General features: G+C 56.5%; 53 protein-coding genes, 1 other RNA gene and 1 pseudogene (2 of these 55 only partly in view). 21 read left to right on the top strand and 34 right to left on the bottom strand.

All coding sequences use genetic code 11. The features are described 5' to 3' along the window. Positions 1-853, top strand: the 3' portion of a protein-coding gene (locus NKJ21_RS20220) for an Rpn family recombination-promoting nuclease/putative transposase (RefSeq protein WP_004191634.1). 59 nt of this gene lie to the left of the window's left edge; 853 of the gene's 912 nt are visible here — the last part of the coding sequence; the start codon falls outside the window, past its left edge; it ends in the stop codon at positions 851-853. Between the two features lie 35 nt (positions 854-888). Here NKJ21_RS20220 and mscK read toward each other — a convergent pair whose 3' ends face one another. Together mscK and acrR are read right to left on the bottom strand one after the other, a co-directional pair. Further along, positions 889-4,236 (bottom strand): mechanosensitive channel MscK, encoded by a 3,348-nt coding sequence (mscK, locus tag NKJ21_RS20215; RefSeq protein WP_046882290.1) that lies wholly within the window; start codon positions 4,234-4,236, stop codon positions 889-891. A 129-nt stretch (positions 4,237-4,365) separates the two neighbouring features. Continuing rightward, positions 4,366-5,016 (bottom strand): multidrug efflux transporter transcriptional repressor AcrR, encoded by a 651-nt coding sequence (gene acrR, locus NKJ21_RS20210; RefSeq protein WP_239270557.1) that lies wholly within the window; start codon positions 5,014-5,016, stop codon positions 4,366-4,368. A gap of 142 nt (positions 5,017-5,158) precedes the next feature. On the opposite strand from acrR, the gene acrA reads away from it, so the two are divergent. The 5 genes from acrA to maa all read left to right on the top strand — a co-directional run bounded on the left by acrA (position 5,159) and on the right by maa (position 11,348). Continuing rightward, complete coding sequence (gene acrA, locus NKJ21_RS20205) at positions 5,159-6,352, top strand: multidrug efflux RND transporter periplasmic adaptor subunit AcrA (RefSeq protein WP_008805438.1); 1,194 nt, start codon at positions 5,159-5,161, stop codon at positions 6,350-6,352. Positions 6,353-6,374: 22 nt separating this feature from the next. Next, the gene (acrB, locus tag NKJ21_RS20200; RefSeq protein ID WP_254733172.1) at positions 6,375-9,521 is read left to right on the top strand and encodes a multidrug efflux RND transporter permease subunit AcrB; all 3,147 of its coding nucleotides are present in this window, start codon (positions 6,375-6,377) and stop codon (positions 9,519-9,521) included. Positions 9,522-10,003: 482 nt separating this feature from the next. Continuing rightward, positions 10,004-10,378: an Hha toxicity modulator TomB gene (gene tomB / locus NKJ21_RS20195; protein WP_008805436.1), complete on the top strand. Its 375-nt coding sequence runs from the start codon at positions 10,004-10,006 to the stop codon at positions 10,376-10,378. 26 nt (positions 10,379-10,404) lie between these two features. Then, positions 10,405-10,623: an HHA domain-containing protein gene (locus NKJ21_RS20190; protein ID WP_002892050.1), complete on the top strand. Its 219-nt coding sequence runs from the start codon at positions 10,405-10,407 to the stop codon at positions 10,621-10,623. Between the two features lie 158 nt (positions 10,624-10,781). Next, positions 10,782-11,348, top strand: coding sequence for a maltose O-acetyltransferase (gene maa, locus NKJ21_RS20185; protein WP_016160393.1), 567 nt, complete (start codon positions 10,782-10,784; stop codon positions 11,346-11,348). Here maa and NKJ21_RS20180 read toward each other — a convergent pair. Then, positions 11,320-11,457, bottom strand: a pseudogene (locus NKJ21_RS20180) (hypothetical protein); the annotation flags it as partial. The gene maa and the pseudogene NKJ21_RS20180 sit on opposite strands and share 29 nt — an antisense overlap. A 27-nt stretch (positions 11,458-11,484) precedes the next feature. Here NKJ21_RS20180 and NKJ21_RS20175 point away from each other — a divergent pair. Beyond that, entirely contained in the window at positions 11,485-11,955 is a 471-nt protein-coding gene (locus tag NKJ21_RS20175) for a YlaC family protein (protein WP_008805434.1), read from the top strand. On the opposite strand, the gene NKJ21_RS20170 is transcribed toward NKJ21_RS20175, so the two are convergent. Beyond that, positions 11,924-13,381, bottom strand: coding sequence for a PLP-dependent aminotransferase family protein (locus NKJ21_RS20170; RefSeq protein WP_008805433.1), 1,458 nt, complete (start codon positions 13,379-13,381; stop codon positions 11,924-11,926). The two genes, NKJ21_RS20175 and NKJ21_RS20170, sit on opposite strands and share 32 nt — an antisense overlap. Positions 13,382-13,481: 100 nt before the next feature. Between NKJ21_RS20170 and NKJ21_RS20165 the strand changes: the two genes are divergently transcribed. After that, positions 13,482-14,180 (top strand): GNAT family N-acetyltransferase, encoded by a 699-nt coding sequence (locus tag NKJ21_RS20165; protein ID WP_150341789.1) that lies wholly within the window; start codon positions 13,482-13,484, stop codon positions 14,178-14,180. On the opposite strand, the gene ykgO is transcribed toward NKJ21_RS20165, so the two are convergent. From ykgO to NKJ21_RS20150, 3 genes are all read right to left on the bottom strand, one after another. Then, the gene (gene ykgO, locus NKJ21_RS20160; protein WP_002892018.1) at positions 14,177-14,317 is read right to left on the bottom strand and encodes a type B 50S ribosomal protein L36; all 141 of its coding nucleotides are present in this window, start codon (positions 14,315-14,317) and stop codon (positions 14,177-14,179) included. The genes NKJ21_RS20165 and ykgO overlap by 4 nt on opposite strands. Beyond that, on the bottom strand, positions 14,317-14,580 hold the full coding sequence (locus NKJ21_RS20155; RefSeq protein WP_008805431.1) for a type B 50S ribosomal protein L31: 264 nt from the start codon (positions 14,578-14,580) through the stop codon (positions 14,317-14,319). Before NKJ21_RS20155 ends, ykgO begins: the two co-directional genes overlap by 1 nt. A gap of 116 nt (positions 14,581-14,696) precedes the next feature. Beyond that, a complete protein-coding gene (locus tag NKJ21_RS20150; protein ID WP_008805430.1) occupies positions 14,697-15,767 on the bottom strand; it encodes a LacI family DNA-binding transcriptional regulator in 1,071 nt (356 codons plus the stop codon). A gap of 270 nt (positions 15,768-16,037) precedes the next feature. Here NKJ21_RS20150 and NKJ21_RS20145 point away from each other — a divergent pair, with 270 nt between their 5' ends. Continuing rightward, a complete protein-coding gene (locus NKJ21_RS20145) occupies positions 16,038-17,309 on the top strand; it encodes a maltoporin (protein WP_008805429.1) in 1,272 nt (423 codons plus the stop codon). Positions 17,310-17,446: 137 nt separating this feature from the next. Here NKJ21_RS20145 and NKJ21_RS20140 read toward each other — a convergent pair whose 3' ends face one another. From NKJ21_RS20140 to NKJ21_RS20115, 6 genes are all read right to left on the bottom strand, one after another. Further along, positions 17,447-17,761 (bottom strand): glucose PTS transporter subunit EIIB, encoded by a 315-nt coding sequence (locus NKJ21_RS20140; protein WP_012542670.1) that lies wholly within the window; start codon positions 17,759-17,761, stop codon positions 17,447-17,449. Positions 17,762-17,825: 64 nt separating this feature from the next. Then, entirely contained in the window at positions 17,826-19,883 is a 2,058-nt protein-coding gene (locus tag NKJ21_RS20135; protein ID WP_239270556.1) for a beta-galactosidase, read from the bottom strand. Positions 19,884-19,914: 31 nt separating this feature from the next. Continuing rightward, positions 19,915-21,117 carry an arabinogalactan endo-beta-1,4-galactanase gene (locus NKJ21_RS20130; RefSeq protein WP_040973674.1) on the bottom strand — a complete coding sequence of 401 codons (1,203 nt, stop codon included), beginning with the start codon at positions 21,115-21,117 and terminating at the stop codon, positions 19,915-19,917. Positions 21,118-21,121: 4 nt separating this feature from the next. Then, positions 21,122-21,973 carry a sugar ABC transporter permease gene (locus NKJ21_RS20125; protein ID WP_004204761.1) on the bottom strand — a complete coding sequence of 284 codons (852 nt, stop codon included), beginning with the start codon at positions 21,971-21,973 and terminating at the stop codon, positions 21,122-21,124. 10 nt (positions 21,974-21,983) lie between these two features. Beyond that, a complete protein-coding gene (locus tag NKJ21_RS20120; protein ID WP_080928729.1) occupies positions 21,984-23,291 on the bottom strand; it encodes a carbohydrate ABC transporter permease in 1,308 nt (435 codons plus the stop codon). Between the two features lie 62 nt (positions 23,292-23,353). Then, positions 23,354-24,586 (bottom strand): maltodextrin ABC transporter substrate-binding protein, encoded by a 1,233-nt coding sequence (locus NKJ21_RS20115; RefSeq protein WP_032438716.1) that lies wholly within the window; start codon positions 24,584-24,586, stop codon positions 23,354-23,356. A gap of 356 nt (positions 24,587-24,942) precedes the next feature. On the opposite strand from NKJ21_RS20115, the gene NKJ21_RS20110 reads away from it, so the two are divergent. Beyond that, on the top strand, positions 24,943-26,052 hold the full coding sequence (locus NKJ21_RS20110; protein ID WP_008805423.1) for an ABC transporter ATP-binding protein: 1,110 nt from the start codon (positions 24,943-24,945) through the stop codon (positions 26,050-26,052). Between the two features lie 233 nt (positions 26,053-26,285). Further along, entirely contained in the window at positions 26,286-27,845 is a 1,560-nt protein-coding gene (locus tag NKJ21_RS20105) for an EAL domain-containing protein (protein ID WP_008805422.1), read from the top strand. A gap of 62 nt (positions 27,846-27,907) precedes the next feature. On the opposite strand, the gene NKJ21_RS20100 is transcribed toward NKJ21_RS20105, so the two are convergent. Further along, entirely contained in the window at positions 27,908-28,180 is a 273-nt protein-coding gene (locus NKJ21_RS20100; RefSeq protein ID WP_012542675.1) for a metal/formaldehyde-sensitive transcriptional repressor, read from the bottom strand. Between the two features lie 164 nt (positions 28,181-28,344). Here NKJ21_RS20100 and NKJ21_RS20095 point away from each other — a divergent pair, with 164 nt between their 5' ends. Then, a complete protein-coding gene (locus NKJ21_RS20095) occupies positions 28,345-29,208 on the top strand; it encodes a nickel/cobalt efflux protein RcnA (RefSeq protein ID WP_254733170.1) in 864 nt (287 codons plus the stop codon). Positions 29,209-29,252: 44 nt separating this feature from the next. Here the strand turns inward: NKJ21_RS20095 and NKJ21_RS20090 are convergent, their stop codons facing one another. Next, complete coding sequence (locus NKJ21_RS20090) at positions 29,253-29,867, bottom strand: YitT family protein (RefSeq protein WP_008805419.1); 615 nt, start codon at positions 29,865-29,867, stop codon at positions 29,253-29,255. An 88-nt stretch (positions 29,868-29,955) separates the two neighbouring features. On the opposite strand from NKJ21_RS20090, the gene NKJ21_RS20085 reads away from it, so the two are divergent. Then, entirely contained in the window at positions 29,956-31,383 is a 1,428-nt protein-coding gene (locus tag NKJ21_RS20085) for a PLP-dependent aminotransferase family protein (protein ID WP_239270554.1), read from the top strand. Positions 31,384-31,517: 134 nt separating this feature from the next. On the opposite strand, the gene NKJ21_RS20080 is transcribed toward NKJ21_RS20085, so the two are convergent. From NKJ21_RS20080 to ffs, 3 genes are all read right to left on the bottom strand, one after another. Next, positions 31,518-31,733, bottom strand: coding sequence for a hypothetical protein (locus NKJ21_RS20080; protein ID WP_004142688.1), 216 nt, complete (start codon positions 31,731-31,733; stop codon positions 31,518-31,520). Next, positions 31,730-31,987, bottom strand: coding sequence for a hypothetical protein (locus NKJ21_RS20075; protein WP_002891977.1), 258 nt, complete (start codon positions 31,985-31,987; stop codon positions 31,730-31,732). The genes NKJ21_RS20080 and NKJ21_RS20075 overlap by 4 nt, the downstream gene beginning before the upstream one ends. Positions 31,988-32,296: 309 nt before the next feature. Then, positions 32,297-32,393, bottom strand: an RNA gene (ffs, locus tag NKJ21_RS20070) — signal recognition particle sRNA small type. 241 nt (positions 32,394-32,634) lie between these two features. Between ffs and NKJ21_RS20065 the strand changes: the two genes are divergently transcribed. Both NKJ21_RS20065 and NKJ21_RS20060 read left to right on the top strand, forming a co-directional pair. Further along, a complete protein-coding gene (locus tag NKJ21_RS20065) occupies positions 32,635-33,042 on the top strand; it encodes a dTDP-glucose pyrophosphorylase (protein WP_239270553.1) in 408 nt (135 codons plus the stop codon). Positions 33,043-33,110: 68 nt separating this feature from the next. Continuing rightward, positions 33,111-33,422, top strand: a complete 312-nt coding sequence (locus NKJ21_RS20060) for an MGMT family protein (protein WP_023297133.1) — start codon at positions 33,111-33,113, stop codon at positions 33,420-33,422. Between the two features lie 37 nt (positions 33,423-33,459). Here the strand turns inward: NKJ21_RS20060 and NKJ21_RS20055 are convergent, their stop codons facing one another. Then, entirely contained in the window at positions 33,460-33,951 is a 492-nt protein-coding gene (locus tag NKJ21_RS20055; RefSeq protein WP_008805415.1) for a YbaY family lipoprotein, read from the bottom strand. A 221-nt stretch (positions 33,952-34,172) separates the two neighbouring features. Between NKJ21_RS20055 and tesB the strand changes: the two genes are divergently transcribed. After that, a complete protein-coding gene (gene tesB / locus NKJ21_RS20050; RefSeq protein ID WP_008805414.1) occupies positions 34,173-35,036 on the top strand; it encodes an acyl-CoA thioesterase II in 864 nt (287 codons plus the stop codon). Between the two features lie 51 nt (positions 35,037-35,087). Here the strand turns inward: tesB and amtB are convergent, their stop codons facing one another. The 5 genes from amtB to NKJ21_RS20025 all read right to left on the bottom strand — a co-directional run bounded on the left by amtB (position 35,088) and on the right by NKJ21_RS20025 (position 41,034). Further along, the gene (gene amtB, locus NKJ21_RS20045; RefSeq protein ID WP_012542680.1) at positions 35,088-36,374 is read right to left on the bottom strand and encodes an ammonium transporter AmtB; all 1,287 of its coding nucleotides are present in this window, start codon (positions 36,372-36,374) and stop codon (positions 35,088-35,090) included. Between the two features lie 33 nt (positions 36,375-36,407). Then, positions 36,408-36,746 carry a P-II family nitrogen regulator gene (glnK, locus tag NKJ21_RS20040; protein WP_002891893.1) on the bottom strand — a complete coding sequence of 113 codons (339 nt, stop codon included), beginning with the start codon at positions 36,744-36,746 and terminating at the stop codon, positions 36,408-36,410. Positions 36,747-36,989: 243 nt separating this feature from the next. After that, entirely contained in the window at positions 36,990-38,768 is a 1,779-nt protein-coding gene (locus NKJ21_RS20035; RefSeq protein ID WP_032734884.1) for a SmdB family multidrug efflux ABC transporter permease/ATP-binding protein, read from the bottom strand. Beyond that, complete coding sequence (locus NKJ21_RS20030) at positions 38,761-40,533, bottom strand: SmdA family multidrug ABC transporter permease/ATP-binding protein (protein ID WP_239270552.1); 1,773 nt, start codon at positions 40,531-40,533, stop codon at positions 38,761-38,763. Before NKJ21_RS20030 ends, NKJ21_RS20035 begins: the two co-directional genes overlap by 8 nt. 42 nt (positions 40,534-40,575) lie before the next feature. Next, positions 40,576-41,034: an Lrp/AsnC family transcriptional regulator gene (locus NKJ21_RS20025; RefSeq protein WP_008805409.1), complete on the bottom strand. Its 459-nt coding sequence runs from the start codon at positions 41,032-41,034 to the stop codon at positions 40,576-40,578. 115 nt (positions 41,035-41,149) lie between these two features. On the opposite strand from NKJ21_RS20025, the gene NKJ21_RS20020 reads away from it, so the two are divergent. Beyond that, a complete protein-coding gene (locus NKJ21_RS20020) occupies positions 41,150-42,202 on the top strand; it encodes a PLP-dependent cysteine synthase family protein (protein ID WP_008805410.1) in 1,053 nt (350 codons plus the stop codon). Between the two features lie 44 nt (positions 42,203-42,246). Here the strand turns inward: NKJ21_RS20020 and cof are convergent, their stop codons facing one another. Then, positions 42,247-43,065: an HMP-PP phosphatase gene (gene cof, locus NKJ21_RS20015; protein WP_016160381.1), complete on the bottom strand. Its 819-nt coding sequence runs from the start codon at positions 43,063-43,065 to the stop codon at positions 42,247-42,249. Positions 43,066-43,192: 127 nt separating this feature from the next. On the opposite strand from cof, the gene NKJ21_RS20010 reads away from it, so the two are divergent. Next, on the top strand, positions 43,193-44,893 hold the full coding sequence (locus tag NKJ21_RS20010) for an SgrR family transcriptional regulator (RefSeq protein ID WP_022066294.1): 1,701 nt from the start codon (positions 43,193-43,195) through the stop codon (positions 44,891-44,893). Positions 44,894-44,959: 66 nt separating this feature from the next. Then, positions 44,960-45,661: a 7-cyano-7-deazaguanine synthase QueC gene (gene queC, locus NKJ21_RS20005; protein ID WP_008805406.1), complete on the top strand. Its 702-nt coding sequence runs from the start codon at positions 44,960-44,962 to the stop codon at positions 45,659-45,661. Between the two features lie 111 nt (positions 45,662-45,772). Here the strand turns inward: queC and NKJ21_RS20000 are convergent, their stop codons facing one another. The 9 genes from NKJ21_RS20000 to bolA form a co-directional block, all read right to left on the bottom strand. Further along, positions 45,773-46,174 (bottom strand): YbgC/FadM family acyl-CoA thioesterase, encoded by a 402-nt coding sequence (locus tag NKJ21_RS20000; RefSeq protein ID WP_008805405.1) that lies wholly within the window; start codon positions 46,172-46,174, stop codon positions 45,773-45,775. 111 nt (positions 46,175-46,285) lie between these two features. Continuing rightward, positions 46,286-46,654 (bottom strand): helix-hairpin-helix domain-containing protein, encoded by a 369-nt coding sequence (locus tag NKJ21_RS19995; RefSeq protein WP_008805404.1) that lies wholly within the window; start codon positions 46,652-46,654, stop codon positions 46,286-46,288. Between the two features lie 148 nt (positions 46,655-46,802). Next, entirely contained in the window at positions 46,803-48,677 is a 1,875-nt protein-coding gene (gene ppiD / locus NKJ21_RS19990) for a peptidylprolyl isomerase (RefSeq protein ID WP_012968827.1), read from the bottom strand. Between the two features lie 214 nt (positions 48,678-48,891). Then, positions 48,892-49,164 (bottom strand): nucleoid-associated protein HU-beta, encoded by a 273-nt coding sequence (gene hupB, locus NKJ21_RS19985; protein WP_002444653.1) that lies wholly within the window; start codon positions 49,162-49,164, stop codon positions 48,892-48,894. A gap of 209 nt (positions 49,165-49,373) precedes the next feature. Beyond that, entirely contained in the window at positions 49,374-51,728 is a 2,355-nt protein-coding gene (lon, locus tag NKJ21_RS19980) for an endopeptidase La (RefSeq protein ID WP_004151336.1), read from the bottom strand. Positions 51,729-51,911: 183 nt separating this feature from the next. Next, positions 51,912-53,186 carry an ATP-dependent protease ATP-binding subunit ClpX gene (gene clpX / locus NKJ21_RS19975; protein ID WP_008805402.1) on the bottom strand — a complete coding sequence of 425 codons (1,275 nt, stop codon included), beginning with the start codon at positions 53,184-53,186 and terminating at the stop codon, positions 51,912-51,914. Positions 53,187-53,436: 250 nt separating this feature from the next. Further along, positions 53,437-54,060 (bottom strand): ATP-dependent Clp endopeptidase proteolytic subunit ClpP, encoded by a 624-nt coding sequence (gene clpP, locus NKJ21_RS19970; RefSeq protein WP_002891804.1) that lies wholly within the window; start codon positions 54,058-54,060, stop codon positions 53,437-53,439. 309 nt (positions 54,061-54,369) lie between these two features. Then, on the bottom strand, positions 54,370-55,668 hold the full coding sequence (gene tig / locus NKJ21_RS19965; protein WP_008805401.1) for a trigger factor: 1,299 nt from the start codon (positions 55,666-55,668) through the stop codon (positions 54,370-54,372). Between the two features lie 345 nt (positions 55,669-56,013). After that, on the bottom strand, positions 56,014-56,331 hold the full coding sequence (bolA, locus tag NKJ21_RS19960) for a transcriptional regulator BolA (protein ID WP_002891649.1): 318 nt from the start codon (positions 56,329-56,331) through the stop codon (positions 56,014-56,016). Between the two features lie 302 nt (positions 56,332-56,633). Between bolA and NKJ21_RS19955 the strand changes: the two genes are divergently transcribed. Together NKJ21_RS19955 and ampG are read left to right on the top strand one after the other, a co-directional pair. Beyond that, the gene (locus tag NKJ21_RS19955; RefSeq protein WP_004204800.1) at positions 56,634-57,212 is read left to right on the top strand and encodes a lipoprotein; all 579 of its coding nucleotides are present in this window, start codon (positions 56,634-56,636) and stop codon (positions 57,210-57,212) included. A gap of 43 nt (positions 57,213-57,255) precedes the next feature. Further along, on the top strand, positions 57,256-57,671 hold the 5' portion of the coding sequence (gene ampG, locus NKJ21_RS19950; protein ID WP_012542689.1) for a muropeptide MFS transporter AmpG. Its footprint extends 1,060 nt past the window's final position; 416 of the gene's 1,476 nt are visible here — the first part of the coding sequence; it begins with the start codon at positions 57,256-57,258; the stop codon falls past the right edge of the window.

Below are 57,671 nucleotides of genomic sequence, written 5' to 3'. Positions count from 1 at the left end.
GGCGGTCGCGAAGGATTTTTTGCAGTTGTATCTCCCCGCGCCGTTTCTGGCGATCTGCGAACTGGATTCGCTGCAGCTGGTCTCCGGTAGCTTTGTTGAAGAGGACCTGCGCGCCAGCTATTCCGATATCCTTTACTCACTGCGCACGCGTCATGGACCGGGCTATGTGTACGCGCTGATTGAGCACCAGAGTACCCCGGACAAGCTGATGGCATTTCGCCTGCTGCGCTATGCGCTGGCCGCCATGCAGCGTCATCTGGACGCCGGCCACGACACGCTGCCGCTGGTGGTGCCCATTCTGTTTTATCACGGCAAAGTGAGCCCCTGGCCCTGGGCTCGCAACTGGCAACAGCTATTCGCCGATCCGGCGCTGGCGAAGGCGCTCTATAGCAATGATTTTCCGCTGGTGGACCTCACCGTAATGCCAGATAATCAGATCGCCCGTCATCGGCGGATGGCCATGCTGGAGCTGCTGCAAAAGCATATCCGCCATCGCGATCTGGCCGAGCTGCAGGTGCCGCTGATTGCGCTGATGACGCAAGGCTATCTGACAGAAGCGCAGCTGAATACGCTGCTGCGCTATATGTTGCAGGCGGGAACTACGGAACATCCGGGGGCGCTGATCCGCACGCTGGCGGCGCAGTCGCCCAGGCATAAGGAGCTGATGATGACCATTGCCGAATGGCTGGAAGAAAAAGGCCGTAAACAGGGACAGCAAGAGGGTGAGCAGGAAGGTCGAGAAGCCGCCACCCGCAGCATCGCCGCCAGAATGTTGGCGCGCGGCCTCGAACGTCAAACCGTGCAGGAGCTCACCGGGCTCAGCGATGAAGAACTCGCCGCGCTGGCACCCTGAAGCAGCAGGGGCGGCTTTGCGCCGCCCCTCTTCGATCAGGACGCGGTGGTGGGCGCCAGATCGTCCCCCTTCCCGTCCCGCTTCACTTCGGTGACTTCATCGCCTTTTTCATTGCGCAGATGAACTTCCAGCTGGTTAAAGGCAATGTTAATGTCATTCTCCCGGCACAGGCGGTCGATGGCGCGGTTGAGCTCATCCACCGTGTAGCTGCGATCGCGCAGTTCACGAACATACAGACGCAGTTCATGATCCAGCGTACTGGCCCCGAAGGTGGTGAAGAAAACCGCTGGCGCCGGCTCCTGCATCACTTTCGGATGATCGTGCGCGGCCTTCAGCAGCACCGCTTTCACTTTATCCAGATCGGAGCCATAGGCGACGCCGAGGCGGATCACCACCCGGGTCACGGTGTCGGAGAGCGACCAGTTGATCAAGCGCTCGGTAACGAACGCCTTGTTCGGGATAATCACCTCTTTGCGATCGAAGTCGGTGATGGTGGTCGCGCGGATACGGATTTTGCTTACCGTACCGGAGAAGGTGCCGATGGTTACCGTATCCCCAATGCGCACTGGACGCTCGAACAGAATAATCAGACCGGAGACGAAGTTACCGAAGATCTCCTGCAGGCCAAAACCTAAACCAACCGACAGCGCGGCCGCCAGCCATTGCAGTTTATCCCAGGAGACGCCCAGCGACCCGAACACCGTCATCGCCCCGATGGCGATAATCGCATAGTTAAGAATGGTGGTGATGGCGTAGGAGGTTCCCTGACGCATATTGAGACGCGAGAGAACCAGCACCTCCAGCAGACCCGGCAGGTTGCGTATTAGCGCCCAGGCGACCATCGACGCCACAATGGCAAACAGCAGACTGCCCATCGTGACGCTGCGCACCACGCTGGCCCCCGCTTCGGTACCGTTGTAGTGCCAGAGGGTAATGCTGTCGAGATAGGCGAAAACGGTGATCAGATCAGACCAAATCGCCCAGAACATGACCGCGAACAGCGCGATCATCACCAGCATGGTGATGCGCAGCGTCTGCTGGTTGACCTGCTCGAGAGCGATAGTCGGCTCCTCCTGCGGCTCGGCGCCTTCCGCACCCTCCTTCACCAGATGCTGACGGCGCGCCAGCGCCCGGCGCCAGGCGATACGTCGCGCCGCCACGCTCAGACCGCGCAGCACGGTCTGGTACAGCAGGTTCCAGATCATCACCAGATACACGGTCTCGATCCAGCGTCCCGCCAGGCGCAGCGTGGTGTAGAAGTAACCGGTCGCCGTCAGCACCATCAGGGCTACCGGGACAATAGACAGCACGGTGATCGTCAGCAGGCGCAGGCTGTGTGATTCTTTATCACGCCAGCTTTCCCGACACATCGGCCAGACCAGCACGGCAATCAGCAGCAGATTGAAGAAAATCACAAACTGCCCCAGCACGTCGTCCATCAGGTTCAGTGGCGACAGCTCGGAAATCACCGACCAGAAATTCAGCGGCAGCAACGCGAGGCTGACGCGAACAATTTGTCGCCGCCAGTGGCTGGTCAACTGCGCAGGCATATTGAAGTGGCTGACCGCCACGCCGTTCTTTTCCAGCACTTTCCAGCACAGACCAAAGACCAGCCAGAACATGGCCAGCTTTTTACTGTACGCCCACAGCAGTCCGCTGATATTAAGCTGCATGGTGAGTAAGATCAGGCCAATCGCCAAAATTACCAGCACCACCGGCAAGGCCCGAATCAGGTCGATCAGGATCGCCTTTGGCGTATGCAGCTGGGTATCGTTGCGCAGCTGCCCCACCTGGGAAGCAAGCTTAGCCTGATAATCCTTCAGCCACTGCAGACGCCAGCGGATCAGGCCGGCAATCAGCAGCAATGGTAAACCGGCCAGGAAAGCGATAAACACCGCGGGCCACGCTTTTTCCCAGTTCACGGTGATTTTCATCGCCTTAAACTGACCTTTCAGCGCTTCCGGGAAGGCTTTAATCCACTCCCAGTCCATCGGTTTATTGCTGTTCACCCAGAAAATTTGTTGGGTCAGAATTTCCTTCAGACTGCTCGAGACGCTCATCAACTGCTGCTGGTTGATCTGCAGGTTGATGGCCATCATCAGCTGGTTCCCCAGCTGTTTGTTGAACTGGTCAAGCAGTTCGCGGCGCATGTCGATCACTTCCAGTAGCGCGGCGTGGACTTCATCGTTCACTTCGCTGCTGTGCCCCTCCTCCAGTTTGGCGACAAAGGCATCGCTCTGGAACAGCGCGTCGCGCTGCTGGTTCACCTCAAACTGTTCGAGCCGCAGGTCGGCGATGCGGTTGGTCATATCCTGCAGTTCGTCCGCCGACGGCAGCGTCTGCTGTTGCTGATAAAGAATGCGCGACAGCAGCAGGCTGCCTCTGAGCACGGAAATTTGCTCTTTTATATCCCGCTCAGACTGCAGAGCGCGGTCGAGCCAGTTCTTCACCTGGATATTGCGCTGTACCAGCTGGTTGCCGTTCTCCGTCGCCTGGATCAGCTTCTCGCTCAGCTGGTGGTTGATATCCAGCTCTTGTTTGACCAGCGGATTGGCCTGAATTCGCGTGGTTTCGTCCGGGGTGACCGCCTCCTGGGCGGTTTTCTCCGTCAGCGTCAGCCGCTTGCTGTTCACCGCCTCCTGCAGCAGCTGCAGCTGATGCTCCAGCCGGTTGCTCCAGGCGGTGACGTAGTCACGCTGCTTCTGCAGGGTATCCTGCAGGACGGTGTTGCCTTCGAGGCTCTTGCGCTGCTGCTCAATCTGCGCGTTGAGCAGCGCCTGTTGAGCCTGCAACAGCACCTGCTGAGTCGGGCGCAGCGTCTCGTCGCCCACCGAGGTGCCATTCAGCCGATTGCGGATCTGCTGCAACTGTTGGGAGGCGTTATACATCGCGTTCTGCACACGTTCCGGCTGCGTTTGCAGGGAAACCAGCTGGCTGTTATAGGTCGCCAGATCGTTTTGCGCATTCTGCAGATCGTCCAGCGTCTGGGTGACGCGTGACTCCAGTTGACGTAGAGAGAGCGTACTGAGCGTTTTGCGCGTGGCGGCGTCGTCAGTGACCTCGCTCAGGTTGTTGAGACTATCCACCGCCTGGCGCAGCTTCGCCGGGGCTTGCTCGACCTGCTGACGCAGCTGTGCCGTCTCGCTTTTGATGCGCTCGATTTTATCCAGCGTTTCCAGCGTCTGGGTCAAATCCTGCTGGACCAGTTTGTCCTGGGGAGTCAGTTCTTTTTGCTTGTTTAACGTATTGAGCTGGCTCTGCACCTCTGCCCGGTCAGGGAGGTCCGCGGCGCGGCCCTGAACTGGGCTGAAAAGGCCAATAAAGCAGAGCAGCGTAATGAAAAAGATAAACGTGGCGCGTTGCCTGGAGATCGTGTGCAGCATAGTTAATATGAATGAATGCAAATGCCGGAGAATACCGGGGGTCGTCGCAAGCGCGCAGAATAGCACTTCTCTTCGCTGGCGAATAGCGGCGGACGGCGCTAAAAATTCACGTGCATCCGCGCGCTAACGTTAAGCTGTCAGGCTCTCCGGGCCGCGTAGCGTGGGACAGAACTGATACATCTCCAGCAGGATGGCGACGTAGTCGCGCGCTTCCGCATGCAGGTCGAATGAATCAGGGGCAAACAGCCAGTTTTCCATCAGTCCGGAAAGGTAGCTGCGCATTAACACGGCCGCCCGCCGGGTGAGTAAATTGGCGGGCAATAGCTTCGCGGCGATACACTCTTTTAAGGTCTGCTCGATACGCTCGTAGCTCGCCAGGGAGAGCTGCCGCTGGGCCTGCTGCACCACGGTCATCTCACCGACGAACTCACACTTATGATAGATAATCTCCATCATTAATCGTCGACGTTCCTCTGTCACTGTCGCTTCAAGAACATAGACTAATATCTCCCTGATAACTGAGAGTGGATCGTTGGGGAATTTTGCCCGATACTCAATTTCGAGATCGCTAATACTGGCGTCTGACAGCTCCCAAATTTCGTTGAATAAATCTGATTTATTCTTGAAATGCCAGTAGATAGCCCCCCTCGTTACACCCGCAGCTTTTGCAATTGTTGCCAACGAGGTAGATGATACGCCTTGCTGCGAAAACAGACGCAGAGCAACATGCAGAATCAGTTGCCGGGTTTCACGTGCCTGTTGTTTGGTTTTTCGTGCCATAGGTTAATGACTTTACAGAGGTTACGTTTACATACATTTGTGAATGTATGTACCATAGCATGACCATAATAGAAAGACTGTAGTGGGTTTGTGGTTGTTTGAGCCACTGAACATTTTGAAATTGGACACTCGAGGTTTACATATGAACAAAAACAGAGGGTTAACGCCTCTGGCGGTCGTTCTGATGCTCTCAGGCAGCTTAGCGCTAACAGGATGTGACGATAAACCGGCTCAACAAGGAGCCCAGCACATGCCGGAAGTCGGTATTGTGACGCTCAAATCCGCACCTCTACAAATAACCACCGAACTGCCAGGCCGCACCAGCGCCTATCGCATTGCGGAAGTCCGTCCTCAGGTCAGTGGCATTATTTTAAAACGTAACTTCGTGGAAGGTAGCGACATCCAGGCCGGCGTTTCCCTGTATCAGATCGATCCCGCCACCTATCAGGCCAGCTATGACAGCGCCAAAGGCGACCTGGCAAAAGCCCAGGCGGCGGCGAACATGGATCAACTGACGGTCAAGCGTTATCAGAAACTGTTAGGCACGAAATATATTAGTCAACAAGACTACGATACCGCCGTCGCGACGGCACAGCAGAGCAATGCGGCCGTGGTCGCAGCGAAAGCGGCCGTGGAAACTGCGCGCATCAATCTGGCCTACACCAAAGTCACCTCGCCGATCAGCGGCCGGATTGGTAAATCCGCGGTGACCGAAGGAGCGCTGGTCCAGAATGGTCAAACGACTGCCCTGGCAACTGTTCAGCAGCTGGATCCGATCTATGTTGACGTCACCCAGTCGAGCAATGATTTCCTGCGCCTGAAACAGGAGCTGGCCGACGGCCGCCTGAAACAGGAAAATGGCAAAGCGAAAGTAGAGCTGGTCACCAATGACGGTCTTAAGTATCCGCAGGCCGGTACGCTGGAATTCTCGGATGTGACAGTCGATCAGACCACCGGCTCTATCACGCTGCGCGCGATTTTCCCGAACCCGGACCACACCCTGCTACCGGGGATGTTTGTGCGTGCCCGTCTGGAAGAAGGGGTTAACCCTGACGCCCTGCTGGTACCGCAACAGGGTGTTACCCGTACGCCGCGCGGCGACGCCAGCGTCATGGTGGTCGGGGAAGGCGATAAAGTCGAAGTCCGCCAGGTCACAGCGTCTCAGGCGATTGGCGATAAATGGCTGGTCACTGACGGTCTGAAAACGGGCGATCGCGTTATCGTCACCGGCCTGCAAAAAATCAAACCAGGCGTGCAGGTAAAAGCGCAGGAAGTAGCTTCTGATGATAAACAGCAAGCCGCAGGCAACGCGCCATCAGAACAAACCAAGTCTTAACTTAAACAGGAGCCGTTAAGACATGCCTAATTTCTTTATCGATCGCCCCATATTTGCATGGGTGATCGCCATCATCATCATGCTGGCTGGGGGATTATCGATCCTCAAATTGCCGGTAGCGCAATATCCGACGATTGCGCCGCCCGCAATTTCCATTACCGCCATGTACCCCGGTGCTGACGCCGAAACCGTGCAGAACACCGTGACTCAGGTTATCGAACAGAATATGAACGGTATCGACCACCTGATGTACATGTCCTCCAATGGCGACTCCACCGGTACGGCGACCATCACCCTGACCTTCGAATCCGGCACCGATCCGGATATTGCCCAGGTTCAGGTACAGAACAAGCTGGCGCTGGCGACGCCTCTGCTGCCACAAGAAGTACAGCAGCAAGGGATTAGCGTTGAGAAAGCGTCCAGCAGCTTCCTGATGGTTGTCGGCGTTATTAACACCAACGGCACCATGAACCAGGACGATATTTCGGACTACGTGGCGGCCAACATGAAGGACCCGATCAGCCGTACCAGCGGTGTCGGCGACGTTCAGCTGTTCGGTTCCCAGTACGCGATGCGTATCTGGATGGATCCGAACAAACTGAACAACTTCCAGCTGACGCCGGTGGACGTGATCAGCGCCCTGAAAGCGCAGAACGCACAGGTGGCCGCGGGTCAGTTAGGCGGTACGCCGCCGGTGAAAGGCCAGCAGCTTAACGCCTCGATCATCGCGCAAACCCGTCTGACCAATACCGAAGAATTTGGCAACATTCTGCTGAAGGTGAACCAGGACGGTTCCCAGGTTCGTCTGCGCGATGTCGCCAAAATTGAACTGGGCGGCGAAAGCTATGACGTGGTGGCGAAGTTTAACGGCCAGCCAGCATCGGGTCTGGGTATTAAACTGGCTACCGGCGCGAACGCGCTGGATACCGCCAACGCTATCCGTGCAGAACTGGCGAAGATGGAGCCGTTTTTCCCGTCGGGGATGAAGATCGTTTACCCGTATGACACCACCCCGTTCGTGAAAATTTCTATTCACGAAGTGGTTAAAACGCTGGTGGAAGCGATCATCCTGGTGTTCCTGGTCATGTATCTGTTCCTGCAGAACTTCCGCGCCACGCTGATCCCGACCATCGCCGTACCGGTAGTCCTGTTAGGCACCTTCGCGGTGTTGGCGGCGTTTGGCTTCTCGATAAACACCCTGACGATGTTCGGGATGGTGCTCGCCATCGGCCTGTTGGTGGATGACGCCATCGTGGTGGTCGAGAACGTCGAGCGCGTAATGGCGGAAGAGGGTCTGCCGCCGAAAGAAGCGACGCGTAAATCGATGGGACAGATCCAGGGCGCGCTGGTCGGTATCGCCATGGTGCTGTCGGCGGTATTTATCCCAATGGCGTTCTTCGGCGGTTCAACCGGGGCCATCTATCGCCAGTTCTCCATCACCATCGTTTCTGCGATGGCGCTGTCGGTACTGGTGGCGTTGATCCTGACGCCAGCGCTGTGCGCCACGATGCTGAAGCCTATTCAGAAAGGCAGCCATGGCGCGACCACCGGTTTCTTCGGCTGGTTTAACCGCATGTTCGATAAGAGCACGCACCACTACACCGACAGCGTAGGCAACATTCTGCGCAGCACCGGTCGTTATCTGGTCCTGTATCTGATCATCGTGGTGGGCATGGCGTGGCTCTTCGTCCGTCTGCCGAGCTCGTTCCTGCCGGACGAGGACCAGGGGGTATTCCTGAGCATGGCGCAGCTGCCTGCCGGCGCCACCCAGGAGCGTACGCAGAAAGTGCTGGATGAGATGACGAATTACTATCTCACCAAAGAGAAGGACAACGTGGAATCCGTGTTTGCGGTTAACGGCTTCGGCTTCGCCGGCCGCGGCCAGAACACCGGCATCGCGTTCGTCTCGCTGAAAGACTGGAGCCAGCGTCCGGGTGAGGAAAACAAAGTTGAAGCGATCACCGGCCGGGCGATGGGCTACTTCTCGCAGATTAAAGATGCGATGGTGTTCGCCTTTAACCTGCCAGCTATCGTTGAACTGGGTACCGCGACCGGCTTTGACTTCCAGCTCATTGACCAGGGCGGTCTGGGCCACGAAAAACTGACCCAGGCGCGTAACCAGCTGTTTGGCATGGTGGCGCAGCACCCTGACGTGTTAACCGGCGTGCGTCCTAACGGTCTGGAAGATACACCGCAGTTTAAAATCGATATCGATCAGGAAAAAGCCCAGGCGCTGGGCGTCTCCATCAGCGACATTAACACCACGCTGGGCGCGGCCTGGGGCGGGAGCTATGTCAACGACTTTATCGACCGCGGCCGCGTGAAGAAAGTGTACATCATGTCTGAAGCGAAATACCGTATGCTGCCGGAAGACATCGGCAAGTGGTATGTTCGCGGCAGCGATGGTCAGATGGTGCCGTTCTCCGCCTTCTCTACTTCGCGTTGGGAATACGGTTCACCGCGTCTGGAACGCTACAACGGCCTGCCGTCGCTGGAAATTCTCGGCCAGGCAGCGCCAGGCAAGAGTACCGGTGAGGCGATGAGCCTGATGGAAGAGCTGGCGGGTAAACTGCCTTCCGGTATCGGCTACGACTGGACCGGGATGTCTTATCAGGAACGACTGTCCGGCAACCAGGCCCCTGCCCTGTATGCCATTTCGCTGATTGTCGTCTTCCTGTGTCTGGCAGCGCTGTATGAGAGCTGGTCAATTCCGTTCTCGGTCATGCTGGTCGTTCCGCTGGGTGTGGTCGGTGCGCTGTTAGCCGCTACCTTCCGCGGTTTAACCAACGACGTTTACTTCCAGGTGGGCCTGTTGACCACCATCGGCCTGTCGGCGAAGAACGCGATATTGATCGTTGAATTCGCCAAAGACCTGATGGAGAAAGAGGGTAAAGGGCTAATTGAGGCAACGCTTGAAGCAGTGCGTATGCGTCTGCGTCCGATCCTGATGACCTCCCTGGCGTTTATCCTCGGCGTTATGCCGCTGGTGATCAGCTCGGGTGCCGGCTCCGGCGCGCAGAACGCCGTCGGTACTGGCGTAATGGGCGGGATGGTGACCGCGACGATTCTGGCCATCTTCTTCGTGCCAGTGTTCTTCGTGGTGGTTCGTCGCCGCTTTAGCAAGAAATCGGAAGATATGGAGCACAGCCATCAGGTTGAGCATCATTAATCGTCACACTTGAACAAAGGGCCGCCTTCGCGGCCCTTTTTTTGTCCGTCGCAACAGGGCACATATTGCCATTGTTTATTTTTCACACTGCATTTAATATATATTGATATGGTCCGGGCTATTTTTTCACATTGCCTGGCACTTATGATCTTTACACACTCATTGACCAGGAATAATCCTAATACCAACGCCCGCGGCCGGCGGTTTCTGAACGCGACAGCTGCCTGCCTTAAGCCGATGATTGATAAGACTTCTCTATTTCTCGGGCTGTGCGCCACGGCCTGCGAAATTAATTCGTCTATTTTTAAGATAATTTCTCTCTGATAATTGTAATTTTTCGTAATAGCACGATGAAATCTGTTGGAGAGTGGATTATAGTTAAATCAGCAGGATTACTCAGTTAGTGTCAGGTCGGTTAGTCGTGTTCATCCCACAACGGTGTTTGTTAGTCGTCGTTTAAACCACTCAAAAGGGGATGCGTTATGGACGAATACTCGCCAAAAAGACATGATATTGCACAGCTACGCTTTCTCTGCGAAACGCTGTATCATGACTGCCTTGCAAACCTGGAAGAGAGCAACCATGGCTGGGTCAACGACCCGACTTCGGCTGTCAATCTTCAGTTAAATGAATTGATCGAGCACATTGCCACATTCGCGCTTAATTATAAAATTAAGTACACTGAGGATAATAAACTGGTCGCTCAGGTTGACGAATATCTGGACGATACTTTTACCTTGTTCAGTAACTACGGCATTAACTCAACGGATTTGCAAAAGTGGAAAAAATCCGGTAATCGACTATTTCGTTGCTTTGTCAACGCCAGCCGGGAAAACCCGGCCAGTCTCTCGTGTTAGAATTATTACAATCAAAAGGTGGAATTATGTCTGATAAGCCATTAACTAAAACAGACTATTTGATGCGCTTACGTCGTTGCCAGACAATTGACACGCTGGAGCGCGTCATTGAAAAAAATAAATATGAACTGTCTGATAATGAACTGGCGGTATTTTACTCAGCCGCCGATCATCGTCTGGCTGAACTGACCATGAATAAGCTGTACGATAAGATCCCGACCTCAGTCTGGAAGTTTATCCGCTAATCGACGCGCACAACGTGGTCTGCTGACCGGACGAAACGCGTCAGCCGCCGCAGGGTATCTTTGTGATAGTCATCACATCATTCAGCTAACAGCAACCCTGTAACCGGTTTCTTTTTTATACTGCTACGGCCATCTCAAGTCAGGTATAAGGAAGACCCATGAGTGAAGAAAAACGTAAAATGATCGCCGGTGAGCTCTATTTATCTGGCGACCCAACGCTTCGCGCCGATCGCCTGCGCGCCAGACAGTTGTTACACCGTTATAATCATTCCTCCCCGGATGCGCAGGAAGAACGTCAGCATATTCTGGCCGAGCTGTTCGGTCGCGCCGGCGATGCGTATATCGAGCCAAGCTTTCGCTGCGACTACGGCTACAATATCTTTCTCGGCAACGCGTTTTACGCCAATTTTGACTGCGTGATGCTGGACGTCTGCCCTATTCATATTGGCGATAACTGCATGCTGGCGCCGGGCGTCCATATTTATACCGCCACCCATCCGCTGGATGCCGAGGCGCGTAACAGCGGCCAGGAATATGGCAAACCAGTGACCATTGGCCACAATGTGTGGATTGGTGGGCGGGCGGTAATCAATCCCGGGGTGACCATTGGTGATAATGCGGTCATTGCGTCCGGTGCAGTCGTCACCAAAGATGTACCGGCCGGGGCCGTTGTCGGCGGCAACCCGGCGCAGATCATTAAGCGCCTTCCGGTACCCAATCCGTAACTGTTATGGTTTTCTGTAACTGATCTGTTACTTTCGCCGTGGAATATTGCAACATAAAATAGCCTTCAGGCTAAGCCTGCCACGCCTGGTCCGCCGGGCGCGCACGGCTGGCTCATTGCAGAATTCGGGGACCAAGATGACAGAAATACAACGCCTGCTAACTCATACCATTGACGAACTCAACGTTCAGGAAAAACGCGATAATCGCCCGCGTTTTAGCATCAGTTTTATCCGCAACCATCCGGGGCTGTTTGTTGCCATGTATGCCGCGTTTCTGGCGACGCTGGTGGTCATGCTGCGCTCTGAAACGCTGGTAGACTCGGTCTGGTTGCTGGTGGTGCTGTTCATCCTGTTCAACGCCTTTTTCTTCTTTGATGTCTATCCGCGCTATCGTTATGAAGATATCGATGTCCTCGACTTTCGCGTGTGCTACAACGGGGAATGGTATAACACCCGCTTTGTTCCCCGGCAGCTGATCGAGCGTATTCTTCAGTCGCCGGATGTCGATAGCGAGCAGAAGGCGCAGCTCAAAAAGATGGTCGCCACCAAAGGCGAGCTCTCCTTCTACGACGTTTTTACGCTGACCCGCGCCGGTGCTGCACAATAAGACGATTTAGCGTCCGCAGCGCCAGCGGATAGCGGGAAGCAGAAGTATTACCATATCCCAGCACCAGCCCGCTCCGCCCCCGCTGCGGGTCGAGATAGAAATGACTTAACGCGGCAGGCGCCAGTTGAAACTGACGCGCCTGCTGCGCAATCGCCTGGTCATCGAACCCTTCCATTGCGACTGTCAAATGGAGCCCCCCTTCCCCGCCAAGGACCTCGCATGGCACGGTTATCTCTTGCGCCAGTGCCTCACGCAGCTGTTGTTGGCGCTTGCGGTACAGGCGACGCATGGCCGCCAGATGGCGAGCATAGTGCCCCTTCTCAATAAACCTGGCCAGCGCCCGCTGTTCCGTGCGGTGTCCTCCACGCAGCAACGTGCCAATCACATCCTGAACGGCATCCGCCAGCGCAGGCGGCATCACCATGAAGCCAATACGCAGCGCCGGAAAGAGTGTTTTGCTGAAGGTACCGAGATACACCACCGGGGCATCCGGCACCATCCCCAGCATCGCCGGGATCGGCTCTCCGCTATGGCGAAACTCGCTGTCGTAGTCATCCTCCACAATCCACGCCCCGTGCAGGCGGGCGTACTCCACCAGCGCCAGACGTCGCGCGGCGCTCATGACGCTCCCGAGGGGATACTGATGAGAGGGAGAGGTGAAGATCAGACGGGGCGGCTCCGCGACGCCGTTGGCAATCCCCATCCCTTCGTCATCGACCGCCATTCCGCTGACCCGCAGCCCCGCCCGCTGGAAACTGCTCCTGGCCCCCAGGTACCCCGGCTCTTCCACCCACACGCTGTCGCCAGGATCCGTCAACAGCGAAGCGCATAAGTTCACCCCTTCCAGCGCCCCTTCGGTAATGACAATCTGCCGAATATCGCAACGGATCCCCCGGGAGAGCGCCAGATGACGAGCGATAGCCTCCCGCAGCAAGGGGTCGCCTGCCGCCTCGCCATAGCCCAGCAGTGCGCTGCCCTCGTCGCGTAAGACGTTATCCATCAGCCGCCGCCACAGCGGCAACGGGAAATAGTTCACCGCCGGCATGCCAGGGGTAAACAGCAGCGCCGGAGAGTCGCGGCGCATTGCGGCTGGCAGCCCTTGCAGCCGTTCAGGCAGCACGACGGGCGGCACCTTCACGGGCTCTTCGCGGCAGGCGGCGAGCGGTACCACCTGCGTTCCCTGACGGCTCCGCATCAGGTATCCCTCCAGCGCCAGCTGCTCCAGGGCAGCATTGACCGTATTTCGCGACAGCTGCAGCCGTCCGGCCATCACCCGCGATCCGGGCAAACGGCAGTTGGCCGCCAGAGTTCCCTGCAGGATGGCATGGCGCAATGTGTGGTAAAGGGCCCGCTGCAGGGTTTCATCCGATCGGTGCTGTATCCCCTGCGTCACCAGCGTAAAAAAACCATCGTCCGGTATGTTCATTTCATCTCCTCGTGGCCCTATGAAAACATACGCCTGTGGCACTTTTTATGGAACCAGTGAGCGCGTACGCTGCCTGAAAAACCCCGCTAAGGAAACCGCAATGCGTGAATACAATCAGTTTGGACAGGAACTCGGCGCCGCGCTGCCTGACTGGCAACTGCGTCCATGGCCAGCACGGCAGGTATTACAGGGCAGCCGCTGTCGGCTCGAACCACTGACTCTCACGCATGCCAGCGACCTGTTTGCTGCTCACCAGCTGGCGCCAGACGCCCGCAGCTGGACGTGGCTACTGCGTGAACCTGAGAGCAACCTTGCAGAATTCAGTGCCTGGGTGGAGCAGGTCGCCACGCTGGCAGACCCGATCCATTTTGCCGTCGTTGACCAGCGGCAAGGGAAAGCGGTTGGCTCGCTGGCGTTAATGCGCATCGACGCCACCCACGGCGTGGTAGAGGTGGGACATGTGCATTTTTCACCGTTGCTGAGCCGAACGGCTATGGCCACCGAAGCGCACTGGCTGTTGATGCAGTATGTGTTTGATACGCTCGGTTATCGTCGCTATGAATGGAAATGTAATAGTCTCAATATGCCATCGAGCCGGGCGGCAAGGCGGCTGGGTTTTCAGTACGAAGGACGTTTTCGCCAGGCACTGGTGAGCAAAGGACATAACCGGGATACGGACTGGTTTTCGGTGATAGACGGCGAATGGCCGCAGCTGGATAACGCCATGCGGCAATGGCTGGCCGCCGACAATTTTACCGCCGACGGCCAGCAGCGCCGCACTCTGGAGAGTTTCCGTTAACGACGTTTTTTGCGCCCCTGCACCGCTTTAAAGCGGGGGTTGCTCTTACAGATAACGTACAGCCGCCCTTTGCGCTTGACCAGCTGACAATCCGGGTGGCGCTGTTTGGCGCTGCGTAATGAGTTAACGACCTGCATCATGCCTTCCTTTTCGCATCAATAAAGCCGCCGAAGCGCTGACGGAACCGGGCCGCGCTGCCCTCGCTGGCGAAGGTTTTTTGTTTGCCGGTGTAGTACGGATGCGATTTCGAGGAGACGTCGATCGTTACATACGGAAAAGTTTCGCCGTCGAGTTCAATCACGCGATCGGTGCGGATGGTGGAACCGACTTTAAAATACTCATTAACGCTGGTGTCGTGAAACACCACCGTGCGATAGGGGGGATGGATATGGGCTTTCATGATGACCTCGTCATTATGTTATAACATAACATTTAAGTTACGCCGTTCCACGACAAAGATCAACCATGTTCAAATTAAGGGTAATGGGCCTAAGGCGAGTTTCCCCGCCTTAGGTTTCAGGGCGCCAGACGGTGGGCGATGGCGCGTAGCTGTTCCGCGATGGCCTGCAGATCTTTGCCTTGCTCAGTTCTGGCGCCGCTGGAATGACGTATCACCAGGCGCGCCGGCAGGATGGATGAAGTATGTGGCGCACCGCTGGTGCTGGCGAGGATCCGCCGCACCGCTTCTTTCCCCTGCAGATCGAGGTCCAGCGACACCGTACTCAGCGCCGGATAGAAAAAGGAGCTTTCGTAGGTATCGTCATAGCCAATGACGGACTTCTCCCCCGGCACCGCCACCTGGTGCTGATGGAAAGCGCTGAGCACCCCCAGCGCCATCTGGTCATTACCCACCAGCACGGCGCTGAAATTGGGCGTTTCGCGCAGCATCTGCAGCGCGCCGGCATAGCCGCTTTGCGCATCCCAGTTGCCGTGCAGAACGGTCACCGGCTTCAGGCCGTAGCCCTCCAGAGTCTCCAGCCAGCTTTTCAGCCGGAGTTTGGCCGAGACGGAGCTGTCCGGCCCCGCCAGCAGCGCGATCTCCCGATGCCCCATCTCATAAAGATATTTGACGCTGGCCCGGGTGCCATCTGCCGGATTAAACGAAACGTTAAACACGGAACTGTAGGGGTCGACATCGAGAAAAAGGCAGACGATATCATCGTTGTCAGCGGCGATTTTCTGCGCCTGCTCGGTCTCCAGCGGCACGTTGATAATGACTTTATCCACCCGCTGAGATTTCAGCTCATTGATGGAATCCTGGATACTTTGGTTGACGCTCTCATCGATCATCGAAATCAGCACCTGGTAACCTTCCAGATTGGCATAGCGTTTTACCGCCGCCGCCACCTGGGAAGGCGCATGCCAGGCCAGCGAAATCGTCACCAGCCCGACCGTCTGGCTCTCCTTCCCCACCAGCTGCTGCGCCAGCCGGTTTGGCACATAGCGTAAGGCCTCTATTGATTTCTCCACCTTGCGGCGCGTCGCTTCGGATACATTGGCAGATTTATTGAGTACCCTGGACACGGTCTGGTAAGAGACGCCCGCATGGCGTGCGACGTCTTCCAGAGTAGCGCTTTTAGACTTCATGGTCCGGTTCCTTATGTTGTTATCCCATGATTGTAACAGGGGCCATTTGAAAAAACGCTCACCGCCACCTTTCATCGCAAAATTACACCACAAAAAGTATTACGTTCACAACACAGTTAATTGTGAATCACCTCACCCATCACAACAAAAACCAGCATGATTATTTGCACTTAGTCACACAATAATCATATCTCGTTTGCCTGAAGTTACATTTAGGCATTTTATGACATCAGTTATGTGAACGTAATACAAAACAATAAGAGGATAGAGATGAATACGACACTGCGCGCCCTTTCCGCCGCGTTAGCCGCTGCGCTAATCGCCCCTTCCGCGTTTGCGGCGACCGCCGCAATCCCGAGTATCGATTTCCATGGCTATATGCGCGCCGGGGTTGGGGTCTCCGGCGATGGTAGCGAAGCGGAATGGCAAAAGAACAAGCTGGGCCGTTTGGGTAATGAATCGGATACCTATGGTGAGCTGGAGCTGGGCTCCGAGGTCTACAAGAAAGATGACGTCAGCTTCTATCTCGACAGCATGGTCAGCATGGTCTCCGACGGCTCTAACGATAATGAAACCACGCTGAATGATGATGCACAGTTCGGTTTACGTCAGCTGAACCTGCAGATCAAAGGGCTGATCCCCGGCGATCCGAATGCGGTGATCTGGGGGGGTAAACGTTACTACCAGCGCCACGATCTGCACATCATCGATACCAAATACTGGAACATATCCGGCTCCGGGGCCGGGGTGGAAAACTACACCCTCGGCCCGGGCGCCGTCTCGCTGGCCTGGATCCGCGGCGATGCCAACGACGTTGACTATCGCGTCGATGGCGACAGCAACGTCAATATTAACTATATCGATTTACGCTATGCAGGCTGGAAGCCGTGGTCGGGTTCGTGGACCGAATTCGGCATCGACTACGCCATGCCGAACACCACCAAAAAACAGGACAGCTACGGCGGGCTGTACGATGCCGATAATGGCGTGATGCTGACCGGTGAAATCAGTCAGGATATGCTGGGCGGCTATAACAAAACCGTGCTGCAGTATGCCAACAAAGGGCTGGCGCAGAACATGGTCTCCCAGGGCGGCGGCTGGTACGATATGTGGAACTACGTGAACGACGCCACCGGCTATCGCGTGATTAACACCGGCCTGATCCCGATTACCGAAAAGTTCTCCATCAACCACGTCCTGACCTGGGGCTCGGCGGATGATATTACCGACTACACCGACAAAACGCGGATGCTGTCGCTGGTTGCCCGTGGGCAGTATCAGTTCACCGACTACGTCCGCCTGATTGGCGAAGTCGGCGGTTTCTATCAGAAAGACAGCTATAACAATGGCACCAGCTACAAACAGGCCGGTGAGAAATATACCATTGCGCTGGGCCTGGCGGACGGGCCAGACTTTATGTCACGCCCGGAATTACGCATTTTTGCTTCATACCTGAATGATTCCGAAGATGGTAAACCGTTTGAAGACCAGACGGCGAATAATACCTGGAATTTCGGCGTGCAGGTTGAGGCCTGGTGGTAATATCGCGCTGGTAAGACAAGTACATTATTTTTATCTCCAACTGTAAGGTCATTAATTACCTCTCCGGTAATTATTATTGCCACTGCTATCTTTGTCTTATTTTCGGGATAACCTGTTTTCAGGTTATCCCGTTTTATTTATTTACGGGTAGCAAAATGCTCATCCAGCAATTGACGCAGCGCATCGGACTGCTTACCGAAAATAGCATGCACCTGCTGACCGAGAATAATGACGCCCAGCGCGCCCTGCTGCTGTAATGCGTCAGTATCCACGGCTGCAAGATGACGAACCGTCACCCGCAGACGAGTAATACAGGCATCCACTTGCGTAATATTCGCTTCACCGCCGAAGGCCTGAATCAGCGCCTCGATTTGCTGTTTTTCCGCTTCGCTTAACGGCTGTGCCGGACGTGCAGGAGAGAAATAGTGCAGAAAGGATTTTAAACTCACCATCATAAGCTCCAGGTTTAAGATAAAAAAAAGCCTGCTCGTCAGAGCAGGCATGGAGAAGAAGAAATTACGCGTGGCGACGAAGAATACGGCAATCCCATGCTGAGAGGATCAGCGGGTCCGGCGCCGCCGCGTCGGTCAGGCAATCCCAATACCCCGGCGGCAGAGTCAGAGTATGACTTTGCGCGCTGTAGTTCTGCAGGAAGACAAACGTGCTCTCACCGTCGGTGCGCGCGGTAGCCACTACGCCGGGCGGTAAATCCGCCGCTATCGCTCGTGGCAGATCCAGCTCCCTGCTCAGGGCAGCAAAGAAATCGCGCTGGAAGGCTAAATCGTTGCGGGAGGCGACATGCCAGGCTTTACCTTTCTCGAAACCGTTCACCGTCACCGCCGGCCGTCCGGCATAGAAATCATCCCGGTAGGTGGCCAGCGTCTGAGCGCTCTCGGTATGGATTAGTTCACAGAGATGGCGCACCTGATAGGGACCCTGCAGACCGCACTGATTCCCGGCAAGCCCCTGCACAAGATTAAACTCGCCGTCATTCAGACAGTCGATCTCTTCCGCCCAGATCCCCAGCAGATTGCGCAGCGGGCCCGGGAAGCCGCCGAGATAGCAGAGATCGGACTCATTGACGATGCCGGTCCAGTAGGTGGTCACCAGGTGGCCGCCGCTGGCGACAAACGCCTCTGCCCGCGCGGCAAAGCCGTCGCGCACCATATATAACATCGGGGCAATCACTAACCGGTATGGCGTTAAATCGACATCAGCGTCAATCACATCGACGGCAATGCCCTGTTCCCAGAACGGACGGTAGTGTTCGTTGACCGTCTTCTCATACTCCATACCCAGATTGCGCGGCCCCTGGGCGTCATCAAGCGCCCAGCGGTTTTGTTGGTCGAAGATAATCGCTACTTTCGCCTCGGTGCGACAACCCCGGACCTCCGGTAGCTTGCTCAGTATCTCGCCGAGCTGGCTGACTTCACGACCAATACGGGTATCAATGTGCCCGACGTGGTCAACCACCGCGCCGTGAAATTTCTCAACCGAACCGCGGCTTTTCCGCCACTGGAAATACTGCACCGAGTCGGCGCCATGCGCCACCGCCTGCAGCGAGGAGAGAATATGCATTCCCGGCTTCTTCAGTTTGCTGGTCGGCTGCCAGTTGGTGGCGCTTGGTGTGGACTCCATCAGCACAAACGGTTTGCCGCCCTTCAGGCTGCGCATCATGTCGTGATACATCGCGGTGTAGCAGGCCAGTGCGGTTTCGTCTTTATCGCGGTGCCACATCGGATAGCTGTCCCACGAGATAAAGTCCAGCGCCTCTGCCAGTTGCCAGTAGTCGTAATCGTAGAAATACTCCATAAAGTTAGTGGTCACAGGCAGGGAGGCGTTAGCCGCCTTCAGCGGGGCAATTTCATGGCGGCAGAAATCGGTCACCTGAGCGGTGTTAAAGCGATGCCAGTCAAGATTGAGACCGTGAATTGACACCTCGCCCTGTGGCGCAGGTGATTCAATTTGCGACCAGTCGGTATAGGTATGACTCCAGAAGGTGCTCCACCAGGCCTGGTTGAGGTTCTCCAGGGTCTGGTAACGCGCCTTCAGCCAGTCGCGAAAACGGTTCTGGCAGAGATCGCAATGGCATTCACCGCCATATTCATTGGAAATATGCCAGCCCAGTACCGCCGGGTGTGAAGAATAACGCTCTGCAAGCAGGGTATTGATTTCCAGGGTTTTCTCGCGATAGACCGGTGACGACATACAGTGGTTGTGACGGCCGCCGTGCAGGGCCGGCACCCGATCGCGTCCCACCCGCAGAACCTGCGGATAGCGCTGAGACATCCACGCCGGACGCGCGCCGCTCGGCGTGGCCAGAAAAACATGAATGCCGGCGGCATACAGTTTATCGAGGATAGTATCCAGCCAGGCGAAATTAAATACCCCTTCGCGTGGCTCCAGTTTCGCCCAGCTAAATATTCCCACCGACATCACATTGCATTTTGCCTGCTGCATCATGGCAATGTCTTTATCAATAATATCGGGGTCATTCTCCCATTGCTCCGGATTATAATCCGCGCCATGCAGCAGCGTACTAACCTTCGGATGTAAAGGTGCAAATTTATTCATAATAAACTTCCTGAAAAAAACGACAAAAAAATTAATTAAAAACTTTTACCGACGGCAATACTTTTCCCTGGCAATCAAATAGCGCCTGATTTTCACGTGCATTCCCTTCTTTCCACTCGTCGTGGATATATTTCATCCCCGCCGGGGTGGCCCAGGTATTTCCCGGCACGGCAATCCACGTGGGCTCCCAGTAAAAAATACCTTTGCCGCGCTGGTCGGGAACATCTATGACGGCCTGCATCAGATCGTGAATATAGTGATATTGCCCCTGCACGGTGGCGGGATAACCCCCGTCCTTTTCCTCTTTCGCCTGGAAACTATTTTCCGCGTTGTCGCAGTTGGCCAGGGTATAGGCATAGGCCGCCTCGACGACGATAACGTCTTTGTTATAGCGTTTGCTGATGTCATCCATATTGGCCTTCAGGGCGCTGATCGGCCCGTTCCAGTAGGTGTACATCGACAGACCGATCACGTCATACGGTACATGGCGCTTGTCAATCTCATCAAACCACCAGCGGAAGGTATCGTTCTTGGTCCCTTCGGCCAGATGCAGCATGATTTTCACTTGCTCGCCGTGATGCAGGTTCTCCTTCAGGCCAGCGATAGCCGCGTTCAGCAGCCCGGCCAGCCGGTCGAACTCGCCGCCCCCCTGCCCCCAGCTTTTCCCTTCCGGCCACAGGATGCCGCCGTTGATCTCATTGCCGATCTGCACCATGTCCGGCAGGACGCCTGCCTGCTTAAAGCGGGCGATGGTATCGCGGGTATAGTCATGAATCGCCGTTTTCAGCTGCGGATAATCCATCTTTTCCCAGGCTTTCGGCTTGAACTGCTTGCCGGGATCGGTCCAGAAATCGCTGTAATGAAAATCGAGCAGCAGCTTCATCCCCTGGGCTTTCGCCCGTTTCGCGAGGGTCAGGGTGGTGGCCAGGTCGTTATTTCCGCCGCCATAGCCCTCACCGCTCGCCGATTGCGGATCCACCCACAGACGGAGGCGAACATAGTTGACGCCGTTCTCTTTCAGAATCGCGATCGGATCCTTGCGCTGATTATTCTGGTCGTAGAACGTCGCCCCGTGCTTTTCGGCATCCAGCAGCGTGGAGATATCCGCGCCTTTGATAAAGTCCGCCGGCATGCCCTGAAACGCGCGGGTTTCAAGCGCGTCCGCGGCCAGAGTAGGGGTGGAGAAACTGCATGCCAGACAAACCGCAAGCCATGCGGGGGTGAATCTTTTCATGTGCTTATCCTTTAGTACTGCCCGAGGTCAGGCCGGAGACAAAGTATTTTTGTAACGCCAGGTAGAGGATCGCCACCGGTACGGCAATCAGCACCGCCCCCGCCGCGTAGGTGGTGTAACTGGCACCCATTTTTTGCGCCACCAGGTTATACAGACCGATAGGCAGCGTGTATTTATCCGGGGTACGCAGGATGGTGCTGGAGAGGATGAAATCGCCCAGCGGACCGGTGAAGGAGAACAGCGCCACCACCGCGAGGATAGGCCTCGACAACGGCATGATGATCTCGATAAAGATGCGAAAGCTGCTGGCGCCATCCATGCGGGCGGACTCATCCAGATCTTTGGGGATCGCGTCGAGATACCCCTTCATCAGCCAGGTATTCATCGGGATCATCCCCCCGACGTAGATCAGCACCAGCGCCAGATGGCTGTTAATCAGGCCAAGCAGTTGCGATAGCACAAAGATCGCAATCAGCGCGGAAAACTGCGGGATCATCTGCAGCAGCAGGAACAGCATCAGCCCGTTCTGCCGCCCTTTAAAGCGGAAGCGGGAGAAGGCGTAAGCGGTAAAGCTGACGCTAATCAGGGTCAGCACCATGGTCAGAAAGCTGATTTTCATCGAGTTCCAGTACCAGGTGAGGTAATTCACATTGCCATTGAACAGATCGGCATAGTGCTGGAACGACAGGTTTTCCGGAATGATCGAGGTACTGAGCAGGCTATTGCCGGCGTTCAGCGACGCCCCGACCGTCCAGACCAGCGGATAGATGATCACCACCGAGACCAGAATAACCACCAGCCAGGTGAGAGAGAGTCGGATCCACTTTTCGCGTTTAATACTGGGTGATTGAGCCATGTTGCTTCCCTTACGCCATGTCGTCATTTTTGAAGGATTTGGTGGCGCGGAACTGCCACAGCGCCAGGCCGACGACAAAGATCGACAGCAGGATCGTGATGGTCGCCGCGATGGCGTACTGCGACGAGGACATCGTCAGCTTATAGATCCACGACACCAGAATATCCGTCCCACCGGCGTTGGAGCCTGCCACCGCAGGACCGCCGTTGTTAAACAGATAAATGATGTTGAAGTTATTAAAGTTGAAGGTGTACTGAGTGATGATGATCGGCGCGATCGCGTACAGCACCAGCGGCAGAGTGATGGTGCGCAGACGGGTAAAGGCGCTGGCGCCGTCCATCGTCGCCGCTTCATACAGATCGTCCGGGATCGCCTGCAGCACGCCGGTGGTCATGGCAAAGACAAACGGGAAGCCAAGCCAGGTCTGCATCATGATCAGCGCCGTTTTAGTCCAGAACGGGTCGGTCAGCCATGCCTTCGGGCTGATACCGAAGAACGACAGGATCGCGTTGTTGATGACCCCGAATGAATCGTTGAACATACCGGCAAAGACGAGGATGGTGACAAACCCCGGCACCGCCCACGGCAAAATAAAGATGGTGCGGATCAGCGGCTTAAAGCGCAGATCTTTTTGATTCACCAGAATCGCCAGCAGCACGCCCACCGTACACTGCAGGGTGGTCGCCAGCAGCGTCCACACCACGGTCCACTGCAGCACATCCAGGAAGGTGGAGCGCCAGATAGAGAGGGTGAAAATATTGACGAAGTTTTTCAGCCCCACCCAGTCCACCAGCTTCGCCGGCGGCGTGTGGTACAGGTTGTAGTTGGTGAAGGCGATGGCGAAACCGAACAGAATGGGAAAGATCACCACAAACACCAGCAGAATAAAGCCCGGGGTGATCATCAGGTACGGGAAGCCGTCGCTCAGCAGCATCTGGTACTGCTTACGCACGCTGTTCAGGGCGATCCCCCCATCGCGTTTTTTGCCGTTCAGCCACGCATCCCGCAGCGAGAGAAAATAGATCAGCACGCCAAAGGCGACGATCAGCACACTGATAATCCCCTCCGCTAACAGGAAGATAGAGTTATCCCGCGGTACCTCTTCACCCAGGGTATATAACCCCCACAACCCCTCACGCAGGAAATCATAAAAAATCCCCAGAAAGCTGCTCAGCAGCACCAGGAAGACCAGCCCTTTCAGCCACTGGCGATGATAAAACTGACCGAAACCCGGCACGATTGCCAGCAGCAGGCCGCACCATGCATGGCGCCCGGGCCCGCGTGCGTCGCTAAAATTTTCGCTGGAATGGATGCTCACACTCGACTCCTTCTACAAACGGGAGGTCCCCCTCCCGCTCGGTGACTTCACGTGACGGTGAATTACTGATTGCTGGCCTGCATTGCTTCGATCTGCATCGTGATCTGTTTCACCGCGTTATCGAGCGCGGCCTGCGGCGCCTGCTTACCGGTGAGGCTCAGTTCAAGCGCGGCGTTGGCCGGCCCCCACACTTCCCCCATCTCCGGAATGCCCGGCATCGCCACCGCTCGCGCCGACTGGATGGCGACGGCACTGGCCTTTTGGTCGTTTTTAATCACCGGATCGTCAATCATCGCCTTCAGCGGCGGAATTTCGCCGGTGGCGACATAGCGGGCTTTCACATACTGCGGCTGGTTGATGAACTCGATAAACTGTTGCGCCAGCGCTTTGTCTTTACTCCAGGTCGATACCACATAGCCTTTGACGCCCAGGAAGGAGCTCATCGGCTTGCCGTCCGGCAGGGTCGGCAGGGGCGCCACGCCATAGTTAATGCCAGCGGCTTCATACGGCTGGAAGGCCCAGGGGCCGTTGATCACCGCCGCCGCTTTTTTCTCGGTAAACAGGGAATCGATGGCATTCAGCCCGTTATCGCCGAGGATCCCCGCTGGAAAGACCTTCTCGGCATAGAATTTTTTCAGGAAGGTGACGGCTTCGACGGCGCCGGGGGTATTGAGGCCCACTTGCTGCGGGTTAAAGCCACCGCTGTCGTTTTTAGCAAAGATATAGCCGCCCATCGGGCCAATCGCCCCCCAGCTGTAATAGATCTGGTCAAACTTGGCGAGCAGGCCGTATTTGTTCTGCTCGCGCTGGGTTTTCGAGTAGTCCAGCCAGGCCTGCAGGCTGTCCAGCGGCTTGTCGATCAGGTCCTTGTTATAGATAAGCACCAGGGTTTCCACTGCTTTCGGGATCCCGTACAGCGCGTTGTCCATGTGGAAGGCATTGATGGAGGCTGGCGTAAAGGCATCCTGTTTCGCCTGATCGACGCTGAGCGGCGAGAGTAGTCCCTGAACCACGGCGCCGCCGAGCTGGTCATTAGGGATCACCAGCACGTCCGGCCCAATGCCCGCCGGGCCGTCGAGGCGCAGCTTTTCCAGCTGCTGGGCATAAGGCATCTCCTGGAGATTGACCTTCACGTTGTACTGCTTCTCAAAATCACTGACCGCGGTTTTAATGCCGGCGGATTTTTTAATGTCTTCCCAGACGTTGAGCTGCCCGGCGGCGTGCGCCTGCAGGCTGGTGAGTTGCCCCGCCGCCAGGGTGGTAAGGATCAGTGCAGCAAGCGTGTTCTTTTTCATTATCAACCTCATGTGAAGGTATAACAATTTAATGGTTTTTATTGGGCTTATCTCTGCCAGTCAGAAAAATAAATCACTTCAACCTGGCGAGTTATATGAGAAAAAGGCTCCAGCTCTCTTTTGTTATACGCTACCCGTAGATCGCTGACAAAACTACCATAAGCTGCCAGTTGTGTGATCATCATTACAGAAATGAAACGCCGCTGTATGGCGCTAAAACTGCGGAAGTTATAGTCAGGGCATGATTTTACTGCTGTTGAACATCGCCACGCTGATTTGTTACACGTAATACAATTCATGCTACACACAGCGACAAAGCAACGGCAAACAACAGCTACTCACTTCGGGGAATGTGGATGTCCAATATACGACTGAGGAATGTCACCAAAAGGTTCGGCAGCACGGTGACGCTGCACCAGGTCAATCTCGATATTGAAGATGGCGAGTTTGCCGTTTTCGTCGGTCCTTCCGGCTGTGGAAAATCGACGCTGCTGCGCATGATTGCCGGTCTGGAAGAGGTCAGCGAGGGTGAAGTGCTGATCGGCGATGAGGTGATGAATGATGTCGTGCCCGCCCGCCGCGGCGTGGCGATGGTCTTCCAGTCCTATGCGCTCTACCCGCACATGACGGTGGCAGAGAACATGGGCTACGGGTTGAAGGTGAATAAAGTGCCGAAAACGGAGATCCGTCGCCAGGTGGAAATGGTGGCTAAAACGCTGCAGCTCTCGCACCTGCTGGATCGTAAACCGAAGCAGCTCTCTGGCGGCCAGCGGCAGCGCGTGGCCATTGGCCGGGCGATCGTGCGTAATCCCCGGGTGTTTATGTTCGATGAGCCGCTCTCTAACCTCGATGCGGAGCTGCGCGTCGATATGCGCCTGCATATTGCCCGTCTGCACCAGGAGCTGAAGACCACCATGGTGTATGTCACCCACGATCAGGTAGAGGCGATGACGCTGGCCGATAAAATCGTGGTCATGAACTACGGGAAAGTCGAACAAATGGGTTCGCCGATGGCGCTGTATTACAATCCGGTCAACAAATTCGTCGCCGGCTTTATCGGCTCGCCGAAGATGAATTTTTTGCCGGCCATCGTCAGCGACTGGCAGCCGGAACGCTTAACGGTCACCCTCGCGCAGGACCATCAGTTGGTCCTCAATATCGCTACCCAGCCGCTGAAGCCCGGCGCCGCGGTGACGCTGGGGATCCGGCCAGAGCATCTCACGCCCGACGTCACTACCGGTACCGTGGTGGAGTTTCAATGTGAAGTGGTGGAGCGTCTGGGTAACAATACCTATCTGTTCGGCCAGTGCTACGGCCACGATAACGTCAAGGTCCTGCTGCCCGGCGACGTCCATTTCCGCCCGTGGCAGAAAATAAATCTGGCCTTCGATGAGCGCTTCTGCATGGTATTTGATGAGAATGACCTGCGTATCAGCGCTGATATCCCGGCGCCGGATGCGCACTAGCTAACATATTGCTGTCATCTGCGCCGCGTATGCTGCGACTGAATGCCGGAATACACCCTGCCCGGCATTCACACCCTCATTTTTATTCTGCTGCATCGGAATCATCCTTCTCTCCCGGCATCGCAGCCTCTCGCGATGCCGGTTTTTTCGCGACCTCAGCTCACTTCTCTCGCTGCGCCTGATTTATCTTTCGCATATACTGATGACACCCGGCGAACGATAAGGACACAGGCATGAGGACCCGGCATCTGGTGGCGCTGTTTACAGGGGTGCTGATACTGGCCATCATCCTGCCCATCTCACTCAGCATCTGGCAGGCAGCGCGGCAGGCCAAGCTGCAGTTCTATCGTGAACTGGATGACTATTCCAACCGTATCGTCGTCCGCACGCTGCAGGTTGCCGATCAGGCCAGGGAAGCGCTACGTGAGGCCGACTCACACACCGCCGCCTCCTGTAGCCCTGAGCACCTGCTCACGCTCCGCCGCATCGCCTACACCCATCGCTACATTCAGGAAGTGCTCTGGCTGCGTGATTCCGTGCCGCAATGTTCCTCCCTGGAAGACCATAGCGTCGCGGTCACCTTTCCCCCGCCGGACCACATTGCCCCTGACGGCTATCGCACCTGGCTGACCTCAATAAACGATCTCGGCCTTAATCACCAGATGACGGCCATGGGCAGTCAACAGCATATGGTGATGATCGATCCCATCTCTTTTATCGATGTGGTTCCTGCCAGCGAGGAGAAGATCCATACCATGCTGTTTGGTTTGGATCACCTGAAAATGGTGATCAGCAGCCAACCGCTGCCGGATACGGTCTGGCAGCGTATTAAAGATCCACATGTTAATATGCTGACGCTGGATAACACGGTCTATCGGATCCAGCGCATTCCCGAGCTGGGCTCCGGCATCGTGACCTGGTCGTCGACGCTGCCGCTGCAGCAGCGTATTCGCCAGCAGCTAATCTTCTGGCTCCCTGTCGGCATCTTCACCAGCCTGCTTGCTACCTGGCTGCTGCTGCGCCTGCTGAGACACCTGCGATCACCACGCAACAGTATGCTGGACGCCCTCAACTCCGAAGCGATTCAGGTTTACTATCAGCCGATAATCTCGTTGCAGGATGGGAAAATCGCCGGGGCCGAGGCGCTGGCCCGCTGGCAGCAACCCGACGGCACCTTTTTATCGCCGGATATTTTTATTCCTCTGGCCGAGCAGACCGGGCTGATTACGCAGTTGACGGAAGATATCGTCAGGAAAATTTTTACCGATCTCGGTCCCTGGCTGCGGCAGCGGCCGGAAGTGCACATCTCCATCAACCTGTCGGTAGATGATTTACGCTCGCCCACCCTACCGACGTTGTTACACGATCAGCTGCAGCACTGGGGGATCGCCGCCGAACAGATCATCCTTGAAATCACCGAGCGCGGATTTGTCGATCCGGAGACCACCATGCCGGTGATCGCTCACTACCGTCAGGCCGGGCATCGTATCTCGATTGATGACTTTGGCACCGGCTACTCCAGCCTGAGCTATCTGCAGAAACTGGACGTCGATACGCTGAAAATCGATAAATCTTTTGTCGATACCCTCGAGTACCGGCCGCTGACGCCGCACATTATTGAAATGGCCAAGGCGCTCAATCTGGCCACCGTCGCCGAAGGGGTAGAAACCGAAAGCCAGCGCGACTGGCTACGACAGCATGGCGTCCAGTACGCCCAGGGATGGCTGTACAGCAAAGCGCTGCCAAAAGAGCAGTTTATTCTGTGGGCGGAAAATAACCTCCATGTGCATTAAGCAACAGGAGCAATAAGCAGAATGCCAGCGGGTGTGGCCACTTCGCCGCCCGCGCCTGGGCGCTACTTCAGATAAGATTTGATCACCTGCATCACCGTCTCCAGATCCGCTTCACGCTGTGTCTCTTCAGGCTCTTTCACCACATGGTCGGTCAGATGCCCCTGAATAACCTGCAGCATCATACCGTTGACCGCGCCGCGAATCGCCGCCAGCTGCTGTAGCACCTCAGCGCACTCATGCTCGCGATTGAGCATTTTCTCTAACGCGGAACTCTGCCCCTGAATTTTTTTCAGTCGGGTCAGTAACATTTTTTTGTGTCGAACTGTATGTGACATTGCACGATCCACCGTTTCATTCTGTCCGTGATTACCGACCTTCATCATCAGTAACGCCTGCCAGCATAGCATGATCCCTTTTGTCAGCCGCTTTTTCTACTGGGGGGTAGTATTTTACTACTGGGGGGGAGTAGGATAAACGCACTTTTGGCAAGGATCCCGATATGAACGATTTCACTTCCCTTCTGCAGCAAGGTAATGCCTGGCTGTTTATTCCCAGCGCGATACTGCTCGGTGCCCTGCACGGCCTTGAACCGGGCCATTCAAAAACCATGATGGCCGCCTTTATCGTGGCGGTACGGGGAACGTTAAAACAGGCGGTGCTGCTGGGGCTGGCGGCGACGGTTTCCCATACGGCAGTGGTCTGGCTGATCTCCATGGCCGGCCTGTGGTTTGGCCGCGGCTGGAACGCGCAGACCTCCGAACCCTGGTTTCAGCTGATCTCGGGGATAGCGATTGTACTGATTGCCTGCTGGATGCTCTGGCGCACCTGGCGCGAATCGCAGCCCCACACGCACCATGATCACCACCATGAACATGAGCACCATCACGAACATGATCATCACCACGAACATGATCACCACCATGAACATGATCACCACCATGACCATCGCCATGCGTCCTCATCCGCCGTGCCGCTGGTGGCGGAGGAGTGGCAGGACGCGCATCAGCGGGCTCATGCTCAGGAGATCAACCGGCGCTTTGATGGCCGCCAGGTGACGACCGGGCAGATCGTACTGTTTGGCCTGACCGGCGGGCTGATCCCCTGTCCGGCGTCCATTACTGTGCTGCTTATCTGTTTACAGCTGAAGAAATTTTCGCTTGGCGCCACGCTGGTACTGGGCTTTAGCGTTGGTCTGGCGCTGACGCTGGTGGCTTCCGGGGCTATCGCCGCGCTGAGTCTTAAACAGGCCACCCGCCGCTGGCCCTGGCTTAACGATGTCTCGCGCAAGGCGCCCTGGTTCTCAGGTTTACTGATTATCGTGGTGGGGATCTACATGATGGTTCACGGTCTGAGCGGCCTGTAAGCGTCGGCTCGCCCTCTTGCGGATAGAGAGGGCGAGTCGTTAATTCAGGAGACTATCTCCTGCGGAGTGCTGACCGCTTTGCGGCTGACGGGCTGGCGAAACCACGGCAGACACAGCTGGATCAGCGGCCCAATCGACAGCGCGTAAATCACGGTGCCGACGCCAAACTTACCGCCCAGCAGCCAGCCAATCACCAGCACAGTCAACTCGATAGCCGTCCGGATGCCACGCAAAGACCAGCCGGTACGAGCGTGCAGGCCAGTCATCAGGCCATCGCGCGGCCCGGGGCCAAAGCCCGCGCCGATGTACATCCCGGTGGCGATAGCATTCAGCACAATCGCCCCCACCAGCAGCACACTGCGAGCCACCAGCGACTCCAGCGGCGGCAGGACGGCCAGCGTGGCATCCGCCGCCAGCCCCAGCACGATGACGTTGCTCACCGTGCCGAGTCCCGGCATTTGCCGGATCGGGATCCACAGCAGCAGCACCGCCGCGCCGGTCAGGATAATCACCGTACCGAAACTGATACCCAGTTGTTTAGCCACCCCGAGATGGAAAACATCCCACGGATCGGCGCCAAGATTGGCATGCACGAAGAGCGCCGTGGACACGCCATAAAGCACCAGACCAATATATAACTGCAGCAGGCGACGAAGCATATTTTTTCCTCTACATCATTGCGAATGCCCTCATCATCAGCAAAAATGGACTGATAATTAATGGCCAGTTTTGGAAAAGTGGATCGCTATGTCAACCCGACGCTTTGGAACACAATCGCTGGTACGCCTGCTCGGCAACTGGCAGGAGTCCACTTCACGCACGCCGCTATGGCGTCAGCTAGCGGAAGCGCTCCGCCTGCTGATCCTCGACGGTCGCCTGACGCTGCAAACGCGCCTGCCAGGCGAGCGCGAGCTGGCGGCGGCGCTGAACGTCAGCCGGACCACCATCGCCAGCGCGCTCGGCCAGTTACGGGAGGAGGGTTTTCTCTACAGCCGTCAGGGAAGCGGTTCGCGCATTGTCTTGCCAGAGCGTCCCGCCGACCTGGCGCCGCCCTCAGGCATCCCCTCCTCGCTGAATCTCTCTACCGCCGCCCTCAGCGCCGGACCGGAAGTCCATCAGGCCTTCCAGCATGCCATGACGCTGCTGCCGCCCTACCTGGGCCAGACCGGCTACGATCAACAAGGGCTGCCGGTACTGCGGGAGGCGATTGCCCGTCGCTACAGCGAACGCGGTCTGCCGACGCGGCCCGTTGAAGTGATGGTGGTCAACGGCGCCCTCAGCGCCTTCGCATTGATCCTCCGCCTGTTTACCGGCCCGGGTGACCGGGTGGTCATCGATGCCCCCACCTATCCGATGGCGATTAGCGCCATTCAGGGCGCCTCCTGCCGCCCGGTCGGCGTCGCGCTTCCACAGCAAGGATGGGACTGTGATGGACTCGCGGCGACTATTGCGCAGACCGCGCCGCGTCTGGCGTGGCTGATGCCGGATTTTCACAATCCCACCGGGCGCTGTATGGATGCTCCCACCCGCCAGCGGGTCGCGGATATCGCCGCCAGGACGCGGACGACGCTGGTGATCGACGAGACCATGGTTGATCTCTGGTATAACGCGCCACCGCCTCCGCCGCTGGCCTGCTTTAATCCCGATGCCGCGGTGATCACTATTGGTTCGGCCGGGAAAAGTTTCTGGGGAGGACTGCGCATCGGCTGGATCCGCGCCAGTACGCGAACCATCGCCTCCCTTATTCAGGCTCGCGATTCCCTGGATTTGGGTACGCCGCTGCTGGAGCAACTGGCCTGCAGCTGGCTGCTGGCCAATGCCGCCACGCTGCTACCGCCGCGGCGGGAAATGCTGAAGGCGCGCCGGGACATGTGCGAAACGCTAATGGCGGAGTATTTTCCCCGCTGGCGCTTTACGCCGCCGGAAGGTGGGCTCTCTTTTTGGGTGGAACTCCCTGACATGCTGGCCACGCTGTTCTCTGCGCGCGCGGAAAGTCAGGGGATCCATATCGGCACCGGCACGCGCTTTGGTCTTGAGGGAGCCTTTGATCGCTATTTGCGTCTGCCATTTACACTGCCAGACGAAGCATTGCGCCAGGCCTTCTCCACGCTACAACCGCTGTGGCAAAGCCTTGCAGAACAGAAGGAAAATACGCGTTTGCGGAAAATAATATAAGAAAATATCGACGGGCTGGCATCAGCCCGTCAAATGACCATCATCCATGAGGTATATGAGATGTTTTTATAAAATTGCCTGAGTATCCTGCCCTCTGGTTATGGCATCCCGGTGACAGAAATAAGGCAATTTCATTAATGCTGGCGCGGAATAGGAAACCCTTTCAGGGAAATAATAAAGCCATCTTCATCTTTTTTAATTTTAGCGCCGGTGTCACACCAGTCGGAGGCAATGCGAAAGAACTCATCACTACCGATATTCCAGTTCAGGCGCACGTGTTTTACGTATCCTGAGCGCAACATATCGCAGGCTTCGCTATAGTTGCTGGCTGTAGAGAATTGTTGTTTCATTTTTTCTTCTTCAGAAGTTTTCTTAATGCTTTGATTTCTTTAGGGGTTAATGGGGTCGCTTCCTCTTCGGTATGCTGGCTGTCAATGTCCTCTTCCGTCACCCCCGCCTCACCTGCTGATTCCTCCAGCTGAAAAGCCAGCTGCAGCAGCTTTTCCGTTGCCGTTCCCAGGTTCTCGTTATTCACTTCCGCATAATGACGCAGCTTCTCTTTTAACTCGGCGTCAATTTTTACATTCAAAACCACTGTGGTCATAGCTACGCTTCCCGTGCAATAAAATCATCATAATTAATACACGAAGTTAACATGCTGATCCAGAGATATATTTTATAGCATGGCTCTGGCAACAAATTCCCATCAATAAGATGCCTTTTATTTATGACATGCAAATGACATTAATATTTCAGTAGCATTTCAGATTTATGACAAGTAAATATTATGGAATAAAAACGGGTTGTTTTAGCAACAAAAAATAATATGTGATCCGTATCAGATATTAATTATAGCAGGGATAAAGACCGGACAAATACAAGGGAGATATCAAGAGGGCGAAATGGGTGGGGGCCCTGCCAGCTACATCCCGGCACACACGTCGTCTGCTCTGGCTGCTTCCTTCCGGACCTGACCTGGTAAACAGAGTAGCGTTGCGGGAGAACCAACAGAGCCCCCATTGAGAGCGTTAGTTACCCAACGCGCTGGCGCATTATCCCTGCTGACCTGGTGAATTGCAAGCTCACCCCGATCGCCTGCTGGTTTATTGCACAATACGCCAATAAAACCAACAACTCACGGCCAGGCTGTGAGATTGGGAGCACGCGCTCAGCACATTGCCGGGTTATCCACCATACTTAGCCCTCTTGCGTCACCTTTAATCATCAGCACCTTGTCTCGACGGTAATCGAATGACTGACTCATCACCACAGACCATCACTCTGCCTTTACCCGCTATTGAAGGGATGACCATCGCCTTTCATGGCGTGAACTATCTGCGCCCGGAAAAAATGCTCGACTTCGCGACCATCAGCCAGACCCCCGTGCGGGCGGTCACGCCGCTGGCGCTGCTCTATTCCACCGTCGGCGTGCTGCGCCAGGTGGAACTGCGCAAACTGCCCGTCTACATCAGCGGCCGGGTGGTGTACCCCATTTCGTCGCTGACCATGCCAGGCCTGCGCGCGAAACTGATCATTAACGCCACTTTGCAGCGGTTGAAATTTCTCGAGAGCCTCATCGCCAGTTCACCGTCTGACAATGTCCATGGCATGCAGATCCTCGGCCTGGCCCTAACCTTCACTGTCGAACAACCCGCCTGAACCGAGGCAGGCTGTACAGCCTGCGCCTCAGCGCTTATGCTGGCGTTTTCCGGTTAACAGGGCTGAACATGGATCCGCACGACACATTCCCCCAACGCGTCTGGCATATCGTGGCGTCGATACCGGAAGGCTATGTCGCCACCTACGGCGATGTCGCCCGCCTGGCCGGTTCACCGCGCGCCGCGCGCCAGGTAGGTGGCGTACTGAAGCGCCTGCCGGAAGGGTCAACCCTGCCCTGGCATCGGGTGGTCAATCGCCATGGCGATATCTCCCTCACCGGGCCCGATCTTCAGCGACAGCGCCAGGCGTTGCTGGCCGAAGGGGTTCAGGTCTCCGGCAGCGGCCATATCGATCTCCAGTATTATCGCTGGGTTTACTGAAGACAAAAAAAAGCCCCCGTCAGGGGGCTCGGCGAGCTTATTGCGCAACGGGGACGGCGGTCTGCGTGACCGGAACCAGCGTCAGGTCGGCATGCGTCCCCCCCTGGTTTATCACCGTCTGCACGGTATCGGTAATGAACATTAGCTGGCCGTTCACCGCGATCGCGGCACTCAGCAGAATACGGGCGTTCGGCTGAATGTCTGCCGGATTGTAAGGCAGGGCAAAGTTAAATGGCGCCTGTTTGCCTTCGGTACGCACCGCTTTTTGCGACAACACGCGGGCTGGCGCATCTGCCAGAGAAGCATCCGACAGGGTCACCGTCAGTACCGCATCCGGCGGTAAAGCGATTCTCTGGCGGATATTAATCGTCCCCGTAACGCTCGGCTGCTGCTGTGCCACGCTCAGCGTCGCGATGCCATAAGGGTCGGGCGCGGCTGCCTGAGTCGAAGAACTGGTAGAGTGGTGATTAGCACAGGCGGTTAGCGTCGCGGCGACGGCTAAGGCACTAAACATATAGGCAAATTTCATGATGTTCTCCTTATCATCCCTTAATACCCAGGAGGATGTTCCGCCGCTTCGCCGGCAGGAACTTTCGTGTCGTCAATAAGTGTGGCACAGATCTCAGATTTGTTCCTGTTGCCCCCTCGTTATTCAGATTATTACACCCATCGGACCACTTGCGATTCCAGGTTATACTTTGCCACATCACGCGCACCGCGCTGCGCCGCTATCATTAATTGAGGATAAGTATGAGTCAGGCACTCTCTAACCTGCTGGCATTATTAGATCTGGAAAAAATTGAGGAAGGGTTATTCCGCGGACAGAGCGAAGACCTGGGATTGCGCCAGGTTTTTGGCGGCCAGGTGGTGGGCCAGGCGCTGTATGCGGCAAAAGAGACCGTGCCCGTTGAACGTCTGGTACATTCGTTTCACAGCTACTTTCTGCGCCCCGGCGACAGCCAGAAACCGATCGTCTACGATGTGGAAGTACTGCGCGACGGCAACAGCTTTAGCGCCCGGCGAGTGGCCGCCATTCAGAACGGGAAGCCGATCTTCTATATGACCGCCTCATTCCAGGCGCCAGAGCACGGCTATGAGCATCAGAAAGCGATGCCGCCGGCCCCCTCTCCTGACGGCCTGCACTCGGAAACCGATATCGCCCGCAAGCTGGCACACCTTCTGCCGCCGCAGGTAAAAGATAAATTCCTCTGTGATAAACCGCTGGAGATCCGCCCGGTCGAATTTCATAACCCGATGAAAGGCCATATTGCTGAACCGGTGCGCCAGGTGTGGCTGCGCGCCAATGGCGCTGTTCCCGACGATCTGCGCATTCATCAATATCTGCTGGGCTATGCCTCGGACTTTAATTTCCTGCCGGTGGCGCTGCAGCCGCACGGCGTCGGCTTCCTTGAGCCTGGCATGCAGGTCGCCACTATCGACCACTCAATGTGGTTCCACCGGCCGTTTAATATCAATGAATGGCTGTTATACAGCGTTGAAAGCACCTCGGCCTCCAGCGCCCGTGGCTTCGTCCGCGGCGAGTTCTACACTCAGGATGGAACGCTGGTGGCTTCAACGGTCCAGGAAGGGGTGATGCGTAACCGCAACGCATAAAAAAAGCCTCCCTGACGGGAGGCTTTTTGCTACAGGGAGAAGGGTTTTCTATCAGGCGTTGTAGGCGTTTTCGCCATGGCTGTTGACGTCCAGTCCTTCGCGCTCCTGCTCTTCTGGTACGCGCAGCCCCACGGTCATGTCCGCCACTTTGTAGCCAATGAAAGCGACAACGCCCGACCAGACGATGGTAATCGCGATACTCTCGAGTTGCACCAGCAGCTGATGGCCCATGGTGACGCCTTCTGCATAACCCACGCCGCCCAGAGAGGTGGCCGCGAAGATACCGGTCAGGATACAGCCGACGATGCCGCAGACGCCGTGGACGCCGAAGACGTCGCAAGGGTCATCAACCCGCAGCCAGCGTTTCAGCGCCGTTACGCCCCAGATGCCCGCCAGACCAGATGCGATACCCACAATCAACGCCCCACCGACACCGATATACCCACAGGCTGGTGTGACGCCAACCAGACCGGCAATCGCCCCAGAGCAGGCGCCCAGCAGTGAAGGTTTACCGCGCAGGGCCCATTCGCCAAAGGTCCACGCCAGGATGGCAGCCGCTGTGGCGACGACGGTGTTGACGAAAGCCAGTGCGGCAATTTCGTTCGCTGCGCTGGCGGAGCCGGCGTTGAAGCCGAACCAGCCCACGTAGAGGATGGCGGTTCCGGTGAACACCATCGGCAGATTGTGCGGTTTGAACGCTTCTTTGCCGAAGCCCACACGTTTGCCCATCATGTACGCCCCCACCAGCCCGGCAACCGCAGCGTTGATGTGTACAACGGTGCCGCCCGCGAAGTCCAGCGCGCCGTGGGTCGCCAGCAGACCGCCGCCCCAGACCATGTGCGCAATCGGAACATAAGAGAGCGTCATCCACACCACCACAAAAATCAGCACGGCGGAGAAACGAATACGCTCAGCCAGCGCCCCCACGATCAGCCCGACAGTGATACAGGCGAACGAGCCCTGGAAGGCCACGTGGATGTACTGATAGAAGGTGCCCATCAGCGCTTTCAGTTCAATATTTTTCAGCATCACCCAGTCAAAGCTACCGAAGAAGCTGCCGCCGGTGCCGAAGGCCAGGGTATAGCCATAAATCACCCACAATACGCAGACCAGGCCAAAGGTCACAATTACCTGAGTCAGCATGGAAAGGACGTTTTTGCCGCGGATCAGGCCGCCGTAAAACAGCGCGATCCCCGGGATGGTCATAAACAGAACCAGCGCGGTGCAAATCATCATAAACGCGTTATCGGCTTTGTCCGCCACTGCGGGCGCGGCCATTGCCAGTCCCGGAAGAAGGGCTAATGCCCCCAGACCCGATTTCATTGTTGCCATTTTCATTGTTTCGTTCCCCATCACTGTGTGGTCTGGAAATTACAGTGCCGCTTCGTCAGCTTCGCCGGTACGGATGCGAATGACGCGCTGCAATTCAGCGACAAAAATTTTGCCGTCGCCAATTTTTCCGGTGTAAGCCGCTTTGCTGATCACATCGATGACTTCATCCAGCTGATCGTCGGCAATCGCCACATCAATCTTCACTTTTGGCAGAAAGTTGACGCTATATTCGGCGCCGCGGTAGAGCTCCGCATGACCTTTCTGACGGCCAAAGCCCTTGACTTCAGTGACCGTCAGGCCCTGAATGCCGATGGAAGACAAGGCTTCACGCACGTCTTCCAGTTTGAATGGTTTGATTACCACGGTAACCAGCTTCATAAGTCCCCTCCAGGCAGTATTCGGTAATGGCCGCAGCTAACACGATGGATATAAAGCAAGGGCTATGCCAGAAATGAAAAAAGGCCGCAGAGCGGCCCTTTGATGGTAAAAAACAGGGGGCAGGTCAGACAATTGCCTGCTGAAACGCGTTTGCAGCGCAAAAATGCACCACAACAGTGCATTTAATGTAACGTTTTTGCACCACGGCAGGCCACGCTTTCTTCGCTGCCTGCTGGTGGTGCATCAGGCGCTGAGCGACTCTTCCCGGGCGCTGGCCGCCAGCTCTTCGCCAGCCAGCTGCAGCTGATACATCTGCCAGTAACGCCCCTTCGCCGCCAGCAGCTGCTGATGGGTGCCCCGCTCGACAGCCTGACCGCGATGCAGCACCAGGATGGTATCGGCCTCAACGATGGTTGACAGTCGATGGGCGATAACCACGAGGGTGGTATGCTGGCGGACTTTCGCCAGCGCCTGCTGGATCGCCTGCTCGGTGCCGGAGTCGATGTTTGCCGTCGCCTCATCCAGAATCAATACCTGCGGGGTCTCCACCAGCACGCGCGCCAGCGCCAACAGCTGTTTCTGCCCAACGGAGAGGTTATTGCCCTGCTCGCCCAGCTGAGTGTACAGGCCATCGCTCATGCTGCGCGCCACCTCCGCCAGTTGCACCGCCTCCAGCGCTTCCCAGACCTGCGTCTCACTGATATCCCGACCCAGCGCGACGTTGGCGTAGAAGGTATCCGCCAGCACCACCGGATCCTGTTGCACCATCGCGATGCCCCGACGCAACGCGCTGTGGCTGAGGGAAGCAAGCGGCCGGCCATCGATGCGGATCTCCCCGAGGGTTAACGGGTAATAGCCCATCATCAGACTCGCGAGAGTACTCTTCCCGCTGCCGGTATGCCCGACCAGCGCCACGAAGCTGCGGGAGGGAATATCCAGACTGATATCCTGCAGGACCAGTCGATCCCCCCGGTAGGCAAAGGAGAGATGGTCAATTTCCACCCGGCCGCTGCTCAGCGGCGCGTCATCCGAGCCCCACGCCTGGCGCGGGCGATCCATCAGCTCAAAAACGCGTTCGCCGGCGACCACCGCCTGCTGCAGCATCGACTGCTGGGTGGTCAGCTCAATAAGCGGCTCGTTAAGGCGTCCGAGATAGCTGATAAACGCGTACAGGACCCCGACCTCGATCGTGCCCACCGCGCTAAAGCCAAACAGCATCAGCAGCCCGCACAGCACCAGCGAGGAAAAAAGGCTCAGCAGCGGGCGCAGCAGAAAACCGTCGAGGCGCAACGTCTGCATCCGCGCCAGATAGTGGGCATAGCTGGCCTCGCGCATCCGTTCGCCAAAGCGCGCCTGCTGGCGGAACTGCTGGATCACCCCCATGCCGTTGATCACTTCGTTGAAACCATCGTTGATATCAGCAAGCCAGGCGCGCACCCGGCGCACGATCGGCGTGCTATAGCGCTGATAGATGATCATCACGATCAGCACCGCCGGGAAGATCGCGATCGCCACCAGCGCCATCCGCCAGTCGAGGCTAAACATCGCCACCAGCATCGCGCCGATCAGCGCCGCGCTGCGCAGCACCGTCGCCACCACCGTCACGTACAGATCGCGAATGACTTCCGTATCGTTGGTCACCCGCGAGATAAGCTGCCCAACCGGCTGGGTATCAAACTCGCTGAGCGGCTGATGCAGGGCGGCATCCATTACATCGCTACGCAACTGCTGGACGACGCCGACCGCGGCGCGGTTAAACAGCAGCGACTGGTTATAGTGCAGTAATGCCGCCAGCAGCTGCAGGCCGATATAGGCTACCGCCAGGCCTGCCACCAGCTTCAGCGGGAGCGTATGCTTCGCCACCATATTATCGATGAAATAGCTGATGAGCAGCGGGCCGCTCACTTCCGCCGCCGCCGCGATCCACATCATCCCCACCGCAATGGCCAGCGGCTTACGCCACGGTGAACCATAGGCCAGCAGGCGTTTAAGCGTCGGCCAGAGTTCGGTAAAGCTACGCATCCAGGGCCTCCTCTTGCGCCTGCGGAACCTCGTCAAGCGCGGCTTCCAGCTGCTGGTAACGATACATGTCGCGGTACCAGCCTGGCTGCACGGCCAGCGCCTCATGGCGGCCACGCTGGGCAATATGCCCATGCTGTAACACCAGAATTTCACTGGCCTCGGTCAGCGCCGACAGCCGGTGGGCGCTGATAATCACCGTCCGCCCCTCCCCCCACTGACGCAGGTTGTGCAGGATCTGGTGCTCCGTACGGCCATCTACCGCCGACAAAGCATCATCAAGGATCAAAATTTCAGCCTCCAGCAGCAGAGCGCGGGCAATCGAGATGCGTTGTTTCTGGCCGCCGGAGAGCATCACGCCGCGCTCGCCCACCTCGGTATCGTACCCCTGGGGCAGGCGCAGAATGTCGTCATGCACGCTGGCCAGCCGTGCCACGCGTTCAATCTGCGCCGGTGTCGCATCCGGTTTGCCCAGCGCGATATTATTGGCGACGGTGTCGGAGAATAAAAATGGCGTCTGATTGACCACCGCCAGCCGGGCGCGCCAGCTGTCGAGCTGCAGACGCGGCAGCGGCAGATCGTGAAAGCGGATCTCGCCGCTGGTGACGTCAAAATGACGTTGCAGCAGCGCCAGAATGGTACTTTTACCGGCGCCCGTCGGCCCGCAGATACCCAGCATTTGCCCCGGCTGGAGGGTAAAATTAACCTGCTCCAGCGAAGGTTTACTCGCCTGCGGATAGATGAAGTTGCGGATGGCAACCTGCAGGACACCGCGGCCTGCCGGCACTGCTTCAGTACCGTCGTCCACCGCTGGCGCCTCTTCGAGCATCGTGCGGATACGGCCATAGGCCGCGCTACCGCGCTCAACAATGTTAAACATCCACGCCAGCGCCAGCATCGGCCAGATCATCAGGCCAAGATACATCACAAAGCTGGTCAGCTGGCCCAGCGTCAGGCTGCCGTGGATCACCATCCAGCTGCCGCCGCCGATAGCCAGCAGGTTAGCGGCCCCAATGGCGATATAGATGGTGGGGTCGAAACGCGCGTCAATGCGTGCCACGCGCATATTTTTCGCGCCGGTATCGGCGGCATCGGCGGCAAACTGCGCCGACTGGCGATCCTCCAGCCCAAAAGCCTTAATCATGCGGATGCTGGTCAGGCTCTCCTGTGTGCGATCGTTAAGGCTGGAAAAGGCCACCTGGGCCACGCGAAAACGTTCGTGAAGCGCATCGCCGTTGCGTTTGATCGCCAGCGCCATCAGCGGCATCGGCAACAGCGCCAGCAGGGTGAGCTGCCAGCTAATCTGCGTCGACATCACAATCAATACCGCACAGCCCATCACCATCGAATCCACCAGGGTTAACACCCCTTCACCGGCGGCAAATACCACCCGGTCAACATCGTTGGTGGCGCGGGCGATCAGATCGCCAGTGCGATGGCGCAAATAGAATGCCGGATGCTGGCGGCTCAGTTGCCGGTAAAAATCTTCCCGCAGTTCGACCGCCAGCTGGTAAGAGGCGCCGAACAGCAGCACGCGCCAGACATAGCGCAGCAGGTAAACCATTACCGCGACCAGCACCAGCGCGCCGATCCACATCCACACCTTCTCTGCGGTGTAATGTTGTTGCGTCACGCCGTCCACCACAATGCCCACCACCTTCGGCGGAATAAGCTGCAGGACGGCAATAATGGCCAGCAGGGCAATCGCGCCAAGATAGCGGCGCCACTCCCGGCGGAAGTACCAGCTGAGTTGAGCAAATAATCGCAAGCAGTAAAATCCTGATTTGTAATGGGTTACGGCGCAATACCGTTATTCGACAGGCAAGGCGGTGGTATATTTTATCTGTTCCATGGCAAAACTCGAAGTGACATCCGACAGCCCCGGCACGCTGTTCACTAAACGTTTATAAAAATCGTCATAGCGTTTCATATCGGCCACCTGCACCCGTAGCAGGTAGTCATACTCCCCCGCCATCCGCCAGAAGCCGAGCACTTCCGCCATCTGCGTCACTTCGCTCACAAAATGGCCATACCAGTCGCTGCTGTGATGCTGAGTCTTGATCAGGACAAACGCCGTCAGGCCCAGCCCCACCTTTTCGGCATCCAGTAAGGCGACGCGCCCGCGCAAAATACCTTCATCTTCGAGCCTTTTCAGGCGCTTCCAGCAGGGCGTGGTGGTCAGATTAACGGCATCGGCCAGCGCCTGCAAAGAGAGGGTGCAATCTTCCTGCAGCAGCGCCAGCAGCTTACGGTCAATTTTATCTAGCATAGGGCATCCGAAGAGAAAATTTTGCTCTCATAATGGTAATCCAAAGGCTAAATGGCAACAATTTTTCCTGCGCTTTCCGCTAAGCTAGGCACAAAATGACAAACAGGAAATCACGATGAATAGCGCCTGGGTTAAACATGCCATTAGCGAAATCAACGCCGACTATCAGCGCTCCGCCGACACGCACCTGATCCGTCTGGCGCTGCCTGCGTTTCCGGGCATCCACCTGTATCTGAAAGATGAAAGCACCCACCCCACCGGCAGCCTTAAACATCGCCTGGCGCGGTCGCTGTTTCTCTATGGCCTGTGCAACGGCTGGATCAAAGAAGGTACGCCGATTATTGAATCCTCCTCGGGTTCAACCGCCGTTTCGGAGGCCTACTTCGCCCGCCTGCTGGGGCTGCCGTTTATCGCCGTGATGCCTTCCTGCACCGCCAAACGTAAAATCGAACAGATCGAGTTTTACGGCGGACGCTGCCATTTTGTGCAGAGCGCCTGCGAAATCTACGATGCTTCCGAAACGCTGGCCCGCGAGCTGAACGGCCATTATATGGATCAATTCACCTTTGCCGAGCGGGCCACCGACTGGCGCGGCAATAACAATATCGCCGACAGTATTTTCCGTCAGATGAGCCATGAACCGCACCCGCAGCCGTCATGGATCGTCATGAGCGCCGGCACCGGCGGCACCTCGGCAACCATTGGCCGCTATATTCGCAGCCAGGGCCATGAGACGCAGCTGATGGTCGTTGATCCGCAGAATTCGGTCTTCCTCGAATACTGGCAGACCCGCGACGCCACCCTGCGCAGCCCGGTCGGCAGCAAAATTGAAGGCATCGGCCGCCCACGCGTCGAACCGTCATTTATTCCCGACGTCGTCGACGAGATGCTGCGCGTACCGGATGCGGCGAGCGTGGCCACCGCCCTGTGGCTGGAAACACAGCTTGGGCGCAAGGTCGGCGCTTCTACCGGCACCAATATGTGGGGCGTATTGCAGCTGGCCGCGCGGATGCGCGAGGAAGGGCGAACGGGTTCCATCGTCACGCTGTTGTGCGACAGCGGTGAGCGCTACCTGGAAACCTATTACAACCCGCAGTGGGTGGCCGCCAATATCGGCGATATCGCGCCCTGGCAGGCGGAGATCGCCGCGCTGGTCGGCAGGCGATAAAAAAAGCCAGATAGAAAACTATGTGGCTTGCCGGAAGGGTCTCTCTATTCGGGGGAATAAGGAAGATCAGGATTATCCAGCCAATGCGTTAAAAAGTGGGAGACCGCCTGATGCCGGCAGTCTCCGATAACCGGAAGATGCGGCAGCTCGGCTTTCAGCTGCGGCATCGCGTTGCCCATGATAAAACCCCGCCCAACGCTGCCCAGCATCTCGCGGTCATTCATCGCATCGCCAAACGCCATGCACTCCTGCAGGGTGAAGCCTAAGTGCTGGCTGAGCACCGCCAGCGCCGCACCTTTATTACACCCGACCGGCAGCACTTCCAGACAGTCCATCGCCGAGAAGCAGAGAAACGCGCGATCGCCCAGCGTCTCATTCAGTTGGATCCGCAGGCGGCGGAGATCGTCATGATCGCCGCAAAAACAGATCTTGGTGACATGCTGCGCCGACATGCGTTTCGGATCGCACAGTTGATAGTGAAAGCCGCTGAAGACATGCGCTTGCAACAATTCAGGCCTTGCCTGACCGGTGAACCAGCCGCCATCGTTAAACACATGCATGCTGGCCTGAGTATCCCATTTGCTGTGCAGCACCGCTTCCGCCGCCTCGGGAGCGAGATCCTGGCGATAAAGCTCCTCCCCTTCCAGCGAATGGATGCGCGTCCCGTTGCCGGTGATCAGAAATGCGTCCAGGGAAAATTCGCCAATCACATGGTGCATCTCCAGCACATGGCGACCGGTAGCGAACGTCAGGGTGATATTACGTTCCCGCAGCCGTTTCAGCGCGGTGAGCGTTTGCTCGCCGAGACGATGGTCCGGCATCAGCAGGGTGCCGTCCATATCAAATGCGGCCAGTTTTGCCATGGTGTATTCCCCGATGTGTGATGGGCTTCGCTTGTGTTGCAGTATCACCTGGGATATACGGAAGTAATAGTGAATAGATATTATTAATTGTTCCGGGTTTACAGCGGCCCGGTGGATGACGGCCCCCATGCGACTCTTACACCGTTTAAATCAATACCAGCGATTGTGGCAACCCTCAGCCGGGGCGCCGCAGCAGGTGACCGTCGGCGAACTGGCGGAGCGCTGTTTTTGTAGCGAACGCCACGTCCGCACTCTGCTGCGTCAGGCGCAGGAGGCGGGGTGGCTAAGCTGGCAGGCCAGCTCCGGGCGCGGCAAACGCGGACAGCTCTCATTTCACAAAACCCCGGAAAGTCTGCGCAACGAGATGATGGAGCAGGCGCTGAACAACGGTCAGCAGCAAAACGCGCTGGAGCTGGCGCAGCTGGCCCCGGTGGAGCTGAAAGCCCTGCTCCATCCCTTCCTCGGCGGTCAGTGGCAAAACAATACTCCGACGCTGCGTATTCCTTACTATCGCCCACTGGAGCCGCTGCGTCCTGGCTTTCTCCCCGGACGTGCCGAGCAGCATCTGGCCGGGCAGATCTATGCCGGGCTGACGCGCTTCGATGAAGGCGACAATATGCCGATCGGCGATCTGGCGCATCACTGGCAGGTCTCGCCGGACGGCCTGCGCTGGCATTTTTACATTCGCTCCACGCTGTACTGGCACAATGGCGATGCGGTGCAAACCGCACAGCTACGGCAGCGGTTACAGTTGCTGCTTGAGCTGCCCGCCTTACGGACCCTCTTCGCCAGCATCAGCCGTATCGATGTCACTCACGCCCAGTGTCTCACCATCACGCTGCATCGTCCTGACTACTGGCTGCCGTTCCGCCTGGCCAGCTACTGCAGCGTGCTGGCGCATCCCGACGATCCGGCCATCGGCTGCGGGCCATTCCGCCTGAAGCGGTTTAGTCCGGAACTCGTCCGCCTGGAGAACCATCCCCGGTATCACCTGCAGCATCCGCTGATCCAGGCGGTGGAATACTGGATCACTCCTCAGCTCTTTGACCGCGATCTCGGCACCAGCTGCCGCCACCCGGTGCAGATCACCATCGGCGATCGCGAAGAGCTCCACAATCTGCGCCAGGTCAGCAACCGTATCAGCCTTGGCTTCTGCTATCTGACCCTGCGCCACAGCCCGCGTCTTAGTAAAACGCAGGCCCAGCGGCTGGTGTCGATAATCCATCACTCGTCGCTGCTGGAAACGCTGCCGCTGGAGGAGGATCTGATTACGCCAAGCCATGAGGTGCTGCCGGGATGGTCCATCCCGCAGGGACCGGAAAACAACGCGGTGCCGCTGCCGGCCAGGCTCACTCTACTCTATCATCTGCCGGTCGAGCTTCATGCGATGGCCGAGCAACTGAGGCAACGGCTGGCTCTGCTGGGCTGCGAACTGACGATCATTTTTCATGACGCCAAAAACTGGGAAGGCTGTCAGCATCTGGGGCAGGCCGACCTGATGATGGGCGACCGACTGATCGGCGAAGCGCCGGAGTACGCCCTGGAGCAGTGGCTGCGCTGCGATATGCTGTGGCCTAATTTGCTGACCGGGGCGCAATATGCCCATCTGCAGGCGACATTAGACGCCGTGCAGTCTCAGCCCGACGCCCGCAGCCGCAACGATGCGCTGCGCAACGTCTTCAACAGTCTGATGGAAGACGCCATCATGACGCCGCTGTTCAAGTATAACTATCGGATCAGCGCGCCGCCGGGGGTTAATGGCCTGCGCCTCAACGCCCGGGGCTGGTTTGACTTCGCCAGCGCCTGGCTGCCGGCCTCGTTGACGTGAGAGAGCTGGTCGCCGCGCGCGTCTGGCGCTACCATAGCGCCTTTACTCATTTAGTCAGGAATTGCCATGAAACGCGCCGTAGTTGTCTTCAGCGGAGGACAAGATTCAACCACCTGTCTGGTGCAGGCTCTGCAACAGTATGATGAAGTGCATTGCGTCACTTTTGATTATGGCCAACGCCACCGCGCGGAAATCGACGTTGCGCGCGAACTCGCCCTGAAACTGGGCGCCGTCGCGCATAAAGTGCTGGACGTCACTCTGCTCAACGAACTGGCAGTCAGCAGCCTGACCCGCGATAACATTCCGGTACCCGACTATCAGCCTGATGCTGAGGGGATTCCCAACACCTTTGTCCCCGGGCGCAATATTCTGTTTTTAACCCTGACGGCAATCTACGCCTATCAGGTGAAAGCCGAAGCCATCATCACCGGCGTGTGCGAGACCGACTTCTCCGGCTACCCGGACTGTCGCGATGAGTTTGTCAAAGCGCTGCACCACGCCGTCAGCCTTGGGATGGCGAAAGACATTCGCTTTGAGACGCCGCTGATGTGGCTGAATAAAGCCGAGACATGGGCGCTTGCCGACTTCTGGGGTCAGCTGGATCTGGTGCGCCAGGAAACCCTCACCTGCTACAACGGCATTAAGGGCGATGGCTGCGGCCAGTGCGCCGCCTGTAACCTGCGCGCAAACGGACTCAACCAGTATCTGGGGGACAAGGTTGGCGTAATGGCGGTGATGAAGCAAAAAACCGGGCTGGCACAGGCATAGTCTACGGGGCGCGATTTACCGGAGCTTTGACTCAAATTCCCCGGTAGCGCGACGCTTACCGGGGCTACGGGTTCATCACCTGCCGTGGGCCCGTCACTCGCACGTCGGTTGTCAGCGCAAGTTCATCTGGTCAAGTTTCTCACGCAACTCCCCTTCAAGCGGCAGCGCCTTCTGGGTCTTCAAATCGATACAGACAAAGGTAATCAGCGCATCGGCTACCACTTCGCCATTGGGGTTGAGGGTGACCACCTGACTAAGGGTGCCGCTTTTGCCGTTGAGTTGCTCCAGTTTGCTGCTCACTGTCAGCACATCGCCCAGCACCGCCGGACGACGGTAGTTAATATTGATATTCACCACCACGAAGGCGATGTTTTTCTCCATCATCCACTGAAACGCGGGGCTGTTTTCCAGACCGTCCCAGCGGGCTTCCTCAAGGAACTCCAGGTAACGTGCGTTGTTCACATGCTGGTAGACGTCCAGATGATAGCCGCGAACTTTAATTTGTGTCTGCATAGCACTAATGCCTTTCTGTTATTGTTGTTTATGAGGTAAGAGGTCACACCACTTGATGCAACCTCTTTATCCTGGCAAAAAATCACCGCTGTGCAAGGTCTGGCATAAAATTTACAGCGTCAGATGGGCTAAATTGCGCTCCACCAGCGCGCTCCCCATTCCCGGGACCTGCTTCAGATCATCGAGGGTTTTGAACGGCCCGTACTCTTCGCGGTAGCTGACAATGGCCTGGGCTTTTTTCAACCCCACGCCATTCAACGCCTGCGCCAGCTGTTCGGCGCTGGCGTGGTTAATGCTGACTTTTGTCGCCCCGTTGTCGGTGTCGCCGGGCACCGCTTCCGCCTTCGCCGAAGCGGTCGCCTGCACATTTTCTTTATTCACCGCCGCTTTACCGCTGGCGGGTGCCGCCAGCGCCCCCTGTACCCCTACCGCGAAAACCAGAACGCCCGCGGCCATCAGTGTTTTTATTCCATATTTCATGCTGATATCTCCTTGTGTGTAGACAGCAAGGTTACGATAGCGTCAGTGCGGATGGCCGACAAAAGGCAAATCACAGAAATGGAAAGGGCCGCGAAAGCGGCCCTTGAGGATTACATCATGTTGCTCATTTTTGCGAGACGACGCGAAATTACTGCTGCTGGTCGATGCTGTCGCCCAGCTTAATTTTCGCCGCCTTGCGCAGGTTGCTCATCAGTGCTTCGAAAGCGATTTGGGCGTTGTTCTGGGTAATCCCCTGAACCATGGCCTTCTTCTGCTCTTCCGGCATGTTGCCTGCTTTCACTTCATCCAGCGCCACCAGCACCACATCGCCTTGCATATTGCTGCCAACGCCGTAGACCGGTTTGCCCTGCTGCGGCAGCGGCAGAGTGAATGCCAGCTGGCTCAGCGGATCCTGGCCGGTACGGGAAAGCGTCTGCGGCGCGCCAAAGCTCAGGCCAGCCGCCTTCATCGCTTCATCGCCTTTGCCGTCTTTCAGCGCCGCCAGCAGCTTGTCGGCGTCCAGTTTCGCCTGCTGTTCCGCTTTATTGTGCTTAACGATATCGCTAACCTGCGCCTTCACTTCAGCCAGCGGCTTCACCGCCTCGGCTTTGTGCTCGCTGATGCGCAGAACAAATGCGCGATCGCCGTCAACGGTAATGATGTCGGAGTTGCTGCCCGGCGCGCCGTTCTCACCCACCAGACCGCCGTTGAAGATAGCGTCAGCGACCGGTTTAAAGTTCAGCTCTTCCGGCAGGTTATCGCGGCCAAACCAGCCGGTTTCCACCACCTTCAGTCCGGCGACCTGCGCCGCGCCCGCCAACGACTCATTATCGTTGCTGGCCGCATCGCTCACCTTCTGCTGCAGCGCGTAGTAAGCATCCAGCGCTTTTTCCTGCTTCACTTTCGCCGCAATGTCATTACGCACGTCAGCCAGCGGCTTCACCTGCGCCGGCTGGACGTCGTCCAGACGGGCCACCAGGAAGCCAACCGAGGATTTGATCACGCCAGACAGCTGGCCTTTCTCTTTCAGCCCGGCATCTTTCAGCTCTGGCACCGTAGAGGCCTCTTCCATCCACCCCATATCGCCGCCGTTGCGGGCAGAGATAATATCGGTCGATTTTTCTTTCGCCAGCGTGGCGAAATCTGCCCCTTTTTGCAGCTCGGCCAGCACCGCTTTCGCATCGGCTTCCGTTTTGGTCTGAATCACGCTGTAGCGGTTGCGCTGCGGCTGAGTGAACTGATCCTTATGCTGGTCGTACCATGACTGAATCTCTTCGTCAGAGGCGCTCTCCTGCATGCTGGCGGCATCCATTTTGATATAGCTGACGCGGAACTGCTCCGGCGCCATAAAACGGGCCTGATTCTGCTGCCAGAAAGCGTTGATTTCCTCATCGCTGGCCGTCTGTTTTGCCGCCAGGGCATTCACGTTGATGGTCGCTTCGCGGACGACACGCTGCTGAGACACCAGCGCCGCCAGCTGATCGGACTCACCCGGCAGCATGAAGTCGGTACCCGCAATGGCGTTAATCAGCTGTTGGGTGGTCAGCTGGTTACGCAGCGCCTGAGCGTACTGATCGGTGGTCATCCCCATCTGGGCGACAATACCGCTGAAACGCTGGTTGTCGAACTTACCGTTCGTCTGGAAAGCCTGGGTCTGGAAGATCGCCTGCTTCACCTGCTCATCGCTGATGCTGAGGCCCAGCTCGCGGGCATACTGATCCAGAAGCGATTCATCGATCAGGCGGTTCAGCACCTGCTGGCGCATGGTTTTCATGTAGTTTTCGTTCGCCGCCAGCTCGGAGAACTGGTCGCCAAGCTGCTGCTGCATACGGTTACGTTCGCTGGCGACGGCATTTTCAAACTGCCCACGACCAATCTCCTGGCCATTCACTTTTGCGGCATAGTTTTTGCCACCGCCAATCAGGTAACCACTCACCCCGGTCAAAATGAACGAGACGATAATGATACCGAAAATAATCTTGAGCACGACGCTGTTGGCGGCCGTGCGTAGGTTGTCCATCATGGTGTAACAACGCTCCGCTGTAGATGACTTTAGCTCGCGCAGCATAGCACGTGATGGCCGCCGCGCGTGAGGACGTATTTTGACAAGAAAACAGGGTGATTGTCAGCCCACAAGTGGCGATAAACACACATAAAGTGGTCTGAAAAGGCAATAAAAAAGGCACATCTCACGATGCGCCCTTGTACTTCGTCACATTCCCTGACGGGAAAGCCGATCAGTTCACCGCGTCTTTCAGCGCTTTACCAGCACGGAAGCCCGGCACTTTTGCGGCAGCGATAGTAATTTCTTTACCTGTTTGTGGGTTGCGACCAGTACGGGCGGCACGTTCTTTAACAGCAAAGGTACCAAAACCTACCAGCGCAACGTCATCCCCAGCCTGCAGAGATTCAGTAACAGAAGCGATTAAAGCATCTAACGCACGTCCAGCTGCAGCTTTAGAAATGTCCGCACCCGCAGCAATTTTGTCAATCAGTTGAGATTTATTCACTGTTCTCTTCCTCTCTTTATAATTTATATCGCACCTGAGTCCTTCATAGTGCGACCGCGCAGCAGTTATATCAGGACTGTCATGCCCTTACAACAGCAGTTGTCGATGACCCCCCTGCCAGCGATCTAAGTTAGCTACACAAAAAAAGGCTGGCAAGTCCGAAATGACTTACCAGCCCTATTTTTATTAGCGCAATTTGCGCAGAATCACTATTTCGCGGTCACAACCTGCATGCCGAACGGTTCGTTCTGCAGCGCAAGTGTCAGAACTTCCTCGATTCGTTTCACCGGATGGATATCCAAATCGGCGATAACGTTATCTGGAATTTCTTCAAGGTCGCGTTTGTTCTCATCAGGAATCAGAACAGTCTTAATGCCGCCGCGATGCGCCGCCAGCAGTTTTTCCTTCAGACCGCCGATCGGCAGCACCTGACCACGCAGAGTGATTTCACCGGTCATCGCCACATCAGCGCGTACCGGGTTACCGGTCAGGCAGGAGACCAGCGCCGTGCACATGGCGATACCCGCGCTAGGACCATCCTTCGGCGTCGCCCCTTCCGGCACGTGCACGTGAATGTCACGCTTCTCGTAGAAGTCGGCGTTAATGCCCAGTTTGTCCGCCCGCGAACGCACCACGGTCAGCGCAGCCTGAATCGACTCCTGCATGACTTCACCCAGCGAACCGGTGTAGGTCAGCTTGCCTTTGCCTGGTACGCAGGCGGTTTCGATGGTCAGCAGATCGCCCCCCACCTCCGTCCACGCCAGACCGGTCACCTGACCGACGCGGTTCTCGCTATCGGCACGGCCATAGTCAAAGCGCTGTACGCCGAGATAATCATGCAGATTCTCACCATTAATCTCGATGTGTTTCAGCGACTTATCCAGCAGCAGCTGTTTAACGGCTTTACGGCACAGCTTGGAGATTTCACGCTCCAGGCTACGAACCCCCGCTTCACGCGTGTAGTAACGAATAATGCCGATAATGGCGCTATCGTCGACGGTCAGCTCGCCTTTCTTCAGCGCGTTACGTTCGATCTGCTTCGGCAGCAGGTGACGCTTGGCGATGTTAAGCTTTTCATCTTCGGTGTAACCGGATAGGCGAATCACTTCCATACGGTCCAGCAGCGGCGCCGGAATGTTCATGGAGTTAGACGTCGCCACGAACATCACATCGCTGAGATCGTAATCCACTTCCAGATAGTGGTCGTTAAAGGCCACGTTCTGTTCCGGATCCAGCACCTCAAGCAACGCAGAAGCCGGGTCGCCGCGCATGTCGGAAGACATTTTGTCGATCTCATCCAGCAGGAACAGCGGGTTTTTCACCCCCACTTTCGCCATTTTCTGGATCAGTTTGCCCGGCATCGAGCCAATATAGGTCCGACGATGACCGCGAATTTCCGCTTCATCGCGCACGCCACCTAACGCCATACGTACGTATTTACGTCCGGTCGCTTTGGCGATGGATTGACCTAACGAGGTTTTACCTACCCCCGGCGGTCCCACCAGACAGAGGATTGGCCCCTTGATTTTGTTCACCCGGCTCTGCACCGCGAGATATTCAAGGATGCGATCCTTCACGCGCTCCAGGCCATAGTGATCGGTATCGAGGATCTCCTGGGCCTGGCGCAGGTCTTTTTTGACCTTACTGCGCGCGTTCCACGGCACCTGCACCATCCAGTCGATGTAGCCACGCACGACGGTCGCTTCCGCCGACATCGGCGACATCATCTTCAGCTTCTGCAGTTCCGCTTCGGTTTTTTCTTTCGCCTCTTTCGGCATTTTCGCCGCGTCGATCTTACGCTTCAGCGCTTCGTTTTCGTCCGGGGCGTCGTCCATCTCGCCGAGTTCTTTCTGAATCGCTTTCATTTGCTCGTTCAGATAGTACTCGCGCTGGGATTTCTCCATCTGCTTTTTGACGCGGTTGCGAATGCGCTTCTCAACCTGCAGCAGATCGATTTCCGATTCCATCATCGCCATCAGATATTCCAGACGTTCGTTGACGTCGGACATCTCAAGCACAGACTGCTTGTCAGCCAGCTTCAGCGGCATGTGCGCCGCGATGGTATCCGCCAGGCGCGCCGGATCGTCGATGCTGTTCAGCGACGTCAGCACTTCCGGTGGGATCTTTTTGTTCAGCTTGATATAGCCTTCAAACTGGCTGATAGCGGTGCGAACCAGCACTTCCTGCTCGCGTTCGTCAATCGCCGGCGAGTCGAGATACTCCGCTTTCGCCGAGAAATGTTCGCCATTATCAGACAGCGCAGAAATACGTGCACGCTGCAGCCCTTCGACCAGCACCTTCACGGTGCCGTCCGGCAGCTTCAGCATCTGCAAAATAGACGCCACGGTTCCAACGGTGAAAAGATCGTTTACACCCGGCTCATCCGTCGACGCTTCTTTCTGCGCAACCAGCATGATTTTTTTATCATGGTCCATGGCCGCTTCGAGGCAACGAATAGATTTTTCCCGCCCTACGAACAGGGGTATGACCATGTGCGGATAAACCACCACATCGCGCAATGGCAATACGGGGATTTCAATGCGTTCAGAACGCTCAGGATTCATAGAGCTCTCTCTTAGTTTAAAGTCCGCCAGGTAGCCGACGACGCCATACTCCACTGCATCGTCGTTAATATGTAATCCAGTATATGGGGATGTATTCCACACATTCAACGGCGGGAATGCAGGAAAAATAAAAGGGGAGATAAAATCCCCCCTTTTTGTTAACTGCTTGAGTGAAATGGTTAATTATTCACCAGATGCCTGTTGGGCTTCCGGTTTGCCGTAGATCAGCAGCGGTTTGCTCTGACCCTCGATAACCGACTCATCAATGACCACTTTCTCGACATCATCCATCGAAGGCAGGTCATACATGGTATCCAGCAGCGCCGCTTCCACAATCGAGCGCAGACCGCGGGCGCCGGTTTTACGCGCCATCGCTTTCTTGGCGATGGCGTCCAGCGCTTCGTCGCGGAATTCAAGCTCTGCGCCCTCAAGGCTAAACAGCGCCTGATACTGCTTGGTCAGGGCATTTTTCGGCTCTTTCAGGATCTGGATCAGGGCTTCTTCGCTCAGCTCATTCAGGGTCGCCACCACCGGCAGACGGCCAATGAATTCCGGGATCAGACCAAACTTGATCAGATCTTCCGGCTCGACCTGGGCCAGCAGCTCGCCTTCGCTCGCTTTGTCGGACTTCGCTTTTACCGTCGCGCCAAAACCAATGCCGGAGCCGGTTTCAACACGGTGGGAAATCACTTTGTCCAGGCCGGCGAACGCGCCGCCGCAGATAAACAGGATCTTGGAGGTATCAACCTGCAGGAACTCTTGCTGCGGATGTTTACGCCCGCCCTGCGGTGGAACGGCGGCGACGGTGCCTTCGATAAGCTTCAGCAACGCCTGCTGTACGCCTTCGCCGGAGACGTCGCGGGTAATCGACGGGTTATCGGATTTACGCGAAATTTTGTCGATTTCGTCGATATAAACGATGCCGCGCTGCGCTTTCTGCACGTCGTAGTCGCACTTCTGCAGCAGTTTCTGAATGATATTTTCGACGTCCTCACCCACATAACCCGCTTCGGTCAGGGTGGTGGCGTCTGCCATGGTAAACGGCACATCCAGCAGGCGCGCCAGCGTTTCCGCCAACAGCGTTTTACCGGAACCGGTCGGCCCGATCAGCAGAATGTTACTTTTACCCAGCTCTACGCCATTGCTGGTATCGCCATTGCGCAGACGTTTGTAGTGGTTGTATACCGCGACCGCCAACACTTTCTTCGCCTGTTCCTGACCGATGACATAGTCATCAAGGTGGTGGCGAATCTCGTGCGGCGTCGGCAACGCGCTGCGCTCGCGGTGCGGCGCAACTTCTTTAATCTCTTCGCGAATGATGTCGTTACATAAATCAACGCATTCGTCGCAGATATACACGGATGGCCCGGCGATCAGCTTACGCACTTCATGCTGGCTTTTGCCGCAAAAAGAGCAATACAACAATTTGCCCGATCCATCTTTGCGTTTATCTGTCATGAGTCCAAACCTCTTTTTAAGTTCTTTGTGCCGCACACGACGACGCAAATGCCATTCTCAGGCGCAAGCCGCCATATAGCGTTGTGCCGCCCTTCATTAGTATATACACAAAATCCTTCGCGCTACATCGAGGCGGTGGCAAAGCCTCCGGCCGCAAGCCTGACCGGCAAGCGTCCGAAAAAATGCCAACCACCCGAAAAATCGCGGCGAGAAGGATGAAGCGTAAAGCGGCACCCTTGCGCCTCGGGCATCAATTACGATGGGTCAAAATAGAGTCGACCAGCCCGTACTCCACGGCTTCCGCAGCAGAGAGGAAGCGGTCACGCTCGGTGTCACGCTCAATCTGCTCAAGAGACTGGCCGGTATGATGCGCCATCAGCTCATTCATGCGTCCTTTCACCTTCAGGATTTCACGGGCGTGGATCTCAATATCCGTCGCCTGTCCCTGATAGCCGCCCAGCGGCTGGTGGATCATCACGCGGGAGTTCGGCAGGCAGAAGCGCTTGCCTTTCGCCCCGGCGGTCAGCAGAAACGCGCCCATAGAAGCGGCCTGCCCCATACAAATGGTGCTGACATCCGGCTTGATGAACTGCATGGTGTCATAAATCGACATCCCGGCGGTGATCACCCCGCCCGGAGAGTTAATGTACAGGTAAATGTCTTTTTCCGGGTTTTCTGCTTCCAGAAACAGCATCTGCGCCACGATCAGGTTTGCCATGTGGTCTTCGACCTGGCCGGTCAGAAAAATGACGCGTTCCTTAAGCAGACGGGAGTAGATATCAAAAGAACGTTCACCGCGTGAGGTCTGTTCAATGACCATCGGCACCAGGGCCATATGGGGTGCAAAGTTGTCTCGTTCGCCACTGTATGACATTTCCGTCTCCTGGAGTAATTTTAAAATACCTGCTGCACTGATTGTAACCTTACGGACGGATTATCAGCCACAGTTTCTATCCGCTGAACGCGTCACCGCCTCTTCAACACGCGTGCGATAGCGGATGCAGTTGCCTCCCCCGGTAATGGGGATGGTGTTGCCATATTTCAAGCATAACAAGCTTTTGCTGTAACGCTATCATGGTAAATGCGTTTTAGCACCGTGCCTGAGGCTATCATTATCTTAAAAAAAAACCCGCCGCCTTTCGGCAACGGGTTCTTGCTCGAACCTTAAACAATCGCGGCGAAATTACGCCTGCTGGTTCATCAGTTCGTTGAAGGAAGTGGCTTTTTCAGACACTTTGGCTTTCGCCAGCACAGCTTCAACAGCCTGCTCTTCCAGCGCCACGTTGCGCATGTTGTCCATCAGCTCTTTGTTCTTGCTGTAGAACTCAACCACTTCTGACGGATCTTCGTACGCAGAAGCCATCTCTTCGATCAGGCCTTTCACGCGCTCTTCGTCAGCTTTCAGCTCATTGGTGCGAATCACTTCGCCCAGCAGCAGACCGACAACAACGCGGCGTTTAGCCTGCTCTTCGAACAGCTCACGCGGCAGTTCCAGAGCCTGTTTCTCGTTGCCACCGAAACGCTGAGCAGCCTGACGACGCAGCACGTCGATTTCGCTGTCAATCAGGGCAGCCGGAACGTCGATCTCGTTGGCTTTAACCAGACCTTCGATAGCCTGAGACTTCACGCGGTTACGCACAGCGCCTTTCAGCTCGCGCTCCATGTTTTTACGCACTTCAGCGCGCAGGCCAGCGACGGAACCATCTTCCACGCCGAAACGTTTGATGAATTCTTCAGTCAGCTCCGGCAGTTCACGCTCTTCAACTTTTTTCAGGTTGATAACGAACTTAGCCGCTTTACCTTTCAGGTTTTCTGCGTGGTATTCTTCCGGGAAGGTCACGTCGATGGTGAACTCTTCGCCCGCTTTGTGGCCTTTGATACCATCTTCGAAGCCCGGGATCATGCGACCCTGGCCCATCGCCAGTACGAAGTCAGAGGCTTTGCCGCCTTCGAACTCTTCGCCGTCTACGGAACCGGTGAAGTCGATAGTGACGCGATCTTCAGCGTCAACGGCGCCGTCTTTGTCTTTCCAGGTCGCCTGCTGTTTGCGCAGGGTTTCCAGCATGGTGTCAACGTCAGCGTCGGTCACTTCAACAACCGGTTTTTCAACTTCGATCGCGTCCAGACCCTGCAGTTCAACTTCCGGATACACTTCGAACTCTACCGCGTAGGTGAAGTCTTCGCCCAGTTTGTATTCGCCCGGAACGTAGTTCGGCGCACCGGCCGGATTGATTTTCTCTTTGATGATCGCGTCAACGAAATGACGGCTCATCAGGTCGCCCAGCACGTCCTGGCGAACGGATGCGCCATAACGCTGAGCAACAACATTCATCGGCACTTTGCCTTTACGGAAGCCGTCAATGCGAACTTTTTTCGCTACGTTGACCAGCTCGCTTTTGACAGCATTCTCGATGCTGTCAGCGGCGATAGTAATCGTTACACGGCGCCCAAGGCCCTGAGTGGTTTCAACTGAAACTTGCATCTTGTTACCTCAAAAAAATCACAGTGCTCGGTCAACTCTGGAAGCGCGTGTAGGTGGCTTCGCAGAACCGGGATGCCCTCTTCAAATCAGAAACACATTCCCTGTCGTCAGAATCATCCCGAAGACATTCATATATAAGACGCGGCATTATAGCGGCATCACTTTTGTGAGTCGAGAACGGTTGTCGCCCACTGCTGCGGCATTTTTCACATTTCCCGCTCAAATTTGTCCGCAAAAGCGCTCACTTTGCGCATTTTCCAGGCAAAACAAAACGGCCCGTAGGCCGTTTTTGCTAAATCTGCAAGCAACATACTGGAAAAGCGCCAGCGGTTGCAAATGGGATTTCTAGGCGATACTCCCCGCACCGCGGCAAGGCGGCGAGGCGAAAACCGTATCCTGTAATGCTTCCCACTCTTTTATCGTGTAGGTGTGCAGCGCCAGGGCATGCACCGTATTCGACAGCTCCTCGGTTAGCGTGCCGTAGATCATACGGTGGCGATTGAGGAAACGCTCGCCAGTGAAGCGATCGCTCACTAACACCACTTTAAAATGACTTTCAGAGCCCGCTGGGACGTTGTGACGATAACTTTCATCCACGACTTCGAGATACATCGGGTCGAACGCTGCTCTAAGTTTTGCTTCGATCTGTTCACGTATCATCATGAATTTTCTCCTCCGACAACGCTGAGATGCCGCCACTCCATTTAAATGTTAGCCGCTTTTACCGCTTCCATTAGGAGAAAACAACAAAAAATTAGCATTGTTCTGATATTTTCATTCAAAAGTATCACGTTTACTGGCTCTGGTCGCCAGATCCGCCGGGGAAAGAGCGATTAACCGTGGCGGGACGCTCAGAAAACCGCCAGGGCGATGGATTTACACGCGTTGCCACTTCCCCTTGCCGTTGGCAATGCTATGATGGCGGTAATTTTCCTTATAACAACACCATGCGTTGAGACCTGAACATGCTTAAGAAGATCCTTTTCCCGTTGGTCGCCATGTTTATGCTGGCAGGATGCGCCACGCCGCCGACCACCATTGAAGTATCGCCGAAAATCACGCTGCCGCAGCAGGATCCGAGCCTGATGGGCGTGACCGTCAGCATCAACGGCGCCGATCAGCGTCCGGACCAGGCGCTGGCGAAAGTCACGCGCGACAATCAGCAGGTCACCCTCACCGCCTCGCGCGATCTGCGCTTCCTGCTGCAGGAAGTGCTGGAGAAACAGATGACCGCTCGCGGCTACATGATTGGCCCGAACGGTGCGGTCGATCTGCAGATTATTGTCAATAAACTCTACGCTGACGTCTCCCAGGGCAACGTGCGCTACAACATCGCCACGAAAGCCGATATCGCCATCATCGCCACCGCGGCAAACGGCACGAAGATGACCAAAAACTACCGCGCCAGCTATTCCGTTGAAGGCGCCTTCCAGGCCTCGAACAAGAACATCGCTGATGCCGTCAACAGCGTCCTGACCGATACCATCGCCGATATGGCGCAGGACACCAGCATCCACGATTTCATCAAGCAAAACGCGCGTTAATGCCACCACGAACCCGGCCGCGGCCGGGTTCGTGCTTTATGCTATGTCCAGTCACTACTTACGCATTTTTCAACAGCCGAAATCAGCGATTTTGCTGATCCTCGGTTTCGCCTCAGGCCTGCCGCTGGCCCTCACCTCCGGTACCCTGCAGGCCTGGATGACAGTGGAAAATATCGATCTGAAAACGATCGGTTTTTTCTCACTCGTCGGCCAGGCCTATGTCTTTAAATTTCTCTGGTCCCCGCTAATGGACCGCTATACGCCGCCGTTTCTTGGACGTCGTCGCGGTTGGCTGCTGACTACCCAGGTCCTGCTCCTGCTGGCTATCGCGGCGATGGGCTTTCTTGAGCCTGTCTCCCAGCTCCGCTGGATGGCGGCGCTGGCGGTGGTGATCGCCTTCTGCTCGGCGTCACAGGATATTGTGTTCGACGCCTGGAAAACCGACGTTCTGCCAGCGGA

The organism is Klebsiella sp. SWET4 (assembly GCF_024296565.1).
Classification (GTDB): Bacteria; Pseudomonadota; Gammaproteobacteria; order Enterobacterales; family Enterobacteriaceae; genus Klebsiella; species Klebsiella variicola.
Note: the sequence above shows the minus strand (reverse complement) of the source record. Positions and strands in the feature narration are given on the sequence as shown.

Coding starts and splice junctions, on each gene's coding strand:
- tomB (WP_008805436.1), top strand. CDS start 10,004: ATGGACGAATACTCGCCAAAAAGACATGATATTGCACAGCTACGCTTT.
- NKJ21_RS20105 (WP_008805422.1), top strand. CDS start 26,286: ATGAGGACCCGGCATCTGGTGGCGCTGTTTACAGGGGTGCTGATACTG.
- NKJ21_RS20110 (WP_008805423.1), top strand. CDS start 24,943: ATGTCCAATATACGACTGAGGAATGTCACCAAAAGGTTCGGCAGCACG.
- NKJ21_RS20130 (WP_040973674.1), bottom strand. CDS start 21,117: ATGAAAAGATTCACCCCCGCATGGCTTGCGGTTTGTCTGGCATGCAGT.
- ppiD (WP_012968827.1), bottom strand. CDS start 48,677: ATGATGGACAACCTACGCACGGCCGCCAACAGCGTCGTGCTCAAGATT.
- NKJ21_RS20150 (WP_008805430.1), bottom strand. CDS start 15,767: ATGAAGTCTAAAAGCGCTACTCTGGAAGACGTCGCACGCCATGCGGGC.
- acrB (WP_254733172.1), top strand. CDS start 6,375: ATGCCTAATTTCTTTATCGATCGCCCCATATTTGCATGGGTGATCGCC.
- amtB (WP_012542680.1), bottom strand. CDS start 36,374: ATGAAAATGGCAACAATGAAATCGGGTCTGGGGGCATTAGCCCTTCTT.
- cof (WP_016160381.1), bottom strand. CDS start 43,065: ATGGCAAAACTGGCCGCATTTGATATGGACGGCACCCTGCTGATGCCG.
- bolA (WP_002891649.1), bottom strand. CDS start 56,331: ATGATGATACGTGAACAGATCGAAGCAAAACTTAGAGCAGCGTTCGAC.
- queC (WP_008805406.1), top strand. CDS start 44,960: ATGAAACGCGCCGTAGTTGTCTTCAGCGGAGGACAAGATTCAACCACC.
- NKJ21_RS20135 (WP_239270556.1), bottom strand. CDS start 19,883: ATGAATAAATTTGCACCTTTACATCCGAAGGTTAGTACGCTGCTGCAT.
- NKJ21_RS20010 (WP_022066294.1), top strand. CDS start 43,193: ATGCGACTCTTACACCGTTTAAATCAATACCAGCGATTGTGGCAACCC.
- NKJ21_RS20060 (WP_023297133.1), top strand. CDS start 33,111: ATGGATCCGCACGACACATTCCCCCAACGCGTCTGGCATATCGTGGCG.
- NKJ21_RS20065 (WP_239270553.1), top strand. CDS start 32,635: ATGACTGACTCATCACCACAGACCATCACTCTGCCTTTACCCGCTATT.
- NKJ21_RS20020 (WP_008805410.1), top strand. CDS start 41,150: ATGAATAGCGCCTGGGTTAAACATGCCATTAGCGAAATCAACGCCGAC.
- NKJ21_RS20025 (WP_008805409.1), bottom strand. CDS start 41,034: ATGCTAGATAAAATTGACCGTAAGCTGCTGGCGCTGCTGCAGGAAGAT.
- maa (WP_016160393.1), top strand. CDS start 10,782: ATGAGTGAAGAAAAACGTAAAATGATCGCCGGTGAGCTCTATTTATCT.
- NKJ21_RS19955 (WP_004204800.1), top strand. CDS start 56,634: ATGCTTAAGAAGATCCTTTTCCCGTTGGTCGCCATGTTTATGCTGGCA.
- tesB (WP_008805414.1), top strand. CDS start 34,173: ATGAGTCAGGCACTCTCTAACCTGCTGGCATTATTAGATCTGGAAAAA.
- NKJ21_RS20190 (WP_002892050.1), top strand. CDS start 10,405: ATGTCTGATAAGCCATTAACTAAAACAGACTATTTGATGCGCTTACGT.
- NKJ21_RS20085 (WP_239270554.1), top strand. CDS start 29,956: ATGTCAACCCGACGCTTTGGAACACAATCGCTGGTACGCCTGCTCGGC.
- mscK (WP_046882290.1), bottom strand. CDS start 4,236: ATGCTGCACACGATCTCCAGGCAACGCGCCACGTTTATCTTTTTCATT.
- NKJ21_RS20155 (WP_008805431.1), bottom strand. CDS start 14,580: ATGAAAGCCCATATCCATCCCCCCTATCGCACGGTGGTGTTTCACGAC.
- NKJ21_RS20175 (WP_008805434.1), top strand. CDS start 11,485: ATGACAGAAATACAACGCCTGCTAACTCATACCATTGACGAACTCAAC.
- NKJ21_RS20075 (WP_002891977.1), bottom strand. CDS start 31,987: ATGACCACAGTGGTTTTGAATGTAAAAATTGACGCCGAGTTAAAAGAG.
- NKJ21_RS20035 (WP_032734884.1), bottom strand. CDS start 38,768: ATGCGTAGCTTTACCGAACTCTGGCCGACGCTTAAACGCCTGCTGGCC.
- clpX (WP_008805402.1), bottom strand. CDS start 53,186: ATGACAGATAAACGCAAAGATGGATCGGGCAAATTGTTGTATTGCTCT.
- NKJ21_RS20100 (WP_012542675.1), bottom strand. CDS start 28,180: ATGTCACATACAGTTCGACACAAAAAAATGTTACTGACCCGACTGAAA.
- tig (WP_008805401.1), bottom strand. CDS start 55,668: ATGCAAGTTTCAGTTGAAACCACTCAGGGCCTTGGGCGCCGTGTAACG.
- NKJ21_RS20095 (WP_254733170.1), top strand. CDS start 28,345: ATGAACGATTTCACTTCCCTTCTGCAGCAAGGTAATGCCTGGCTGTTT.
- glnK (WP_002891893.1), bottom strand. CDS start 36,746: ATGAAGCTGGTTACCGTGGTAATCAAACCATTCAAACTGGAAGACGTG.
- NKJ21_RS20000 (WP_008805405.1), bottom strand. CDS start 46,174: ATGCAGACACAAATTAAAGTTCGCGGCTATCATCTGGACGTCTACCAG.
- NKJ21_RS20125 (WP_004204761.1), bottom strand. CDS start 21,973: ATGGCTCAATCACCCAGTATTAAACGCGAAAAGTGGATCCGACTCTCT.
- NKJ21_RS20090 (WP_008805419.1), bottom strand. CDS start 29,867: ATGCTTCGTCGCCTGCTGCAGTTATATATTGGTCTGGTGCTTTATGGC.
- lon (WP_004151336.1), bottom strand. CDS start 51,728: ATGAATCCTGAGCGTTCTGAACGCATTGAAATCCCCGTATTGCCATTG.
- NKJ21_RS20165 (WP_150341789.1), top strand. CDS start 13,482: ATGCGTGAATACAATCAGTTTGGACAGGAACTCGGCGCCGCGCTGCCT.
- NKJ21_RS19995 (WP_008805404.1), bottom strand. CDS start 46,654: ATGAAATATGGAATAAAAACACTGATGGCCGCGGGCGTTCTGGTTTTC.
- NKJ21_RS20145 (WP_008805429.1), top strand. CDS start 16,038: ATGAATACGACACTGCGCGCCCTTTCCGCCGCGTTAGCCGCTGCGCTA.
- NKJ21_RS20055 (WP_008805415.1), bottom strand. CDS start 33,951: ATGAAATTTGCCTATATGTTTAGTGCCTTAGCCGTCGCCGCGACGCTA.
- ykgO (WP_002892018.1), bottom strand. CDS start 14,317: ATGCAGGTCGTTAACTCATTACGCAGCGCCAAACAGCGCCACCCGGAT.
- clpP (WP_002891804.1), bottom strand. CDS start 54,060: ATGTCATACAGTGGCGAACGAGACAACTTTGCACCCCATATGGCCCTG.
- NKJ21_RS20080 (WP_004142688.1), bottom strand. CDS start 31,733: ATGAAACAACAATTCTCTACAGCCAGCAACTATAGCGAAGCCTGCGAT.
- NKJ21_RS20115 (WP_032438716.1), bottom strand. CDS start 24,586: ATGAAAAAGAACACGCTTGCTGCACTGATCCTTACCACCCTGGCGGCG.
- acrA (WP_008805438.1), top strand. CDS start 5,159: ATGAACAAAAACAGAGGGTTAACGCCTCTGGCGGTCGTTCTGATGCTC.
- acrR (WP_239270557.1), bottom strand. CDS start 5,016: ATGGCACGAAAAACCAAACAACAGGCACGTGAAACCCGGCAACTGATT.
- NKJ21_RS20170 (WP_008805433.1), bottom strand. CDS start 13,381: ATGAACATACCGGACGATGGTTTTTTTACGCTGGTGACGCAGGGGATA.
- NKJ21_RS20140 (WP_012542670.1), bottom strand. CDS start 17,761: ATGGTGAGTTTAAAATCCTTTCTGCACTATTTCTCTCCTGCACGTCCG.